Genomic DNA, 56900 nt, shown 5'->3' on the forward strand with positions numbered 1-56900 from the left:
TTTCCTGCCCCCCCTCTTGCGGCCGTTGGCGTTGATATCTCTGTACGACATCCATTAGTGCCCGATGGACTAGACGTTCCCAGCGATCTGCAGAGTAACCCTCCATCGTCGCAGCAAGATTAAGATGTTCTGGCTGATCGCCGGTATCAATATAATTCTCGGCAATCGCGCCTACTAGTACTGGATATTTTTCTGTGCCAGTGACTAGAATCTCACTTAACCGGTCTTCACCTGGAGTGATTTCGACAGTACCATCCTCTTGGCTCTTAATGAGTTCCTTTAATTCTTCAAAGGCCTCAGCAATGTAGTCTTCACGACTCATCGAGATAATCACCATTCTTGAAGGCGGATTGAACGAGCTCGAAGTACTCTGAATCCATCACTCGTGGATTACGAACAAATCCGAAATCGTTCAAAACGTGATCTACGATTTCGGGATCCTTGAACCCATAAAGATCGAAAGCAGCTGCGTCAACTTCTGCGCGAACTTCTCTCCTTAGTACTTCTGACTCTAGTCCCTGTATATCTAACCTCCGCCTTTCTTTTTCAAATTGCCCTCCTACCAGATTCAATTTCCCTACTCGTCGTTTGATAGGGTCAAACAGGTCGTGGTCCTCCGAGACAAACGGGACACGAGTTTCAAATAGAATATAATTCGGGACAGATGTGGATATCTTTTGGCGTAACAAATAATCGTATGGGATACTATTCAACAAACCTAGGAGGACTAATCGACGTCCTAAGTCCCCCTGGTCGCCAAAGTATGGATCGAGACCACGGAGCGAGTTCACATGAAAATAGTCTGACGGGAGTAAACAAGCGATCATACTCCGCTCGTTAGTGTTCCTGGTGATTCGTCGGTAGACAATTCGTGGCGACTCTGCTTTCAACTTCCCAGAATTCCCTGTTCGCTTTTGCTCCCGTAAATATTCTCTAGTTGACAGTCCCAGATCGGTTGATTGGGGGATCGTCCAGAGGTCAGGCTCGTTAACTTCCGCCTCAGGCACATTCTTATAAGCATATTGATATATATATATTCTTACCCCGATAAATCGGATCACTTCCTTCGTACGGGGCTTCTGAGATGTACTCACTATCTGCTGTTTGATTGAATTCACCGGATGGTCGTATAGACCAACCTTCAGCGTTCTCATGATCTTGGAGGACTGGTGCCTCAAGCAACTGCTGTAAGGCCCTAAATTGAACATCGTTCTCCAAAAGGGGAAATGCTTGTGTGTTTGGGGAGAACCGATATACGAAATCAGGTTCCAACTCAAAATAATTTCCCTCATCCGTCAAATCCTCTGGACTCACGAAACCGGATCCCAATTTGAAAGTACTCGACTGTTCCGTTGTTTGAGCAATTACAACCGCATAACGGAACCTCCGATCAATCTGGTCAAAGGTATTCTGATTTCTAAAAGTAGCTACTCGTTCGATATCTGTCGTTTCTAGGTATCTACGACGTATATGGCTTGAGCCGGGAGCAGTCAGCACTGATGCATCAACTAACGAAGCGACAACCCCGCCTTGACGTACGACGTCATGGGCACGATGGAGGAAGAACGAATCTAGCACATCGTTTGTACGTCGCCAGCTACCGGAGTTGGGAAGATAATACTGCCACCCAGATTGTAAAAACTCCAATGTCGATGAGTTGACCGCATTGCGTAGCCCAGACTCAGACCATGGTCCATGGAACAAGACAACGTCGAAACCCCCACCTTCCATGACAAGAGGAAATTCAAGTGGCCAATGGAAGGAATCTACATCTCCGACACCTTCTTGATTACTATTGTCGGATAGTTTATACCCAAGCTGTTGGTCAATAGCCTCCGCCCTTTCACGTATTTGTTCTCTTATCGTGATTTGCGGATCCGAATCAGACTGAATACTACTTCGGTACTCTTCGAGATGCGTACGAACCTCATTGGCGGTCGATTGTGCCGACGCCGTTCCATGTGGATGTTCAGATGTCAGATCGTCATTTTGGAAGAATGCGGAGAGAGGCAACTGGTTGGACCAATGTGGTGGATTCGAACTAAATGGCTTGCCGACGATACTGTTCCCTTGCTTGAAGTTATGTTCGCTCCGAGGCGGAATCGGATCCTCACCCGAATTTAGGGTGCAGAGATACGCTAACTCCAAGCGGAAACGAGTCAGCGAGACGGCTTCGGGATCGATATCGACGCCGAATAAGTTCTGCGTGATAGTGGTCCATACACGGCGAGAATTCTCCCCATGACTATCTATATCCGAAGGGTACGAGTATGAATCGGTAGGAGCCGGGACATCTTCAACAGAGGCAATGTAACTCCGCAACCGAACGAGTGAATCTAATGCAGAATGAAGGAATACCCCACTACCCATGGCTAGATCAACAATGTGTAGATCTGGAATAATATCTGTAGCAACTACGCTGAGGAGCTCTCGGTTCAATTCGCTCCGATCTGTATCAGCAGGTTCAGCTTCAGACGTGAGGTCAGTGCCAATGACTTCGGAGAAATCTGTATAGGTCCCGGAGACAGTAGTGTTTATTCGTTCCAGTACGGCGGATTCAACCGCTTCATCTGTGATACTCGTCGTGAGTTCCGTAGGCGTTTGATAGGTTCCTCCCTGCTTGTTTGTCAAGTGGCGCTCAAGCGCCACGCCGATGGTCTGTGGGTAACTTCATCCAAACTACCCCATCCGCTGTCTGTCAATAACCAATCAAATCTATTAAACTCACTTTCGAATTGATCACAGAGCAACTGAACCGTCTCATCGGTCACAAATGACAAACCATTTTCTTGATTGGTTAAGGACTGCCGCAATGGTCTGATCGTCTCCGGAACCGAGGTGGGGCTGGGAAACGCGGTGTTTTGAAAATGTTCGACAAAACTGACACTAGAGTTACTAGATTTTTCTGAAATTACCTTCGCTCGCAGCGCAGAAAGAACCAGCCATCGTGCAACAGATTTAGAATGTCCTGCTGAATCAGGAATTTCATGATCTACTTTTTTCTCAACGTCCTTGATGAGGTTTGAGAACAAGTTCGAAAACCGGCTGTTCAATTCAGATTTTGCGAGCGCGTCAAATCTTGAGCGCGGTGATTCTGGATTCAGGGCGTTGAGCCTATCAAGCGTCTCTCGAAGTTCCGCCCGGTTATTTGAATCTACTCTTGGTTCGAACTGATGATACCTGATTGACGGTGTGCCAATTGGTTTCGGAATGTGTCCAACCAACCACGCGTCTTCAAGATCTTCTTGTAGGATTATCGCACAGGATAGATCCTGTTCAAATTCAAAACTGATCTCGGAAACATCGTCTGTAGTAGTACTCAAAACTCCAAACCAATCGATACGGTTTGGGTTGAACCCAAGCTCATTAAATGTTTGACGGACCGCCGAAACTGAGTCCCATGTTCGAATGTCTGCTGGTGTCAGCTCTTGGTTCACGTCGTTCCAGCTCCTTATCCCACAACTAATAGAGATGCATAAAGAAGTACCCCATCACAATCCGGGGATCAATCGGGGTCGCGTTCCCATCCAGACGGCCGCCTTCCTTCCGTAGGGCAGCGATTGAGCTACTCCACTGGACGGACTGTGTCGTCATCTCGACGGACCCGGTCGAACGTTGAGAGATACGCGAGCCGGTCCCGAACCTCCTCGACATCCAGCTCCAGTTTCGCGGCCAGTTCGTCGACGGTCATCGGATCGCCGAGTGCCTGGAGGACTTCGAGCCCCCGGTAATACCTATTCGTGAGCTCCTGGACGTGGGCCTCAATCGGTGTTGTCACCCGTACCGCTCCTCGAGTTCGACCAGAGCCTCGTTCGCGAAGGTTACGAACTGGTCGTCGCCGAGCCGATCGATCTGGGCTTCGAGTTCATCTCGGACGACGTCGTAATCGAGGCCGGCCTGCACGAGCATATTCATGTCCTCGATGTCGTCGTCGCGGCCTGCGATCAGTTTGAACAGGAAGATATCCTCGTTGCTGACCAGCCGGACCGTCAGTCGATCCGTGTCGAGGAAGGGATCGCTGCGCTCTTGCATGCCGTCGGTGAGCACGAGCTTGTTCGCGACCTGCTGGTTGAAGATGTCGAGGCGACATCCATCCTCGTTCTCGACGCAGCTCGTCGCCCCCAGCGCCCGGTAATCTGGATCCAGTGATTGTACTTCCGTATATCCGAGGTCCATCAGGACGGCCCACCGCTGACCGTACGCGTCGCCATCCGGGACGACCAGGTCAATGTCTTTCGTCGCCCCCTTGAGGTCGCGCAGCGACATCGCACCACCACCGATCAGGTATACCGTGAGCGGGGCTGAGAGGCCATCCGCGATTCGCTGGAATTCGTTCTCGATGTACTCACGTCCGAATGTTGGTCTCATTGTGGTAGTGGCACCTCGTAGTCAGCCGCCAGCTCCTGGAACTCGTCCCACTCCGGGAGCCGGTCATCGTCGACCTCGCCGTGCGTCTCGAGGTAGCGGAGCAAGGCGTCGATTTCGTCTTCAAGGTCATATACTTCACCGCCTGCTCTCGGAGATCCTCCTCGTCGATGTCGACGTGGCTGAGCAGGAGGAGACAGTACGAGCGATGGCGGCTTCCGTCGTCGATCAAGAGGGTGTGACAGCAGAGCTCCGCCGGCGAGACTGCGTCGAGTTCCTCGGAGTAGAAGTAGTATCGGTGGCCGGTGAGCAGGAACTGGAGGTTGAAGGCCGCGAACCGAGCGAGGCCGGTTTCGTGGAATTCCCCCGCGTTGATCTCCGCCTCGGCCTGGGCAAGGAATTCGTCGTAGTCCTCCCAGAGAATCGTGCCCTTCGGGGCGACGGCTTCGAGGCGTTGGCGATGCAGATGGTGTGCGAGTTCACGTGCGAACTCGTGGAGGCGGTCGAAGTCGGCGTTGAACTCGTAGTGGCCGTCGTCCGTCCCGACAAGACCACGGTCGCAAAACCGCTTGAGGACTCGGTTGACCGTGTTGCGGTAGTTGTCGCTCCGGTCGGCGATCTCGGAGACGGTTCGCGGCTGATCGAGGTAGTACAGCACCTCGAGTGCCTTCCCGGTCAGCAGCTCGGAGAAGTCGATGTGGGAGTGCTGGCGGACGAGATCTTGGTAGAGTTCGACGGCGCGAGCATCCGAGGGGACGACTCGTTTTCGGCGGCCGTCGCGTTCCGCGTAGACGAGGCCTTTCTCAACGAGGTCGGCGACGGCACGGGAGAGGTAGCTCTCGCTGTGGTCAAGCTTTGTCGCCAGCTCGGAAATCGTGTCGCCGCGGTTGACCGTGGCGAGGACCTCGAGTTCGATGCGCTGGAGCACAGTGTAACATAGCGGGAAACTGGTTTATAGTGAAGTTTCGAGTAGTGTTATAGTCAGCAGACACAAGAACCGCTCAAGTCGTCTTAACCAACAAAACTATGGATTAGCGGGTTGTGTTGGTTAACACGAGAGTAGCCGATGTCCTACGAACCCCCGACCCCACCGGTGAACCTCCCGACGGAGATCGTTAACACGCTTAACGAGTCGGACCCGGAACGGCTCCGAGACGTTGCTACGTACGCCGAAGCGCTAGCCGAGCACAAGGAACGTGAGGCCCGTCTCGAGGAGTCGGCAGATCAAGAAGAGGGCAAAGAGCGACCAAACGATCTCCCGGACAATGTTCCCTCAAAAGCGACTATCACGATCAAGGAAATCAACAACAATCGCTACTACTACTGGCAGTGGCGGGACGGGGACAAAGTCCGCTCCCAGTACAAAGGCCCGGTCAATTCGGACGAATAGAACTCGGGGAGAGACGACACCCACCCCACGTTTCCGTTGTAATTGGTTGGTGGGGTGATACTGAGATTACGGAGACCACACCTCCCGTGTTTCTGTCATTTCACTACAACATCCCATCATTGATGGCACTAACAACGATAAAATCGTAGGACATACCCCCCGTTTTCGAGCTGTAAATGGGAAAGGGCGAAAAGAAAGCACATCACATCCAATAACACGTCGAATTTCTTAGCTCCCACTCCCCGTTTTCGAGTAGTAACGAGAAACTCCGACGAATGATACCCCCCATTTTCGAGTTGTAACACATCTCCTATAGCCCAAACACCCCCCGTTTTCGAGTAGTAAGTATACGGAGCTGAGACTAGTCCTTGTTTCGGAACTGCTTCAGTCGTTCGCGTACAACCGCGCTGATAGTCGCATCTTCATGAGCTAGGTCTCCGAACCGTGAATCCTCACGAATCGTCTCCATGATCGTTTCCGGATCCTCAGAGAGGGAGAAATACATATGCACTCCTCTACCTCGACCCTTGCCTCGGCGCTCGAAGTCTAACACTCCGTACGTGCTCTGCTCAGTGACGTGGTTTACGAAAGTCTCGCGACTGTACTGATCCGTATCCATCGTATCAGCAATGAATTGGTACGTCTTGAACGCAGGTCCAGCTGGTATCCACTCAGGATATTCTCTTGCATAATGGGCAGTGGCCGACACAGCGTAGATCGAGAGTTTCTTTTGAGTCGAGATTCCGCTGATATGGCGGAGTTTGCGATTTTCAGTATATTTCTCCTGAGCCTCACGGACATCAGTCTCGGTGACCGTGTCAGCACCACGCCGTTCCGCTAATTCGCCAGCCCACCTGAGGAGATCAATCGCTTTCCGCGCGTCCCCGTGCGTTTGGGACCCGAACGCAGCAACAAGCGGAATGACATCATCCGCAAGTGATTCCGGTTTGAAAGCGTCCCGCCGGTTTTTGAGAATACTACGGAGTTGCGTCGCGTCGTAATCGTCGAAGAAGATATCGTCAGGATTGTAGGAACTCTGTGCGCGGCTGTTGAGATCCTTCATGAAATCGGCATAGTTCGTGATAGTCGTAAGTGAAATCGGACCATCAAAGTCAGCGAGTTTTCGAGCCCGAGAAAGCTGGTAGATGAGAGAATTGTATTCTGCCTCCTGGTACGGTCCCTCGAGCGTATCGATCTCATCGAGGATGAAGATGACACCGTCGTAATGCTCGCGCATTAGTTCGTACAGTCGCTCGAGCTTTTGATCCGTTGAGACACCGGTTTGGGGAACACCAGGATCAACACCGAGGTCGTCGGCAGCAGCTTTAACTAACCGATAGACAGCACGGTCTGCTGTCTTCGGCCCCTCGCAGTTGATAGAGAGGACTCCGAAGGTCTTACCTTGTGACTCACACAGTTCGACGATCTGTTTACAGACTGCATGAATGATGAGCGACTTCCCAGTTCCAGAGGGCCCACTCAAGAGCATATCAGGGATACCTTGATTCTGGAGCACCGGTTTGAGATTATCGACGACACGACCCAGTTGGTCATCACGACCGACAATACGATCCTCGTCAATGATAGTATCTGATCGAACGAGATCTTTGCTCGCGAAGACTCCGCCGGACGACTCAGTTTGTAGCCGATCGCGGATTGAGATGCCACCACCGTCGTTGTTTGTTGCCTCTTGAGATGAATCAGTAGAATCCGATTCATTCTCGAACGTCGTTTGTGACGTATCGGGAGACTCTACATCCATCGACTCGGGATTTTCAGGATCAGCAGAGGAGGACTCATGTTCCTCTTCACCTGCTGGATGATCCGATCCTGTTCTACGTCCCTCTCGTCCCATTATGAACCTCCTCGAACTCTGGGTATAAAAATATGGACCCTTGTGGAGTTGTAACCGGACGAAAACAGGCTATTTAACAACTAGATCTGTCCATTCTCGGAATGAGGCTGATACCGTTTTCGGAATCTATCACCCACCATTATCGAGTTGTAACGCATCCTCGAGGATCTTCATCATCGAAATCCTTGCGTGACCCAGACCCCCCCGTTTTCGAGTTGTAAGAGGTTGGGGGTGGCATATCTGTCACGGTTCCCCCACCACCCCATTTTCGAGTTGTAAGTACAAGTGAGTCGAATTGAGCACAGAAGTAAAATCCAAACTATTGGATTTTGTGAATGAGGTCCTATGTGAGACGGCCCGTTCCACACACCCCGTTTTCGAGTAGTAAGTGCCAGAATCGTCGCAAAAGGACGACGCTTGCAGGTTCAGTTCACGAATGCCAATAATATCAGCCTCCATATACCAGGACTACTGGATCCGATTTGGGAATCTTGAACACACTACCCCCTCCCCCCTTTTTCGAGTTGTAAGTCGTTGAGTACAGATCACTCAAAACGCCGAGTCGGGAGAGGTTAGGTTATTAGAGTGGATAGAGAGGTCCTGAAATGCCATTATTTACGGAAAAGATCGTGCGCTCTTTGAAATTCTAATCATCTAGCTAAGCTAGATAATTTGTTCTCTCGTCCTCTAGTGCGGTTATGGTTAACAAGATTATGGGATAAACTTTCGCATCTCTAGTTGCAATCTGTAGAATCACCTTTTCAAGCTTCCTATTGCGTGTATTCGCTATAATCGACTGTTTTACTGTCCCTTTTACTTCTCACCCCACCCCTTCGTCACGAGTTTACAACTCGAAAAAGGGGGGAGGGGGTTCGCCAGAACTAGTCTGTTATAACGACCACACGTGTATCATCAAGTTTGCGTCGAATGAGGTTCCGATCCCAACCCAATCCCATTGAGTAGCTTGAGACACGATTCTGCTCGACAAGCCGCTCCACAGCAACGTCACCAGCATGGAGCGCTTCGATCGCTCTCTCGAGGTGACCGAACACCGCTTCTGGAGACTGCGTTGCATCAAGACGCTCGAGATAGTCTCGTTGGATATCCTCGATGAACGGCGGGGTCGAGCGCTGCCGGGCTTTGACGTCTCTGATCTTGAATTCGTCTTCGCCGGCGACCTTCCCAAAATACTTCGTCAGCGCGCCGGCGTCACTCTCTCTCGTTGCGGCACGAACGCCATCCAGTCGGATGGATTGACCCGTACAAGACGAGCCAGCGATGCCCGATGTGTGGGCACGCCAAGCGAGCGAACCGCAACAAGAAGCGGTTCAAGTGCCGATCGTGTTCTCATCAAACCATGCGGATCGTGGTGCAAGCGTCAACATCGCCGTGAAGGGTATCAAGAAGTATCAAGGCTGGAATGTGCTGCTCTCAACAGCCTTCAGCAGGTACGGAAGGTGCGACGGCAGGCATCGGGGGCCGTCGACGCCCCGGCCGTGACCTACGACACTGTTCGAGGATATCAGACCGATGGTGTCGTAGGAGTGTCTGACTAATCCACGGAAAGCCTCAGGGCTCGCACCCGAGGCAGTTCACGAGTGGAAATTATAGAGAGGACGACTCCGGCAAGACGATCCCAGGTCATCGAGCCGCGGGACCACGAGCAATCGGGCCTTGGCGAGTTCAGTTCATAATAGGTGACGGTGGTCACTGCATCGGCGACGCAGCTGCCGAATCGACGAGAGAGTACTCTCGATCCTGGGTGGTCCCTTCTGCCTTGAGGAGGTCTTCGAGATTCTCACGCTTGGTCTTGTCCAATTGTGCCTTCCGCTGAGAGAGAATTACAGAGTTTCGAGGCGAAAGCCCACGGCTTTAGCCGTGGGATGAAGCCGACACGATGGGAGATAGACCACTATTGGGTGGCCGGGCGGGAGTTGTGTTCCAAATTATTAACTCCGACCCTCCCGTATTGTGTTGTGACGGCGTTCCCCGGTTGTGGCACGGGGTCTTCGACCCCTACGGGGCGCTTCGCGTCCACAGCCCGCCGGGGAAGAAAGCCGGAGAACCAGTCCACCACGTCCCGACCAACTGGTCGGACGCGAATGGTGGTACCCAGTCGACTGAATACCCGACCGTGGAGGGGCGGACAGTATTCTGTCCCGGTGAAGCGCCCGGCGCGTCCGGGTGGGAAGGCCTGTTTGACCGGGCTGTACGCGCTGGAAAGCACGCCCTCGGTAATAATTGGGCGGCGACCGCTGAACGCCCCACGCGAAAGCGTACTTGAAGGCCGAGGAAACGCGCAACCTTAAACTCCCCATCGGGGAATCCCACCCCTGAAGGGGTGGGAGGAGGTCAATTACTATGCGACGATGACCCGTCTGTTATCAGGCTAGCAACCATCCTGATCATCTGATCCCGTTTCAGATGGCCATGTTGGGCCCTCTGGGTGAGGTATCTCCTCTACCAAACCCTTCTCGAACTTCGAAGCTCTCCAGGCTATCACGTTCTCCTTCCGCTGGACGTACTTTTCGTCGGTATCCAGCCAGCGGGCAATATCCTCGTAACTGTGACCAGCACAGAGCAGCACCATCACTGCGAAATCGAAACGATCGAGATTGCTCTCGTTTGCATCGGCATCAATACGGTCGAGGAACGCCTTTGAGGCATCACCGACGAACTCCATCAGTAGCTCATACAGATCCTCGTCATCAAATCCAGCAAACGTGAATCCCTCCGTGATGTTGTTCCCGGGGTCACTCTCTTCGGTATCCCAGCGAATCTCTTCGAGGGTCGCTCTTTCACAGTCGTGAAGTCTCGACAGGCGCTCTGGATACTCCTGTTCCCAGGTCGTAATTGTGTCGGCCACAGCCTCAGACTGAGCGTGTTCGATATAGGGATCACACCCTCGCTTAGCGATGACTGACTCGATTTTCTTTCCCGAGATCGTCAGTAGCACGGACGCACATTGATCAGTCTTCTCGAGGATCTGTGCGACTTCACGACGCGATTCGAGTTCGTCAAGGCCTGCACGTTTCTGCGCATCGTGGACGAGGTTGTTTCTGCGTTCTTTGACCTCGACAAGCGATCCGTGGTCACCCCCGGTCAGTATTTGGATATCACAGAGTTTCTCTAATCGCTTAGCGTGCCCCATACTCCGAACGTGCTCTGTGATGCTGTCGAGACGAGCTTCCTCGCGAAAGAGTTCGTTGAGGACAGTTTCCGTCGTCAACTCTTCGATGAGTGCCGAGGCAAGGAGTAAATACGAAAAGAATGACCGTTCAACTTCGCTGCCGATCTCGTTGGCGGAACGGAGTTTTTCAGCAATTTCAGCACGCTGTTCGAGATAATACTCGAGGACGTTGTCTGCGTGCCCGACTAGAGAGTTTTGGCGTTCTACGTATGCAACTTGGAGCAGTAATTCCTTATCGAAAGGGGAGCTTTCACTCAGCTCCTGGCACTTCTGGAGCGTATTTGTGGGAAGATGGCGTGTTAAATAATCAATGTCGTCATAGACAAGCGGTGTATTCGTCGGGCAATTGTCTACGATTGATTGAAAGTCGTCGTTGTCAGAGAGTTCGTTGAGTGCAGCACGTATCTCGTCGACGCTAAGTTCCCGGACATCTTCTGACAGGTCTGATTTTTCATCGACCGGAACAACGCGGTAAGACGCATCTCCAACGATAACTACCGGACCTTCCAAATCGAGAACCTGGTATTCTCCGATAGGGCTCAGAGAGACTGTCTCTGAGTCTATCGCGAACGTTAAGTCGAGATCAGTATCGTCGTCCACGCGTCAAAAACTGCAAAGGGCTCTATTCGACCTGGGCTTCGTACTCGTCCCAAAGCGTGTCGATGTCCGTGCCGGTCTCCTCAGAGATATGGCGCAGCAACTGTGCCCTGTTTTCGAACCGACGGAGCTGGCCCTTTGCGCTCATAGTAGGACATAATCGCTCCTGCAGTAATAAATCACGGGGGTACATTTTTCACAATTCGTGGCCAACCCTATGTCTTCGCGTAGCTAGTTGTACGATGCATCTTCGGCCGTGTCAGGCATGGTAATGGCGGTACGTCGGTACCCTATGCTGTTACACAAAATTGGTTGTAGTCAATTAATGGGTGGGAGTTAGAAGGCAAGAATCTGGCGGCTGGTCAGTCTCGACAACGCCGACGTCGAGGAGCGACCCAATGACCGTTCGGACGACGTCCTGACAAAGGTCACGATCAAAGGGATCAACGATAATCGCTACTACTACTGGCAGTGGAGAGAAGAGGACAAGGTGACCTCGAAGTACAAGGGCCCAGTCAACCCAGACGAATGAGTTCGACTGAGAAGACACTCCACGCTACGTTTCCGTCGTGACTGAGGATGAGTGCTAGGGAAGAAAACGAGCAACCAGAACCGACTCATCGAGGATCCTTGAATCGTCCACTGAACGATCGCTCGAAGACTACTACAAGACGGAGAGTCACTACGGCCTGCCTGGATCTCGTCACACTGGTCGACAAGGATCTCGTCGAGAAGGGGCAGGCCGATCGTCGCACAAGCGTCTGGTCAACTGTCCGAGTACTCTTCTGGATTCGAGGAAACTATCTCCACCAGCGGTTTCGGAGAGATGTAGCACCCATGACTTACCTGTGTGGCGGCATGCGGATACACAATGGCAGCACCAGATGTCGAGCAGCCGCTGTCGACGATTGGATGTGATGCGTGCCAGTCTGTCGTCCAGTCTGACGGGCAGCAAGACGTAGCATTTCTCCTCTTGGATCAGTTGACAATCCCACTCCTCAGTTGTGACGAACACCTCGAGCAGTTCTCGTCAATCTGTGGATTAACGACTGAGGACACAGCTGATCTCCTGCATCATCGACCAGCCGGTGGAGTATCGTGTCCCGGTTGCCGTCTCGCGCCGTACAATTCGTCGCATCCCATGATCCAAGTCCAAGATGGAGCTCTCATCCCGATGGCGTGTCCAGAGCATCAGTCAAAGATCGTTCAGCGATTCCACACAGGGATTCAGACGCAACAGCAGTTGACAGCTGGTCTCGATACTCACACGTCCCGGTAGCGTCCGAGGTTTCGTCGAACTCTGCGGTATAGTGGTGCAGTAGTGGTATTGCCCAGACCATCTTTTACTGTGAGCGTGTCGTCATTGGACGCATGGTGAGGGATACTGGGACAGAGCGGAAGCAGGCACCCATCTATCGGGAGACAATCAATCGGTTCTGGGTGTTTCGGCTCGTAATCGAAGTATACCAGGATGGTGTTGCTGTGCGGCTTGGCCCGCTTCAACGGTCATTCCGCCAGATTTCGTTCCGTGAGATCGATGACATCCGGGTGACGACCTACTCAGCCTCGACCTACGATGGATGGCACTGGGGGCTGCGCCGGTCTTCCAGTGGCGATACGGTGTATCGGCTCCGTGGCAACCGCGGCGTCGAACTCGTATTATCCGACGGGACTCGGACATTCCTCGGAACAGTGGGCAGTGGGTACGCCGCAGAGAGCGGAGTTCGGCGACCGTGAGAGTCCGGAGAATCTGTTTGAGTGAGCCCCCTCGAGGCATCTTGGGTGTGGTTGGAAAAAGTAGGTGTCGGAATGAGTGAGCGGGATAAGGCAGAGATGTGGCTAAGGCTAGGGTCACAAACTAACCGCTCCGCTTCCGCACAGTTCTGTAGGATACGCACGAAAATACCCATCCGTGACTCTTTAGAGACCTCTGATTCATCGACTGACAATACAACTTCAAATTGAGATTATCGAAGCGTTCTGGCCGAGGCTAACTCACTGATCGAAAGATGCTGTCTAGACGTCGCAATAGTTTTTGGGATGTATTCTGGGGATAATACTATGGGTAGGTTGAACCGCCGAAACCACGATCCCGATGACTTGGTGGATGAGTTGACAGATGTTGGAATATTATCCAAACACCAATCGCAGGCCGTTGTCTATTTCGAGATTAAAGATGATCCTGAGAAGGATGCTCGGTCACTCTTCGATATCTCAGAGAAGGAACTGGAGGATGAGAGAGAGCGTGCGAACGATATGATAGAAGCTGCAGAAACAACGATCAACGTATCAAAATCCGATATGGGTATCGAGGAGAGGATAGAGAAGTTACACGAGGATGGCGTGTTGCTCGAAACCGAAGCGAAGGCATACGTTCACTCTGAGCGTGCCGACGAATCGACGCTTGTCGATATGGTGAAGAGGCCACCATCCGATATAAAGAGCGATAAGGAGACAGCGAAAGAACGGATCAAACAATGCTATGATCTGGCGTATTTCTTGGACGAACACGCCGGCATAGAGATCTATTAATCCGTTCACGCGGTGAGGTACATGAGATGGCCATCGTCGATCGAGCAGTTTAGTGAGTTGCGAAGGCGGTTTTGTTGCCGTTGTATTCGGTGACTTGTGGGGAGTGAGTACACCGTTAGCAGAGTTCGGCTACCCTGGGACCGCGTAGGAGTTGTTTGAACGGGCCGGCTCGAGACATCTGCCTGCAGGTGGTTGTGGTTGAAAAAAGTAGGTGTCGGAATGGATGAATGGGATGGGACAGTGGGTGTCCCCAAGGGGGACAGCGCCAAAAAATCCCAGCGCCCACCCCCGCCTCCGCTGAGTTCCAGTTAATCCAAACGAAACGGGGGTTAGACAGCGACCTGTTATTGAGAGAAACGTCGGCCTAGGGCCAGCATTCGAACCCCTGATCCTCAACTGAGGGGTGGTGTGCCAATTTCGGGGTGCCTGAGATCAAGCGTCACTGGCTATCGACAACGAAACGGTCTCAGCTATGGCGAGGAACCGGATGTCTCGGATGATCGGATTCGGTTAGTAACGCAGATTCTCTCCCTCGCCACTCGAGTCTTTGAATTTGGGATGAAAAATACTGTCGGCTAGAATATAACATTTGATATTAGTTACCCAATCTCTTTGTAAGATTGGCAATGTGTACTATTATATTTCTTGAGCTAGCGGCTTACGAACAGTTTTGAGGCGCGAAGGCAAACAGACGGTAAAATGGACGAGTTGGAGTTCGCCTTGGAGAATATCAATGGGCATGCTTTCGAGGACTTTGCTATGGCATTTCTACGAGAGAACGGTTACGACGATGTCCATGAGAGCGGTGGATCTGGGCCTGATGGAGGATGGGATGCACAGATCGAACTCGGTGGGAGAACCGGTATCGCCCACGCCAGTGTACAGAAAAGATGGAAACGAAAGCTCCGAAGTGACGCAGAGAAAGTAGCGGATCTCGAGGAGGGCCGGGGTGAAGACTACGACCTGCTGGTCTTTGTTACGAACCAGGATGTCAGTGGTAGCCAGGAACTGGATATGGAGGACGAAATCAGAGACGAGTACGGATGGGCCCTGAACATCCATCACCGGAAGGAGATACTGGGAGAGGTCAGGCAGAACACTCGGGGATTGGCCGAGGACTTCTTCGACATCGACCTGCAGAAAGATAGGGATCACGTCGAGGAGATCGAAGAACTGCTTGAGAACCAGCTTGACGACATCCAGGCCCGGAAAGGCTACGCCGGCGATCTCGTAGAAGGCCCTGCAGTCGTCCTCCACATCATCCCCAACGGCGTACTCTCGAAAAGCAAGGCCAGTCCCGGAAGCATCCCGGAACCATCTGTCCTGTTCGAGCAGCTTACAGTACACGGGGAGACCAAGGGCAAATACACCATTTCCTACGGGAGGGACGGTACAGCCGACGAACCGTATTCCTATGCTGTACTAAGGAATGACGGCCTCTACGAGTCTGCTTCTGCCTCCGCTTTTGTACAGAGACCTGAGGAAACGTGGATACAGGGCTATATCCAGTCATCTGTTGGTATAGGTCTTGATGCTTCGGTGGTGTTGACGGCGCGGAGTGTGATGGAGGACTTGTCGGAAACGGGTTTCTCCGGTACGGCCTTTGCATGGCTTTCCTTCCTTGATGCTGACGGCGTTCAGCTTAACGTGCCGAATAGCCGTCAACGGGCAATCGGATATACTCCGGCGACACTTGAGACAGATCGGTATACAACGGAGTACGCTACACTGCAGATAGGAAGCGAGGAGGTCATAGCAGATCTTGAGCCAATACTAGATGAAGTGTGGCGAGAGTTCGGTGAAGACGGTACACCGAATATCGAGGATGGTGAGTGGGCGCTTGGCACATACTCCATGAATCGTGAGACCGTCTTAGAAGAAGGAGACCGGTAGAGTCCTCTGTTCTGACTCAGTGTATAACTTTGAACTCAGATATCTTAACCAACAAAATTATGGGTGGCGTTCCATGTTGGTTAATACGAGACGCTCTTATGTAGAACTGCGGAAAGCCCCGATAACGAGACAATCAATGGTTGAATCGACGGATTCGCCAGCCAGAGTGAGTGACCGAACGATGCCGAAAGTGTGAGCGGCCTGTTCCAAGCCCTGCTTGGACAGGCCGCGAAACTTCCGCAGCCACGGCTGGACGAGCGAAAACAGGCACTCTGCTTGGTTAATATGGACGCCGTCAGGCGATACGTATCTCTCTTTGTGGACGACTGTCCGGTGGTCACGCTTCATTTCTCGATACGCCTGGAGTCCGTCGGTCCAGACCTCTCCCAACGGCTGGGAGAGGTCTTCAGTCTCCTGAATTACTGGTTCCAGATCGCCTTCATAGTTGATGCCCAGCTGGCCGCGAATCACCCGAAGCGAGTCGCGGCACGCCGCGACGAGCGTCAGTTGATCACCATGCCGTCCTCGCCAGCGTGAGCGCCCTCTCTGAGACGAGCCGCCGCGAGAACGGCTGTTCCGCGGCGGCTCTTGGCCTTTGTAGCCCGAACAGACTCTACCAGACTCGTCGACTTGCGTCGGGCCATCGATGGTCTGGTCAAGCAGCTTCCAGACAACGGGGAAGCCGCGATGGATCGCGGCTTCCACCTCCCGAATCGCCGTGTGAACGGTTTTGTAGGCTCGACCGAGCAACGGCGCGATCTGGTTGATACTGAGCAACGTATCGACGTAGAGCGTGAACGCGAGAAGTACCTCGCCGCAGGTGAGGTGCTTCTCGTGGAACGGCGTTCCGTAGGTGTATACCGGCTTAAAGTTGCAGCCTCGGCACCACACGCGGTCGAGATGCGGCCACGTTTGAATGGCGGTGTGCCCGCACCGTGGACAAGATGTGTTCTCCCAGAAGTCCTTGAGTCGCCGCTCGATGCCCGCATCGAGCGGCTCCGTGTTGATCTCGACGACGCCCAACTCGATCAGCTCTCGAAACATCGCGCCGAACGCCGGCTGAGCAGAAGACATACTCCTAGATTATGCCTGGGCACAGTGTAACTACAGGGTCTTTCCGTAGCTCTACACAAGAGCGATGCTGAGTGGAGACACGGAACGGACCTGGAGAGAATACTTCGCCCACACACCCCTCGTCCAGAGTGAAAACCAATCAAGAGAGTGGGGTGAGGTCCACGGGAAACGGGGGTTCTCGTGGGAGAAGCTCAACAAGAATCACGGTAAGACTGCCTGAGACGAGAGAACACGGAAGAAATGGAACAGCAAACACGAGTAGCGGTTCGAAACCATCCGGACGAATGCCGCCTTCGTCCTCTTCCCTGTGCTGAATGCACTTGGAGAGTGGTAGGAGGTAGGTAGTAATAAAACTTCTAGGTAATACTATGCAAGTTGGTATGTTTGGAGGGTCTTCGACTGTGTGACGACTGCTGTTCGAGGGATACTCGTCTCACGTCTTGTGATTTCGGCACTTCCCAGCCAACTCGTCGTGTGGTTTCCGCCGGGTCAACCGAGGTACTCTCGTAGCGTTTCACTCTGGACGAGGGGTGTGGGGGTTCGATTCCATCGTCCGCGTATTATGAGACGTTGAAGGAACAATCGTCATTCTGACTATTCGCCAACCAGCGAACCGGCATCAAAGCCGAAATCGGGATTGGTATCTCCCGATCTCCCTCATCAATCGGAATCAAGATACTCAATCCCGACAGTTCCGATTGTACCCTGCTTTGCTTCGGCTGGAGATCTGACCTGCGTCTTCACTCTTGACAGGGGGTGCCGATGAACGCTCGTCACCCTCACTCGAGGTTCACACTCCACTCCAGCTCGTCACACCGGCGCTTTCACTCTGGACGAGGGGTGTCTGCCGTGCGTCAGACGCCCAGTGCCGATGTATCCTCTCATAGAAATGATTGATTACACGGTCCGGGAGATACACTCTGGACGGGGGGTGTCGTCTCAACCAAGTACTTTGCTCACCGGGTGGAGGGCTATTCACTCTTGACCGGGGGTGTGTCAAACCCGCTCCAGTCTGGCGTTTTCACTCTGGATTGGGGGTGCCGGTCTGCGTCGGTAACTCTCGCTCCGAATCCGATTTCACTCGGGACCGACTCGACTCTTTGTGAGGATGATACGCCAGCGACAAAACATCAGAAGACGACCATAGCCCGATTTACACTCTGGTCGAGGTAGCCAAATCATTAAGTAGGTCCCATCCGCGATGTCTGATATTGATGGCTGAGGAACCGTCCCAACTCTCTGACTTCGACGGCCGCTACGAGGATCCCGCTGACGATCCTCTCTTTGACTTTGATGAAGACGATCCCGACCGAGCCAATATTTTCGCTCGAAAGGAACTGCTGAAGGTTGGCCACGTCCCTGAAAGCGGCCGTATCGTCGGCCGGGATGGCGAGATCAAGGCCGTTGCTGCTGAACTCAGGCCGATCGTTCGTGGTGATCCACCCAACAACGTGATTATTTACGGCAAAACGGGAACCGGGAAGTCGCTCGTTGCCCGTCACGTCACCGAGCGAGCACGGCGAGCCGCGGAGTCGAACGGTGTGTCCGTCGGCACGGTCTACGTCGACTGTGCGCAGCACAACACACAGACACGCGTCGCGAGGACGGTAACTCGTTCACTCAACGAGACGGACGAGACTGACTTCGATATTCCACGCGCAGGGATTGGCAGCGGTGAATACTACGACTATCTCTGGGAGATTCTGGATACTGCCTACGAGTCAGTCATCATCATTCTCGACGAGGTGGACCGACTCGATGACGATGATATTCTTATGCAGCTCTCGCGGGCTCGCGAATCGGGGAAAGCGGATTGCCACCTGGGCGTCATCGCCGTCAGCAACAAGATCGAGTATCGCGACCAGCTGAACGAACGCGTCAAGTCGAGTCTTCGCGAGGAGGAGTTCGTCTTCCAGCCCTACGATGCGAATCAACTGCGCGAGATTATGAAGCACCGACGGGACGCGTTCCACGATGGCGTTCTCTCGGATGATGTGATCCCGCTGACGGCGGCACTAGCCGCTCAAGAACACGGTGACGCCAGAAAGGCCATCGAAATTCTTCGTCACGCCGGCGAACTAGCCGAACGAGAAAACGTCGACACAGTCGTTGAGGAACACGTTCGTGATGCTCAGGAGTGGGCTGAAATCGATCGGTTCGAGGAGCTTCTCCGTGGATCGACGACCCAGGTCAAATTCATCCTCTATTCGCTCGCGCTGCTCACCGAAGAGAATCCGAACGAGGATGGATTCTCTACCAACCGGATTTACGAACGGTATCAAGCGACGACAGAGAAGGCCGATGCGAAGACTCTCAGCGAGCACCGCGTCTATGAGCTGTTGAAAGAGCAGGCGTTCCTCGGTGTCGTTGAATCAACTCGGACCGGTGGTGGCCGGGGTGAAGGCAGTTATCTCGAACATCGGTTGGTTCAGGACACGGGTATCGTGTTGAAATCTGTCCTTCGGGACAGCCGGTTGGAGGACTTGGCCTAGCTCCCGTTTCGGTCGCTGACCACACCCCTGGTCACGAGTGTATCTCTCGACACGTCGGGCACGTGGGGTGGGTGATCCGAGGTCGTCTTCTACTTCCACTAATCGACTTTGGCCGGGTGAGGAAACGACGGAAACGTGGGGGGTGTGATCCCCTCAACTGTGGCCGCATTCCTTCTATGGACCTCCAGTTACGACGGAAACGTGGGGTGGGTATCTTCTCTTCGCGTTTTACCTGTCTGGGCTGACCGGACCCATTCACACTGAGGGGTGTGGGGTGGGTTGAACCCATTCACATTCTGGGGGGTGTCCTCTGCTACGCTACTAATTTCGCTCGACACACCCCGGCCCCAGTTCACTACCGTCTATTCGTCGGGACTGACGGGGCCTTTATACTGGGAACGAACTTTTTCGCCTTCTCGCCACTGCCAGTAGTAGTAGCGGTTGTCGTTAATCTCCTTGATCGTGATCGTGGCCTTCGCCGGGACGTCGTCCGGAAGATCGTCAGGGCGTTCTTCAATCTCGTTTTCATCTGAGTCATCTTCGAGACGTGCCTCGCGAGCTTTGTGCTCAGCTAGCTCTTCAGCGTAGCGGGCAACGTGCTGGAGCTGCTCAGAAGAGGACTCGTTGAGCGTATTGACGAGGTCTGTCGGGAGTTCCGCCGGCGGCGTCGGTGGCTCGTAGGACATCAGCGGTCGCCTCGTGTTAACCAACAAAGCGCGTATCGGCATAGATTTGTTGGTTAATCAGGTATCGGCTCGTCGCGGGCTGAAGAGTATGAATAGCAAACTATTCACAAATAGCAACCGGGGGCGCTGTCGATGTCAAACCAACGGCAATCAATTAAACCTCACCGTAGCGGAGGTCGAGAACGCAATTGGTGCTGTGAAACTCACGACCATTCTCTTTCTGACTCACGGTAGGAAACGTCGAGATCGAGATCGTCGTACATGCGATCGAGCATAGCGAGTGCTGACTGAAACGTCGCATAATGCTCCTGCATGAACGCTATCGTCTCGAGCCGAGAGATGACTGGATATCCTTCGACGTGGTCGGGGTTGAGCACGGAACGCTCGTCGAGGACGATTTGGAGAGGGCCTTCAAACGAGTCCTCCGGTCGACGCTCAAATCCTGTTGGGATTCCAAATTGTTCGAAAAAACGCTGCCAGGCGTCGACGTCCTTCTCACGGACAGCAAGAAAGAGCGGGTAGTCGTCGGGCTCGCGACCGACTTGGTAGCCGCCCTGAGTCCACACGTAGACGGCGTCGATCCGCGTGAACGCGAACGGCCAGTCACCGAACTGTGGGAGTACGTACGCCTCTTCGATGGACGGTGGGTTCACGCCGCCACTCGTGGCCAGCAGGTCTTGTGCCGCATTACGGACGCGATCGTCGGTCACGAACAGTCCGTCATCATATCGAAGATACCCTGCATCCTCTAGTTGATTGACTGCTTGTCGAACCGTTTCGTAGGGGATGTGGAGATGTTGGGCTACCGTTCGGATCGAATCCCCAGGATTGACTGCGAGCAACACTCTAGCAGCAGTCTCATCAAACGGTTCGTACATCTAATAATTACCAATATTATGGTAACAGTCAAATAGATTACTACACTTTCGGCTATGCCGTTCTGAACGGCCTATGCAATCCGTCTGACTGACTCAAGTCCCGAGACACCAGCCAGTCTGTCTCTAATCTCCTCCTCGCCAATCGCCGTAGTCCACCGGACCGTAATTTCGACGGTAATGAGTGTTGCCGACAGCTGTGGCTCGATACTATCCAATTCGTCAATCGTGACGTCATCGATAGTTTCGGGCCGCGAGAGACGCTTCTCAGCGTCAGTGACGAGGTCCCTATCTGCGCCGCAGGGGATTCGAATCGTCACGACGGCAATTGTCGTCGATTCTGGGTCGGTGGTATTGGATACTGCCATATTTTCATCTCCGTTGAGGGGCGTCTCACGGGCCAGATGTTCGACAGCTGTACTCCGAGTGCGCGAGGGACGATTCGAACGTCCGTCTCGGTCGTGGCACGACCGTGTGTTTCCGAACTCCACCACTCGCGCATCCTCAAAACAAAAAATACGGACAGGGTTAGGTCGGCTCGAACGCCTCGATCTCATCGATGATCTGCTTCGGCTTCTCGGCGTGTTCGATGAACGAGAGGACGTTCTCCGACCATCCCGAGATGTTGTAGACGTTCTCGTAGCCTTCTGGCGTCACCAGGTCGCCGTAGGCCGCGAGATCGACGAGATACAGCGCGGTGTCCGTAGACACCTCGTCCCGATACGCATCGAACGCGTCCTTGACCGTCTGGGAATCGCGGGCCGTGAACGGCGTGTTGTCCCAGATCTGCATATCGGTGAAGACGACGATGCGTTCGACGGGCTCACCTCGCTCGCGGAGGTAATCGATTGTCTTCCAGCCGTTCGTCGAGTTCCCGACGTCCTCGTCGATCGCCAACACCGCCGCTTGGCGCTGCAGGACTGGCGTGTCGACGTGCATCGGAACGGTCTGGAAGTCGTCGCCGAACCCGCCGACGTCAGCACCCTGGTCGGCCAGGATCGCACCGAACAACGCACCGATCTCCTTCAGTCGGAGCGTGCTGTTCGCGGACAGCCGCTGATCCATCGATCCCGACAGGTCGACCGCGACAAAGGTATCGCCGAATCCGCCAGGTACCGTCTCGATCGCGACATCAATTGCGTCTTCGAGCCACTGCTCGACCGTCGGTGCCTGGACATCCGCGTCTTGCAGCGCGGTGTAGGCCTGGTAGTACCGGAACGGGTACAGCGGCGCGTGTCGGACGGCCTCTAGGTCGAGGTGATCCACGACGGTGTCCTCCGGAACGCCGGCTTCGAGCATATTCCGGAGGTTCCGGATCGACGCGAAGATGGGCAGCGTGTACTCGTCGTCCTCGATGAGCAGTTCCCAAGCGGCTTGGGTGTTGCCGCGCTCGGAAATGACCGTCTCCCAGGTGTTGGGCGACGGCAACGGGTCGACGTCGGGATAGTCGTCGAGGCCGCCACGCATGAACCGCTCGAAGAGCGCTTCCTGCTCGGCGTCGACGGGCGTGGGGTGGACGCGGTTGAAGACGTCGTGCAGCGTCACCTCGCGCCGCGACAGGTCGTACTTGCCCAGCGTGTAGGCGTCGGCCATCTCCACCAGCGCGTCTTCGATCCCGCGTCGAAGCGGCCACGGCGCAGTCCCGCCGAACAGCTGATCGTGGACCGCGAGCGCGGTGGCCGTCTCGTCCATCCGCTGGATGATCGCCGGGGCCCATTCGCGGATGAGCGACTCGGGAGAGTCGTCCTTGAATCGGTCGTCGTTGGCTGCCAGCACGAGTAGTACTTGTGGGATGTCCCGCAAGTAGAGCTCCTGGCGCGCATAGGCCGCGAGCTTCAGGACGAACTCCGGGTCCTCGTTTGCGGCGGCATCGAACTGGCGAACGACAGCAGCGAGCTGTTCGTCATCGGTCTCGTAGAACGAGCCCTCCAGCAGTTGGTTGATCGTGCGCTTGTACAGTGCGAGTCGGGGGTCGGCAGGCTCGAACGCTTCCCCACCTTCGTAGTTGGTGGTCCGCGTTGCCTCCGCGACCGTTTGCTTTGGCGTGTTGAATTCCATCCTATCACCCGGAGCCGCAACAGGCGACTCCGATCGCAACTGCCCACTCGCTCTGTGAGCAGCGAGTCTTGGGAGAGAAACTCCCCGAACCAGCCTCGCATCGCTCGGCTGGACGTTCCCGGCACGATTCGAACGTGCGACACCCGGCTTCGAAGGCCGGTGCTCTGTCCTGACTGAGCTACGGGAACACGAGTGGCCGGACAATTCCTGGAGCGAACGACGGGATTCGAACCCGTAGAGTGCCATCGACGTAGCGCTCCAGATCGACGGCCACTGGCGACACGGCGACCGGAAAACTGTCGGAGCGGAACCGGTGTCGAGCGTCCTCTCGTACGCTCTTTGTCCGGGATGTTCTCGATGGACTGCGCCACCGACAGGATTTGAACCTGCGAGTTCCTGGCGAAGCAACGCTCCGACTCGACGGTCGCCACGTGCGGTCGGGGAATCGGTGGTGCGACGGGCTATGACTCCCGTTGGTGTGCTTTGCGGGCGAAGAAACGCACCACCTCGACGACCACACGCTTGGGGAAAGCCGACCGTGACAGCGTCACGGATCCGTGGCTGCCCGCTATGTCAGACACGGAAAAACGCTGTCAGAGCCAGCCCCCCGAGTACTCCCGAGGGGAATCGAACCCCTGGCCTCCAGTTTGAAAAACTGGCGTCTCTCGCCAACGGAGACTCCGGGAGCGCTGGAGAGTAAATCAAGCACCGAGGTGTGGGCACGCACGGGTCACTGCAGCCGTTCGAAGCCCTCGAGTTGGCCGTGCGTGAACGTTACTTGATACGTGACGAGTGTATCGAGACCCTCGAAGGAGTGTTTAAGCTTGAAGCGGCCGTGGTAGTCGTCTCGTTCGATCCAGCCGTCGTGGACTCGGTTCCGACAGCCGGCCATGTAGCGAAAATCGTCCTCGTCGACGTCGTCACGGCTCGCGTATGGCCGGTCTTCCGGCGGGACCGCTTCGGTGTGCCACTCCTCTTCGAGGAGCCGACCGTCCGCCGTAATCCGAAATGTGGTCATAGTCGGTCGATCGATGCCTTTCGTTTGCCAGTCGACGTCCTCGGCAGGAGTTATCCCTTCGGGGTACTCTGGCAGGTGGACGTCGTCGTAGAGTTCGACTGTATCGAATAGTCCCATTGTTGTCCTCCATTGCGGGACCAGGAGTCGAACCTGGACCTCGGGGATATGAGCCCCGTGGACTGCCATTATCCTATCCCGCAGCACACAATTCGGAACTCACTCATGGACATCTCTCAGTTCTCCACAGTTGTCCGTCCCTCAGTCCCGTGGGCTGGAAGTGAGAGGTCTCGGACTGTTGGAGAATGCTCCAGCCCGGATTCGAACCGGGTGCTCGGCCGTGAGAGGGCCGTGAGTTTGGCCGCTACTCCACTGGAGCGGGTTGGCCTCGTCTGGAACGGGTCGTCGGCCAGTGGGACGGGCAGGATTTGAACCTGCGTGTTCTCATTACAGGTGAGACGAAGGAACTCTCACCGTCGCACCGGGTCTCCGGTGAAAATTCGGCGAGAGTGTGTGAATGCCAGGCTCTTCCACCGTCCCGCAGTCTCCCCGGCACGACTCGAACGTGCGTCTCCTCCTCTACAGGGAGGCATCGTAGCCGTTAGACCACAGGGAGAAAATGTCGCCGCGAGGATTCGAACCTCGGAAGGACCTACGCCAGCGAGTCTGAACCGCTTCTCGTCGACCACTTGAGTACGGCGACGGAACGGTGAAGCGAGAATTGTCTCCCGGCACGATGGCCGGATGCCGCCACCAGGATTCGAACCTGGGAAGGACTAACCACACGGGTCTCGACCGTGTCCGTTCGACCACTCTGGCATGGCGGCGCAATTCGAGAATCGCCAGCGACTCTGCGAATCACTTCGGTACGCAGCGGCGGGAGAGCGATTTGAACACTCGTGTCCTTGCGGACGCTACGGTTCCAACGCAGTCCCTTGACCAACCTAGGGAAACCCCGCCAACGGTGAGACGGAGAGTCGAACTCCGAAGCCTCGCGGCTCTCGGTTTCACACCGAGCGCGGTCGCCTATCCGCATGTCTCACCATCTCCGTCGGAACTTGCTTCGACAAGCCCGCCTCGCGTTTCTCACCGGGACACCGGAAAACGCGCATTACTCAGCTTCTGACCCTCACTACCGAGGCGAATGTGCTCATCAGCATCCAGTCACAGCAGGGATGGTGTCACCTCGTTCCGTGGAAGTATGCGCCGCCCTCGGTGACGCAGATTTCCACGCTTCCAATCGTGTCGATAGACGTTGTTTCACCGATCGGGACGTGACGGAACGCTTCCTCCTCGCAGGTAGGGCAGACATTCGTTGTCATGACGCCGCGACCCGGATTCGAACCGGGAGACCGATAGCAGACGGCCACGGCATAGCAGGCCGCTGGGTTCCCCAATACCCAGTCGCGGCACAGTGAGCCGACGCGGATTCGAACCTCGGTCCTGTGCGCCCAAGGCACAGATCGTCGTCCGCTGGACCATCGGCTCACTGGACTGCCGAGCGTTCGGCAGCTGATTATCTATCTGTACGACTTTCCAACTGCGCAACCGCGACCGAGTAGTCGTGGTTGCGCGTCTCATCGCGGGGGCGTACTTCGGGTGTTCCCGGGAATACCACACCGGCTCATGTAGGTTGCAGACCCTGCTGGGCCCAGCATCGTCGGAACGATCCAGCTGATCGCACCAACGGGCTGCCTACCTCGATGGGTATCCCCACGTGGCCACGCCACGCATCCACGCCGACGCCGGGATTTGAACCCGGATCACGGCCGTGACAGGGCCGTATGCTCGCCGGATTACACCACGTCGGCATGTCGCCCCGGCCGGAATCGAACCGGCGACCTCCGGATTCAAAGTCCGGCGTCCCTCGCCAGCGGAGACTCCGGGGCTCGACGTAGCCGCAGCTCTCGCTGCGGGGCTGTTGGCTAACGACTTCCGTACGCTCAGCGCGGACGAAGTCCGCTCGCTCCTGTATCGAACGAACGGAAACCAATCAGCCGCGAGCCTGGCACCCCGCACTCACATCAGGCTGTGTCCTGAGCGAGTACTGGGCACAGGCAGGCGGCAATCCCGTGTTCCCCGACCCGTGACGGGTAGTCCGTATAGGGGCCGAGTTATGCGGGTGGGAGTGTCCGGACGTCGCCGGATTGCGTCGAACTCTCGTATTCGAAGTCGACGTGGATCCGGCGGTTTGCGCCCGGGCTCTTCGCACGCTGATCTTGTAGGCACTCGCCGAACACGGGGCCCGCGGCTAAGTGAGAACGAGCACGCCGCGGGGTGAGGCGAGTGATGATCATCGTGTTGAACTCTCTCGGTTTGAGGGGTGTATCGGACGTCAACCTGGAATATCGTGGCAATTGTATTAAAATTAGTTAGGGTGTGTTACCCACAGGCACGGCAGTCTCACTCCAAGATGCTGTTGCACACGACGTTTAATGGCCTAGCATCGGCTGGCGTCGATAGCTGGACGCTGGCCGGTGTTCTCGGTTGGACCCACAGAAACTATTTACACCAACCTGCTCTCTGTGGCGATAGATGAGTGGCCGATCGCCGGTCCGGTGCTAGCCGGGAGCCCAGTCACACGGCGTGACTGACGGTTCTCGGTTAGATACCAATGACCGAGAATACCGACTCAAACGAATCTCAGAAGCCAGGGAGTGCAAACAGCGGGTGTTCCAACCACACCGAACAGCGATCATCCACTGGATGCCAGGGTAGTGGTGCTTCCCCGCCGTGCGATGCGTGTGATACCACCCAGTCCGACAAACTCCACGAAGTCTCTCTTGGTGAGCGGGCGTATGATGTGTGTGGAGATTGCCTCCAGCTCCTCGTTGACGACGTCGAGGAGTACCACTGGTGGGACCGCCTGACTGAAGCGCACTACAATCGCGCTGCCGAGTTTCTCCGCTCCCTTGGTGCAGTCTGGTGTGTCAAAGATCAGGCCTACGCTGGCGGGGAACTGTGGGTCCACACGCCCTATTGTGACGCTGCCGTCGTCAGAGATGTGTGTGACCACTTTGGGTTCCAGATTCGCTGGTTTAGCGTTGTATGCCCCGTTGACGATGGCTTCGAGTGCGTCTCCGAGCACGGGCCCTGTATCGAGATCAACCTCACGTTTACAGCCCACCGTTCGGATCCACTCCCGCTTGAATACGACATTCAGAACGACGTGGCATACCACGAGATCGAGTGGCTTGACGAGTATCGGCGCCTGTTCACGTCGCCTCCCGAGTAGTTCGGACTCGCAGATCGAATTGCCTCTCCAAAATACGGTTGCACAACTGTCTCACTATTTGACGACTCGATCTGTGCGCCAAGAGTCTGTATTCCACTCTACCCGATATGGTTATGAATACATCAGAGAGATTGGAATTTGTGAGAGGGGACGGAGCTACGGGTTATCGACTGTTTGCGGGATCGGTCCTGCACGGTTGGCGAGTTGGCCGATGCAATGATAAACACAAATCGTGCGAGACTTTATCCGTCGGCAGAGCCAAGATTTGCCTGACCAATGAGTCTGGACGACGCGGTTGAGGAGGCTCTCGCAACATACGGGATGTCGCGGAGCGAAGAGGCCGAAGAAACCGGCCGAACAGTCGCGACGCTCCAGGACTAACGTACGCCGCTTACTCGAGAGTCCGAATTTTCTCTGCGAACTCCGCCTTAGATAGTCCAGGGATTTCCATCAGCTCGGGGTTGTCGGTGCGCTCAACCGCCTCTTCGACGAATTCGATCCAGAGCTCCTCGTGCGCTGTTGCGTAGACTGTTTTCGCTTCTGCAGGATACATATCCAGCTCGTATGCCGTCAGGTCGATCTGGACCTCGTGTTTCCGCTCAAGCGTTGTCGCTCCGAAGTCAGAGAGATGTTTGAGGAGCACATTCTTCCGACGAACCGTCAAGAGACGCTTTGACTCGTTAATATATTCGTTTACCCACTCCCGCCAGTCGTATGTCTCTGAGTCGATTTCCACGGAGGTCTCTGGCATCGAGAAATCGGGAGCAATACGACGGAGGTAGAACTGAACCAGGGCAACAGCAGTCCGATGGTTCGCATTCGGAAGCACGTGTTTGAGAATGAGATTTGAGGCGAGACGGCCTGCAACATCAGTCGCGTTGCCCTCCCACGACACCCGGTTGAGCGCGTCTGGGAGTGCATCGATGTCGATGTTCTTGTACGCTTCAACAGGAACTCCTTCTTCCTCCTCGTTCTGGGCTATGAGCGCTTGATAGATCTCGAGGAGCCGGGCAACGATGGTACCGTTATCAGCACCCATCTCAGAGAGTGCTTCGCCAAGATCGAATTCGAGGTCGCCGACGTCCCCACCACCGACGCGGGAGGTATAGATACCGAAGAACTCGCTGTCAAGATCGTACTTGCGAACCTTCACCGCCACGTCATCGTCGTACTCGACAATCCTGGCAACGATCTCTGATGGAGCCTCGTGGACAAAATCAAGAGAGAACTGATTGTCGCCCGGATGGTGATAATAGACGTGACCCATCTCCCTGATTCGCTGTACTTGGAGGAGCATCTTAATTCACGCTACCTTTCGGACCGACCTGGCATCAGGATTCCATCGAATCGAGTCTCTCCCAGTCGACGTTGATTCGGAGATGATACTCACTGTCGTAGCTTCCCTGTTCGGATCGCATTGGGTTGAGGAGCGGACACCCGCTCGTGAATGACTTGAGGAGCGTCTCACGCGCCGGGAGGTCAATGCCGAGCTGGTCGGCGAGGTAGACGATCGGTTTGGTCGCAGCGCCGTTGTCGGGCCGCTGGAGGCACTCAACGACCGTCGCCCACGAATAGTCTCGATCCTCCGCGACGACTATCGCCTGTACGAGTTCTCGGATGCCGCCACAGAGTTCGAGATGGTCGGTACAGTCAACGGTCGTCTTTTCCACATCTGCGACGTTCACCGCGGTGTCCTCGATGAGCCTCGACTCCTAGCCGCAGAATTTGATCTTGAGCGGAGCGGCTACGTCCGTGAAGTCGGTCAGTCAGGCTAACCTCCGGGACTAACGGCAGACTATCGCTCCCTATTCTCTGACAACCACTCCTAATCTGGACGGGGCGCGTTCTCGTACTTGACCATCTTCTCGGGCTTATCGGCGATGGTGTCGTAGATCTGCTGAAGTGTCTCCTCCGCGGCGAGCAGATTGTGCGTCTCCAAGAACTCGCGACCGTCTTCGGTGAGGCCGTAGAACTTCCAGGGATACCCCTGCCGGCGCTGGTTGTCGTCCAAAGCAACCTCCGTGACGATGCCGGCGTCGATCAGCTTCTGGATGTGCTTGTAGACGGTCGCATCGCTCACACTGGGATTGAGCTCCTCGAGTTCGTATATCGATGGGAGCTGTTGGGGGTGAGCGAGAATATCGCTGATAAGCGAAAACCGTGTCTGCTGTGTAATGAAGTGGATGACTTCCCGTGGTGTCGTGTCGTCACCGACACCCGAACCAGCCTCCATACCGATGTATTCGACCGGGCGTAGTAAAGTAGTTTACCCGAGAGTAAACTACCGGGCCGACTCACGATGATGAGTGTACCGCCAAGCGGGTAGGACAGGATAATTCACTGGTCTTCACGCTCTTCCCACCCCGGACGTGGTGTCGGGGACGGGAGTTCGTCAATCTCAGTTCGAAGTTCGTCCTCTGTCGTCCACGGGAAGCACCGTTCGTGGAGTTCGAATTTACGGAATTTGTTGAGATGGACCCAACTGTACGTTGCCGGCTCTTCGTCCTCATCTGCCCGGTCGTCGATCACATCCCACACCTCCTGTTCGTCGATGTCGAGACCGCTCTCTTGGGCGCGATCAACGAGCGACTCGACGTTTGCTTGGACTTCATCCGCCGAAAAATCGTCTGTGAACGCTATCTCAAGGGCGGCCTGAATGACGTGCTGTGGCGAGTCAAGGTTCTCGTCAGTCACCCACGCGTAATCACGTGGGAACACGTACGACTTGTCGAAATACGGCGGGTCATCGATCTCGCCCAATTCAGGCGCCTCCCCACCACTCTCCTTCTCGAAGACACCGACGATGTAGTCGCTGTACGTCGCGAGCAACGAAAACATGATATCGAACGTATTGAGGCGGTCAGTCGGAAGTTCGAGGAGATCACCCATGATGAACGGATAGGCACCGAGCTGCTTCGTGAGTTCGTTCTGAACGGCGCGAAGCCGGCGGATATAGGGGTCGCGATAGCTCCCCAAGATGAAATACGATGTCCGCTGGCTCCAGAGATACGGCAATTCACGCTGGGTGAACCGCCAAATTTCCCGTTTCTCTGCAGGCTCAAGTTCGATGCCCCCGACGGCCTCGTGAACAACGGTCATAATCTCCCCAGGGTCCGGCGGCGGGCTTGGGTCGGTCATTAGCTGCCGATTCAAACCACACCACCTTATCCCTTCTGAATCACTTTGGTTTTTTCTGGATTAACCAACTTGGATGACCCTAACTGTTATAGCGCCCTACCTCGTACCAGCACGTATGAGCGAAACCGACACTGGCGCGGCCGATGCAGGGCCGTTCGCGGAACAGCAGCGGCTGTTCAAGCTGCTGTCCCAGGATACGCGCCACCTCATCATCCAGGAGCTGCTGGGCCACCCCACCCATCTGATGTCGCTCGCCGAACTCGAGTACATGACCGGGAAGAGCCAGGCAGCCATCAAAGACCAGCTGGAGACGCTGATCGACGCCGGACTCCTCGCACACTACACGTACGAACCAAGTGAGGGAAAACGTGATCTCCCGGCACAGTTCTACGGGTTCACCGAGCGAGGCGTCGAGATCCTCCACGACTACAAGTATCTCCGTGGGCTTCCGGTCGCACGCGCTCTCTACGAAAACACGCGCAAGACCGAGAAAATCGAGCGGCACGAATCGGCCCCTCGCCCGGAGCTTCCGGATGCCGTCGCGGAAGCCCTCGAGTTCGACGAGCCCGATCTCGACGCCGTCGATGGTGGCACAAACCCATAGTTCGTCGTTGAACAGCACCGTTCTCGACGCTGCAGAGAAGGTACGCCGACTTCGTACCTTGATCAGGACTCCGTCGGCTCCAGCGTGGCTGGCTCGACGTTGATCCGGAGGCGATACGTGCTGTCGGTCGATCCGGTGTCGGGCCGCGTCGGGTCCAGCAACGAGTACCCACTCGTGAACGACGCGATGAGTTCCTTGCGGGCGGGGTGGTCGATGCCGAGCTGGTCGGCGAGGTAGACGATCCGCTTGGTCGCAGCGCCGTTGTCGAGGCGCTCGAGGTACTCGCCGACAGTGTCCCACTCGCACCCCCGGTTGTCGGCAGTACGTATCGCGGTCGCGAGCTCCCGAAGGCCACCACAGAACTCGGGGTGGTCCGCACAGTCGACCAGCGTCTTTTCTAGGTCGCTGACCTGCACGGTCGTACCCTCGATCGAGGTCGGCTCACAGCCGAAGAATTTCCGCTCGGTGACTGTCGTGACGCGGTACGGGACGCCGTGGATCTCCCGGCTTTGCGCCCGGGTCGGCGTGACGACGTACACCGTCCGGGGGACCTGTTCGGTCAGTCCGTGGTGGCTGAGGGCGCTGTAGTAGCCGATGTACATCGGCTCGGCGACGTGGGCGGCGATGAGGTACTCGTGCGTCGTATACAGGCCCTCTTCACCGGCTGCGAGTGGGATGATGAGAAATCGGCCGGGAAACAGTCGGTCGAGCCAGCCCTTCTCGGTGAGCCGGGAGGCGATCTCGCGGGCGGTGTTTGGGGGGACCCCCAGCGTCGTCTCGATGTCGTCGACGGAGATGATCTGGTGACCCGCGCCAGCGAGCTGTGCAAGGAGTCGACTTTCTCGAGTCGAGAGACCCTGGCGTATATTTTGCGATTGTTCTATGATACTCATACCTGCGTTTATTACATAGAATATGGTCTCAGGCCTGCTTTAGCCTTGCCCCCATCCTTCTTAGCTTCCTTAACCAACACCAAATCATCTAATAGATATGTGTTGGTTAAGAGCCGTGGAGACTGTGGATGAACAAATCGGATGTGACAGATTCTGTCGGCAGTATCTTCCAACCCCGTCTTCTGGCTGGTCCAACTATTGATGGGACATTGGATCGAGTTCGAATTAGTCATTCGATACAAAATCCCGATCGTGATCAAAAACAAGGTGGAGGGGCTTGTTGACGTGCCCACAGCGTTGACTTGCCGGCACTACGAGACACAGGTATGAATCCACGCGATATCATCCGTCGAGACTATGATTCACGCGACGGTGAGGACCCGCTGCGCGTACTGGTGGATACCGCGTCACTGAACGAGCAGCTCGCCGATGGCAACGATGCCGCCCAGCGGGTACTCGACTATGCAGCGAACCGCGAGTTCGAATTCATTCGGTCGCCCGACACGCCACGGCATGAGGAGCTTGAGTGTATCCCACCGTATACAATTGAGACGGCAGAGAACGGGGCTCGAGTTGTCCGGAGCGATGATGATGGGCAGCAAACGACCACGTCATTCTCGTATCTGTTCGGATATCAGGAACGGGCGATTCGGCGGACTACAGCACGAGTCTTCTCCGATGACGTCAACGCGTATGCGACCGAAGTAGAGGACGTCACCGATCGAGAGCTGGCGACAGTCCGGCAGGTGTTCGTCCACGCCGCGCTCAACCATCGTGATGAGGGACACCTGTTCATCACGAACCGAGCGGTCCTCCTCACCAACCGACGGTGGTTCGAAGCGCACTTCCCCGGTGGGCAGTTGAACATCATGAGCCTCAGCGAGGCAGTCGAATATCTCGGGCTCTACCTCCGGTACCGGGAGCAGTTCTGCGCTAGTCCGAACCTCACCGTCGGAATGTTCGGCTGGTACTGGCATCTCTTCCGGTCGTTGGTTCCGCGGTATCACGTGGAGGCCGACGTGGATGACGACTATCTACGAGGATTTAGCACACGATTTCAGAACTTGCTTATCGCCGTCGATGAGATCGGCTATCAGTATTTCCAGGAACCAGATAACCGGACGCAGCTCAACGTCCAGTACCATTTCGACAATGCGATCTCCCTGATCACCGGCGTTTTCGATACACTAGCCCTCAAGACCGTGGAGAAGTATGCTATCGACGACATTCGCAAAGAGTTCATCTCGCTCTCGAACAACCGGGGACGGGATTTTCTGAATGAAGTACGGGAGGCAAACACCGATCTTCGTGATCACATCGCGGACCACATGGCGTACATCAATCTGATCTATGTTCTCCGACCGCTTGTAGTCCATCGCGGAGGATATCAGGACAGTCTCCTCGAGGATGCTGATCAGGGTTGGACAGCGGGAGTCATCCCGCTTGACCGGTTCAACGAGGCAGATCGAGATGCCTTCGAGCGGTATTACCGCGAGATAGATGACGATCCCTTACCCTATGATCCGCTCACTGAGTGGGGGTTGTATCAGGCAGACTGGGCTGATGCGGGCTACATCGAACCATACCACTTCATGAAGGCCGCAGTGAAGACGCTCATCCAGTTTGCTAATGCGTACCTCCAGTTGCTCGGCTATCCGGATTTCATCGAGCAACGCAGAGAGGACGATGAGGGAGCGACGTTCATCGATACCTGTGATCGAATCCGTCAAACCGGCTTGACTGGCTTCTATCAGGTGTTCCCGTAGCTATCTCCGACAGTCAAGGGAACTGGCTGAAAGAGACTGTAATAGGCGTCTTCAGCTCTTCCTGAACGGTGTGGGAATCCCGCCCGCAGTAAAGCGAGCGACTGCTCCGCAGCTGGGACACTCATCGACGAACGCACAGACTCGAAGCGAGGTTTCTAACTCACGAACGCTCCCGCACACGGAACACTCGTACGCGGTGCGATACCGGACTGATGGACGGTGCTGTTGCCGTCGTGTGCGGGAGGTCGCTGTCGGTGTCGCCCTGCCGTGAGACGCTGCTGTCGGGGATCGTTCCTGGTTCGTCATGGACTGCTCGTGATCGAGCTGCCAGGCCGAATCGGGAAGCGTGTCGTAGATGCGATCTGGCTTGCTGATGCCCACATCGAGAGCAGCAGGCTCGGCTGGGTCGCGTGCGTCATCTGATCGGGGCTTATCGACTGAGCTCCCGTCGACGTGTGATGTGTCTCGGTGACCCAGAGGATCCGTCTGTGCCCATACACCGAGTTCGACGGCCTCTGCCTGCTCGTAGAGCACGCCATCGATGGCGGCCGCCAGTTCAGCAAGTGGCTCGAAGATCTCGGACTCCCCGTGTTTCTCGACAGCGTTCTCGAACAACCATTCTCGGAGCGTCGCTGCGGTCTCTCTATCGACGGTGTACGATGGAACAGCGTTCATTAGTCTCTCACTCCGCCCCTCTTGGATGCGACAAACCACACACCGTCCCTATCCCCGTTGATGAGACTCCATCCAGGTGTTAGCGAGGTTGTGGCTGCGCGCGCAGCGACCGCAGGGAGCGAGCACGGAGCGGTGGGTGGGGCGGAGGGGCGTCCACGGGCGGTGGTCGCCACTAAAAGAACGAGGGAGCGCCCCGCTCAGCGCAGGGTGTCCCGTTCCTCTTCGAGGCCGACACCCGGGTCGTCGGTGCCGTGTTCGGCCTCGTATGCGTCAACGAGCTCCCGACTGTACCGCGCGATCCGGTTTCGGGACGTCGGCACGATCGTGCTCGCCGCCACGGCGACCTGCTCCTGGGTGAGGTGCTTGCGCGACAGCAGCCGATCCGCCGCGTACAGCGCCGACGCCGCGACGGTGCACCGTGGCGTTCCCGGCCCGACCGGCACCTGATCGCCGAGTTTCATCAGGTGTTGGGCCAGTCGCCACGTCCGCACGGCTCGCGCCCCGGGGATGGCGTCGTCATCGAGCGCGTCGACGACCGCCATCACGGCGTTGGGCCTGATGAGCGGCGCGTCGAACCCGCATTCACACCGGATCTTCCGCGCCGCAGCGCACACCCGCTCGTGGGGCGCTTTGGTGTGGGTCGCGACCGCGACGTCGATCTCGTCCCGGTTGACCGATGAGGCTCGCGCGGCCAGGAGGACGGCGCCGCCGGCGAGTGCCTCCCAGGCCATCCGCCCGCCCGGCAACCGCGCTTCCGAGGCGCTTCGGAGGAACTGTGCCGCCATCTTGACGACGTGGTCCGGCAAGCTCAGGTTGCCACCGATCATCTCGACGTCCCGCAGCCCCTCGTTGAGCCGCTTCGTCCGCTTGCGCTTCTCGCCGAACTGCATCCGCTTGTGCCACTTCCGGAGGCGCTGGACCTTCTCCCACTGCTCGTTGCTCAAGGGATTACCCCGACCGTCGGTGTTCCTCCCGATCTTCGTGTGCAGGCCCTTGTCCGTCCGCAGCGGGTCCACTGTCTCGATGCTCTGGTCGGCGTCTCCGACCAGGCCCAGGTCGTTCAGCGTCGGGCTCAGGTCCACCCACTCGTCGGCAACGATCAGCCCACAGTCCGTGCAGAACGACTGCTCGTCTTCGGTGATCACCTGGCCCTCACACTCCGGACAGGCGGACCGCCCCGACGGTTCGTGTTCGACCGTCGGCTCGTGACCGCGCTCTTCGGTGGTCGTACTCTGTACGTCCGAAACCGTCTTTTCGCTCGCGTTGTTACTCAACATTGTAGTCCTCTGAAGGCGCTCACCACAGCGCCCGACACCGCGGCCCCAAACCGCGGTTTCCTCGACGTCACGACCGACAGAACCGTCTGCGCGCTCTCGCTCGCGCCTTCGCGAGCGCCCTCCTGGGCGCGAGCGAGAGCGCGCCCGCACGAAGGGACACAACCAGCGCCGCGCGCCGACCCGCCCGGAGCGAGCGACCAGCGGAGAAAGCGTGGGGGGTGAGCAGCCACGCCGCGCAACCCCTCGCGCTTTCCCGCTGGCGTCGAGGGCACATCCATTTTAGCCCGGAACGGGCGCGGGCGGTGCGGAGAGCGCCCGCACGCCCGGAATGGTCGGTCGCGAGCGACGTGGAGGGCGGCAGCGGCGAGCGGCGCGGGCCGTTGAAGACACACCGGATAGCCGATGTCGTCGTTCGCTATCCCGAGCGCCAGCCTGGCGGACTCAGAAAGGGCGAGGCCGTCTCGACCGTTCCCCGATCCCGCAAGCACCGAGTCCAACGAGACGCGCAGCGTGGGTCGCGGGGCGTCGAGCGGTCGAGGGCTTTCTTTGCTGTCTCCGATGCCACGCGAGCAGGGAGCAGTATCTCACGAGCAAACTCGACGGACGTGACCCTGATGGCTAAGGGAGTTAGCTGTCGAGATCCCGCTAGTGCCGGTGAGCCGGCCAGTTACAGATGTCTCCGTCGCTGATGTGGCAGAAACCCATTACTCGTTCTGGAGTGCGGCGTAGATATCCGCATGCCGCCGGCCGTCGAGGGCCCCCATCTCGAGGGCAATCTTTCGACGTTCGGCGTCGCTCTCGGCCGCCTGATACCGCTCGTACAGCTGGCGGACCTCGGCATCAACCGCTGTCGGGTCGCCATCGTAGACGTCGACGTCGTCGGGGGCAGCGAGATCGAGTGGCTCGTCTTCGAGGTCCACTTTGAGGAGGCGGAACCGCTGAGCGGTCTCGGGGCCGACCAGCTGCGTGACCGTCTCGAAGTCGAGTTGGTCGTCGTAGTACTTCGTCGCGACGAGCTCCTGGAACGGCTCACTGTCCGTGGTCTTGTCGAGATACTTGCGGAGGGCCTCGATGAGCAGGGCAGATCGGTTCGTGTCGTAGACCTCCGCAATAGCGTCGAGGCGCTCGACGAGCGACGCCGGCGAGTGAAAATGAACTCGCTGCAACTCGTCGCTTGGGTCCATACGATGCGTACGTTTCGGACAGACGCTGGTAACGGTTTCGGGGCTGTACAGTACACGCTCTGAGCGTCAGGAATCGGGTATGTCGAACTCAATCGTCACTCTGTGCGGGCAGCTCTGCCAGGAACCGGGTGGCTGCTGTCCCGATTCGGACGCCGTCGACGTTGTCGACGTCGAGGTCCGCCGTAGCAGTTCGAAACGGATACTCCTCAACGAGAACCCGATAGATAACGGTCCGAATAGTCTCCGAGCCATATCTGTCGACGACAGTCGCCGTCGCTTCGTCTAGGTGGGCGTTTTGGTGGTCCACACGTGGGTTCTCTGCTCGCTCGAGAACAAGGTCGACGACGTCATCAATCGGTGGATGCTCGGGGTTCCCGGTGCGCTCACGAACGTCATAGAGTGGCTCAGAGCCAGTCATCATACTTACTCCGTCACGTCCTCGTTCGTGTCTTCCGCCACTGGCTCCAGCCGTCGCTGTCGACGAACCTCCGCGAGCGTGTCCTCGAGCGTCCTGAGATCCTCGATAGCTGCGAGCTCATCGGTGATCTCCTTGAGAAGGGCGGCCCGTTCGATCACGGCGTCATCACCGGCGGTCGTATCGATTGCTTCGACACGGAGTCGGCGCTCCTCTTGCCACCCACAAGCCCAGCACGTCCGGACGACATCGACACGCTCGTCTTCAGCAGCATCGAGCACTGCGTTGGTTAGTGACGTCGACGGCGGTTTGTCCGGTCCGACCTCGAGCGTGACCGGGCCACCGCACGCAGGACAGTCCATATCCGACAGGATGCGCGCCGCGGTCATCAACATCAGGGACCCGTGAGACGGACTCACAGACAGGGCTTTCGAGGAAGCAAACCGGATACCTCAGGCTGGTCGTTGGGACGACAATCGCCCCGGTGACCCAGTAGACGATACGGTTCGTTTAAACTGATACATTTCGGAAGCTGGGACTCCAGAGATGGCCCCTCGGCCGGAGAGAGCCGGCGGCCTTCGCACACTGCATATCGCCTCTTTCTTTGGACGAAAACCGCGATATGCAAGGCGAAATAACGCGCTCAAATCGCAGAATAACCTCGTCGGGCCGATTTGAGACAGTAGAAAATACCTCGACGAGCTCCCGGCTCACTACTATTTCGCTAAAATTGCTCGACCACGGGGTAAGCGGGGTAAATTCGGGAGGTACTGATGAGAGATACGAATAGCCCTGTGTCAAGAACGCCTTGCTGGATGGCCGCGCTCTCCCGGGAGATGCCGAAAGATATCCCTATTCCCGCGAATTTGGGATGCTGAATCCACTCAAAATTGCCCGACGGGAGTTTCAGTACAAACTTGACAGTGGATAAGTACGGGCCGTTAACCAACAATCCGAATCAGGAACAGAGTCTGTTGGTTAACAGTCTTCACCCTCCACTGTTTCCGGAGCTTTTGCTGTCTTCGTCCGTCCGACACAAGGCTTTTCGAGCGCCTCCGTGGAATCACGATTATGCGCCGCCGTGCCCTCCTTGCGACCGCCGCCACGTCCCTCCCCGCAGTAATCGCTGGCTGCACCAGTCCCGGTGGATTGGGTGGAAGCAACGCCGCTGCAGAAGCCCCTACAGCACGCCTCGAACTGACGACGATTGCCGACGCGAAACTCCCGACGAAGGTCCTCTATACAGTCCGCCCTGCTGAAGGGAACGACGAAACGGCACAACTGTTCGATCGGATTCTCGACGGTGGCACGACAACGAAGGCGACACGGCCGCCACTGCCCGAGCAACAACATATCGCCTACCAAGACGGCGTCTACGAGCTGGCGTACGAGGTGATCGAAGAAACGCCGGCCACCAGGTACTCCGTGAAGGTGGATATCGTCACCGGCTCTGTGACCGAGGCCGAAGCTATCCAGTTCGCTGACCTCCCCGAAGTTGATCAAGAGGAATTTGCCGCCCACGGACTCGCTGATGGTGACCCGGTCGGAATCGGGACGACGTTCCTCTATACGGATGCCGAACGCGAGCAATCCGTCCTCGTCCCCGAGTCGGAGTACTCGTATATCATCTGGGACGATGGGACTGAAGCCGAATGGGTCGTCGACGACGCCTACGACACGACGCTGAACACCTATCGCTACACGGCTGACCAAGTGGCACCGGCCGCCGAGTACGGCCAACAGATGCGCGAGCGGTTTACGTTCGAACTTGCGGACCTTCCAGACGCCCAGCGAGAGATCGTCGAGACGGCGATCACGGACGGACCGTACGTTGTCGGGCCCGATGAGACGCCGTCTGATGCGCTTGTGGCGCTCGCAGACCGGTTTCGCGGACACGAACAGGCCCACGGGCTCGACGAGGAGGGTGAAGGTGACCTGAGCGGCACGTATCTGGTTCGGTACCAAGGGGACGTGTATTGGACAACGTTCGTCGTCCAGCATAATGCGTTCCAGACGACATCAGCAAGCTGATTCGGACTATTCTACTGGCATCTTCATTTGACAGATGAGTTGATAGACACGATTTCATGGTAGTCCGATATGTACGGGGAACTCGGTCGGAGCACTGAAGTGGATCCTCGTCGCCTGCTTCGGGCATCAAGGGCTTAGCGACGCGATGCTTGGCGAATCGAATGCCAAGAGGAAATCGAGTCGTACTACGAGTCGCAGTTGGTCCGAGCCGTCGAGAGCATACGGACACCTATTGACTGGGATCGGAACGACATCCGACGAGAACTCAACGGAACACATATAGTCGGTATCACGGACTGGACCTGACGACCCCCTCCCCCCTTTTTCGAGTTGTAAACTCGTGACGGCGGGGAGGGGGTGAACAGCAAGAGGGACTACAAAACAGCCGATTGTGGCGGATATATGCGATAGAGAGGCTGAGTATTTCATTTTCTAACTTGTAGATAGAAATGCGAAATTTTATGTTGCACGTTACCTTACCACAACTGCACTAGAGACAAAGAAAACAAATTGTCTAGCTCCAGATAGACAATTGACATCTCTGGAGTAGATAACCTCTTTATCTCGTCCGTGGTTCTGATCCCGCGTACTATCACGTCTCATTGCCTCTACGCCAACTTCTGTTAACTCAACGCTCGTCAGATAGCGTTTGGTGTGGCCTGTTCCCATCGACTTACAACTCGAAAAAGGGGGGAGAGGGTGCAACATTCGAGATCACCAAATCAGCTTCACCAGCTACCATGTCTGAAACCCGGTATTACTCTCATTCGTGAACAGGTCCTACGAGCGTCGTTCTTTCGCTACTATTCTGGTGCTTACTACTCGAAAATGGGGGGTCTGGGTCATCGAAGAGATTCGACGATAGCGACCTTCGTCGAACCGTTACAACTCGACAACGGAGGGTGATAGATTCCGAAAACGGTATCTGGCTCATACAGAGGATACGGGGCTGTAGTCGTTAGATAGCTTGTTTTCGCCCGGTTACAACTCCACAAGGGTCCATATTTTTATACCCAGGGCTCAAGGGGGTTCATAATGGGACGAGAGGGACGTAGAGCAGGATCGAATAATTCGGAAGGAGAGGGGGATCGTGAATCTTCTGCTGCTGATCCTGAAACTCCTGAGTCGACGGATGAGGAGGTGGCGTCTCCTGGCACGTCACAAATGACCTTCGAAAACGGATCAGATCCCGCCGATTCGCCTCAAGAAGCAACTAACGGCGACGGTGGCGGCATCTCAATTCGTGATCGGCTCCAAACCGAGTCGTCCGGTGGCGTTTTCGCGAACAAAGACCTCGTCCGGTCAGATACCATCATCGACGAGGACCGTATCGTCGGTCGCGACGACCAGCTAGGCCGTGTCGTCGACAATCTAAAACCGGTTCTCCAGAATGAGGGGATCCCCGATATGCTCCTGAGCGGGCCATCTGGAACGGGAAAATCGCTCATCATTCATGCAGTGTGCAAACAGATCGTCGAACTATGTGAATCTCAAGACAAGACCTTCGGGGTCCTCTCTATCAACTGCGAGGGGCCGAAGACTGCAGATCGGGCTGTCTATCGGTTAGTCAAAGCTGCTGCCGACGACCTCGGTGTTGATCCTGGTGTTCCCCAAACCGGCGTCTCAACGGATCAGAAGCTCGAGCGACTGTATGAACTCATGCGAGAGTATTACGACGGTGTCATTTTTATCCTCGATGAGATCGATATGCTCGAGGGGCCGTATCAGGAAGCAGAGTACAATTCTCTCATCTACCAGCTTTCACGGGCTCGCAAACTCGCCGACTTTGATGGTCCCATCTCGCTCACGACGATCACGAACTACGCCGACTTTATGAAGGACCTCAATAGCCGCGCACAGAGTTCTTACAACCCTGACGACATCTTCTTCGACGATTACGATGCGAACCAACTCCGTAGTATTCTCCGCAACCGGCGGGACGCCTTCAAGCCAGACTCACTTGCAGATGACGTTGTTCCGCTTGTTGCTGCGTTCGGCTCCCAAACGCACGGGGATGCGCGGAAAGCGATTGACCTCCTCAGATGGGCTGGCGAATTAGCCGAGCGGCGTGGGGCTGACACGGTTATCGAGACTGATGTCCGTGATGCTCAGGAAAAATACACCGAAAACCGCAAGCTCCGCCATATCAGCGGCATTTCGACTCAAAAGAAACTCTCCATCTACGCTGTGGCGGCCACTGCCCACTACGCAAGAGAACATCCTGAGTGGATCCCTGCTGGACCTGCGTTCAAGACGTACCAATTCATTGCCGATACGATGGATGCGGACCAGTACAGCCGTGAGACGTTCGTAAATCACGTTACAGAGCAGAGTACGTACGGTGTACTGGACTTCGAGCGTCGAGGCAAGGGGCGAGGCAGAGGAGTGCATATGTATTTCTCCCTCTCCGAGGATCCGGAAACGATCATGGAGACGATCCGTGAGGATTCCCGGTTCGAAGATCTAGCTCACGAAGAGGCGACTATCAGAGCTGTTGTCCGCGAACGGCTGAAGCAGTTCCGGAGTAAAAACTAATCTCGCCCGTATTCTCCTCACACTTACTTCTCGAAAACGGGGGGTGTTCGTATCCCGCGCGGTGCGTTACAACTCGAAAATGGGGGGTGTCATTCGTCGGGATGTCTCGTTACTACTCGAAAACGGGGGTGGGTGAGCCAAGAGATTTGACGTGCCGGTCGATGTACTGTACTTTCCCCTTTCCCTCTCCCATTTACAACTCGAAAACGGGGGGTGTGTCCTACGATTTCTTTGTCGTCGGTACCATCGATGATGCGGAGACGGTGGAGAAACGACGGAAATACGCGGTTGTGGTCCCTTCAAAATCAGCGTCACCCCCTCCACACACATCCTGTTACGACGGAAACGTGGGGTGGGTGTCCTCCCTCATCGAGTTTCACTCGTCCGGGTTGACCGGACCCATTCACACTCTGGGGGGTGTCATCTGCTACGCTACGAATCACGTTGAAAAGAACATCAGGCTACAGTTCAATCTCGTCTACTCGTCGGGATTCACTGGCCCTTTGTACTTTGACGTCACCGAATCTCCTTCCCGCCACTGCCAGTAGTAGTAGCGGTTGTCGTTGATCTCCTTGATCGTGATCGTCGCCTTCGCTGGCACGTCGTCCGGGAGGTCATCGGGGCGCTCCTCGATGTCGGCGTCGTCCGCCTCTTCCTCCTCGAGACGAGCTTCACGCTCCTTGTATTCGGCCAACGCCTCGGCGTAGCTGGCAACGTCCCGAAGATGCTCCGATGAGGCTTCGTTGAGCGTGTTGACGATCTCCGTTGGGAGGTTCGCCGGTGGGGTCGGGGGTTCGTAGGACATCGGCTGCTCTCGTGTTAACCAACACTACCCGCGACTCCATAGTTTGTTGGTTAAGACGATGGAGACGGTTCTCACGATGGCCGTCTGTAACACTACTCGAATCTTCTTTATATGCAAGTTTCGTACTATGTTACACCGTGCTCCGGCGCATCGAACTCGAGGTCCTTGCCACGGTCAACCGCGGCGACACGATCTCCGAACTCGCGACGAAGCTCGACCACAGCGAGAGCTATCTCTCTCGTGCCGTCGGGGACCTCGTCGAAAAGGGACTCGTCTACACGGAACGAGATGGCCGGCGAAAACGAGTCGTCCCGTCGGATGCTCGTGCCGTTGAACGATACCAGGACCTCGTCCGCCAGCACTCCCACATCGACTTCCCCGAGCTACTGACCGGCAAAGCACTCGAGGTACTGTACTACCTCGACCAGCCGCGAACTGTCTCCGAGATCGCCGACCGGAGCGATAACTACCGCAACACGGTCAACCGCGTCCTCAAGCGGTTTCGTGACCGTGGGCTCGTCGGGACGGCCGACGGCCGCTATGACTTCAACGCCGACTTCGACCGCCTCCACGAGTTTGCCCGTGAACTCGCACACCATCTGCATCGTCAACGCCTCGAAGCCGTTGCCCCGAAGGGCACGATTCTCTGGGAGGACTACGACGAATTCCTCGCCCAGGCCGAGACGGAAATCGACGCGGAGGCGTTCCACGAAACCGGCCTCGCTCGATTCGCGGCCTTCGACCTCCAGTTCCTGCTCACCGGCCACCGCTACTACGTCTACTCCGAAGACCTCGACGCAGTCTCGCCGGCGGAGCTCTGCTGTCACACGCTGTTAATCGACGATGGCAGCCGCCACCGCTCGTACTGCCTCCTCCTGCTCAGCCACGTCGACGTCGACGAGGAGAATCTCCGAGAGCAGGCAGCGAAATACGACCTTGAAAACGAAATCGACGCCTTGCTCCGCTACCTTGAGACGCACGGTGAGGTCGCAGATGACCGGCTCCCGGCGTGGGACGAGTTCCAGGAGCTGGCGGCTGACTACGAGGTACGACTATCCTGAGACCGAGCATCGTCAGCAGCAGTGCCGTCTGCCAGCGTCAGTTCGGATCGTAGGGATTCGTTGCTGTATCGAGTCGATAGACGTCCTCGACAGCGTCAAAATCGTCGTCAAACGCATACAGGTAGCCAAGCCCCTCGGTTTGCATATACGCCACAATGCAGGCATCGACGAAGGAGAGGGGTTCGTGTTGACGAAAGAGTGCCTTCCCGGTCGCGAGGGCATCGGTGGTGAGGGAGTCGATGTGGAAGCGGGCGTTTTCTTCGATGCGATCGAGGAGATCGACGGCTGCGTCGTGGCCGGCGTGGGTCGTGAGGCCGTTGAGCGTTTCCGCGAGCACGTAGTCGAGGACGACTGCTTCCGGGAGCGTTCCGTCGTCGATGCCGTGGAGCACCGGGAGCGCGGCATCGTGGGATCCATCTCGCCGGTATGCGGCGGCAAAGAGGACTGTCGTATCGATGAGTGCCCGCGGCATTTACTCGACGTCGACGCCCCAGGCGTCGTGCTCGCTCGTGACATCGGTCGGCTCCTCACCAGCGTAGCCGTCGAAGTCGGCGAACGTGCCCGTTTGCTGTTGGATCACGTGGACTCGGATGCTCCCGTCATCCTCGAGCTGCCAGCGGAGCTGATCGCCATCATCGATATTGAGTTCACGCCGAATCCGGGCGGGGATGTTTGCCTGGTTTCCAGACACCTTGCTTTCGGCGTCGATTCTGTCGCTGCTCATACCTCACGGTAGGTGACCGGCCGTGAAAAGTCTAGTGTGCCGCCACACTACCACGCGCTCCAGAAGATATCGTTCTAGTTCGAGGGTGCTGGAAGGCGCCCATCCGGACGTGGAACACGACCCTGTTTTATCTCGTGATCGACGCGACGCAGATGCTTACAGCCGCCTTCGGGTGAGCGCTGCTGCCAGTCAGGGCAGGTACACGACTTGTCGATGACGTCGACTTCGTACCGGTTTCCGGACGCGGACTGAACTTCGTAGCGGCCACCTTTCGAGAGGAGCGAAACGTCCATCGCTTCGGCGACAGCACGCTTCGTTCGGGGCTCGAGATCGTCCTGCGACTGTGTGTTCTCGTCGACGACCAGTCGGTCGCGAACGTCGCCCGTTCGGCCACCGTCGGGAGCGACGGCTTCCGCAGGGCCACTAAGCCGCTCGTGGAGTACTTCCTCCACCAGATGGCCTTCCGGCCACAGGTAGTGGACTTCCCGCCGCTCACGATGATCGTAGGAGCCACAGGCGGCAGCGCTCCCAGTCCAGACACGCCACGCCCCGAGTGCTGCCATCACGTCGACGATGACTCGCGGAACAGCCTCGTGCTTGTCGGGGTAGAACATCCGAAAGCGAGTGCATTCCGCCTGCGGCGGAACCGTCTCCCACCACTCGACGTCGTCGTCCCAGCTCTCGTACATCGCCTTATCCTCCCCGTATCCGACGGTCAGGCCGTCGATCTGCGGTATCTCCACCGATGTCTCGTCAGCCTCGTCTTCGAGCAGCCGAAGGACGGCGTACCGGAGATACTCGTGATTCGGATTGTCTGAAGATTGGGCGACCTGCTCGTGGTGCTCTGCGACTCGCTCTGCCTCGTCGAGAACGGTCGTTAGATATTGGTCGGTCATGGGTCGGTGGAGACGGAAGTGCGCCTCCGCCCCTCGGCGGGCGCTGAAAAACTTAACCAACAAATACCGATCAATCGTATCCTCTGTTGGTTAACCCCTCTCTGCTCGAATGCTGAGCCGGATCGGATTACCGGAGCTAAGAATAGTATATCTGTATAGCGATAACGTCATAGGGAATACGGGGGATAAGACTAATACCGTTAGATGCGATACCGATAACTAACGATGATGGAGTACGTCGACGAGACCGCGGCGAAGATCATGGTCGCGGCCCGGCCGGGTGACTCGATCCGGCGAATCGCCCAGAAGATCGACGGCTCCTACTCGTGGGTCTACGACTGGATCGAGCGGTTGGAGGACGCAGGCTTCATCCGGCGTGAGGACGGCATCTACATCGAGAATTACGCTGTCAGGGATCGCTACTACGACCTCGTCGCGGCCATCTCTCGCGCTGTTCCCCCTTCGATCGACGACGGCTACGTCATTCCACACTTCGCCGGGATGCCCTTTGCGTACACGAAAATCGACGGCGTCTACGTCTGGACCCACGGCGGCTATCAGATCGCTCGCGGCCACGACGATTATCCGATCTTTATCCAGGTCGCTGACCAGGACGTCGAACGGTGGACAGCGTTCTTTGATGAGTTCGGGATTCCGAGCCGGATCGAAGAGCGGCCGGACGCGACCGACTCCGACGCGGCCGTCTCGTACGTGTTGTTCCCGACGAGTGGGGAGATCACTCGCGAGTGGGTTGACGGCAATCCGGTTATTCCGTTGGATGAGGCAATCGAGCACATGTTGGAGTACCGGGTGAACTACGAGCCGGCGTTGGAGATGATCGCCGACGAGTACGACCGCGATATCGACGCGTCCCACGAGGATCCGCGTCTCAATGCATGAGCCTCGGTGAACGCGAAGACGAACTACTGGATACGCTGGAGGCAGTCATCGACGCTGACCTGCCGTACGTGCTCGTCGGTGGGTGGGCGATCGCGGCGTTCAATCAACGCTTCACCACGGACGTCGACGTCGTCATTCCGGCCCAAGCGGTCGACGACTACACGGACCTTCTCACCGACCGCGGCTACGAGAAAACGGCCGAAGTCGAGCGAAACGAACTCTACGAGGGCCGGACTATCCGGTTTACCAAAGATATCGGGAATCCGGTTCGGTTCGACGCGATGGTGGACGCGCTGGGCTGTCGCCAGACGGAAGCTGAGTGGTCGTATCGCTATCTGGCCCAGCACTCTGTCACCGAGGAACTGCGAACCGGTCGCCCGGTAACAGCCAGGATTCCGGAACGGGAGTTGCTGTTCGCGGTGAAACTCCACAGTGGCCGCAAGGCAGACTCTCGGGATCTAGTGGTGCTGGCTGCTGGCGCGGATTTCGACCGGATCGCGACTCATCTGCATCGCGGGGAGTCCGAGAAGCTCGCTGGTCGCATCGAGACTGTCCTCAACCGCCTCACGTCGGAGGATTTCGCAGATGCATTCAAAGGAGTCTTCGAACAGCAAACGGTTCCCGAACAGGATATCGATGCCGTCGTTGAGTTCCTTCGTGACCAGCAGCGCCGAATCGATTCTGAACGATAACATCGACTGTCGATGGGTATGTCTCGGGACCGATCGAAACACACGGGGTCGGGATGCCGAACGAATTAACCAACAATGTCGACAGAGTACCCTCCGGCGTTGGTTAACAGCCGGGAAGGGGGTGTTCAGCCCTCTACAACTGTGTCGATGATTTCCTGAGCGGTCGAACTGATCCGGCCGAGACGCTCCTGAATACTCTCCGCATCGTCGTCCTGCCACGCGGCAAGATAGAACGCTGACCCGCTCGTATCCAGGTTGAAATACCGCCCGACGATGTACGCAACGGCTTCGGCTTCGACCTCGCGTTTTGCACGCTCGGGTTCGTCGTCGACATCGAAATGGAGCAGTGCGTGGGCGTACTCGTGAATCAACGTCACGGCGAGATCGGCCTGATTTGAGCGGGCTTTCGCTTCGACGACGGGCTGGCCTCCGTGGAGAGTCCGGTGTTTGCAGACGCCTTTCGCGTCGCCATGCTCCCACTCGGCAGCGTCGACGACACGGACGTCGATATCGAGCGTAGCTGCTGCATCAAGGAGCGCTGGCACCAGGTCGTCGGCGTCACCAGCTGCCTCGGTTTCCAGCTCGGGGAGCGGTTCGCCCTCGGTTTGAGACACATCGAAGACTGCCGTTGGTTTGAATCCAACCAGTCCTTTCGACCACTCCTCGGGCGGCGTCTCGTCGTACTCACAGTCACTGTCCTCGTGGTAGCTCGGCGAGTTCTCGCATTCCGGGCACTGCTTGGTGATGATCGGCGCCCAGATCCAGATGGCCGACTCACCCTCCTTGACGTGGCGGTCGAACTCCTCCTGCCACGTCCGGTAGCCAGCCACCCGGCTCGCCTCGGGACACTGTCGCTTGATGAGGAGCGTGTTCCGGTAGGAGTAGTCGTGGAAACGACTCTGGACATCGAGCCACTCTTGGAACTCTTCGCTGGCCTGCGCGTCGTCGACGCCGGCGACAAGGTCGTCGATCCACTGTTCGATGGTACTGTTCATCTCGTCTGATCGCGTGTCGGTCTGGTCGAAGGAGACCGACGAGTCTCTGGTCGTGGACATCATGATCACCGAATCGAGTTCACGGCGACTGCGTCTGTTCAGACCGCGCCGCACCCCTCAGGGGCGTTTAAAAAACCGCTCTGTCGGTCAGCGGAGCTCGTGGCGTTCGTCTGCAAAGCCGACCGTGACGAGGTACTCGAGGAACTCGTCGAACCGCTCGACGTCACTGGGCGTGTCGGTCGCAAGATGACGCGCCCACTCGATGGCCCACTGGAAGGCGGGATCCGTGCCGCCCTTGCCGTGAATGTACCACCACCGGGCCGCCTTGAGAACCACTATGGGATTCGTCGGCGGCTGCTCACCGGCGAGCCCACGGGTGATGGATTCGATTTCGCCGGGGACGTCGGCGGAATCGACCTCTGCTGATTGCGTGTTTGCGATATCGACCGGGATCTCATCGATTGAGACGTTGTCGGGACTCTGTTGTTGACTCACTGGAAGTCACCTCTGAGGACTCTTGATGGAGCCCCCGCCCTCTTTGGGGGCACGAAAAACAGGTCGCGAAGTCACGCCGGCGGGAGGTAGACGCTCTGATCGCCGGCGATTTCCTCTAGATTGTTCCGATGACGGTGGCTGAAGTAGCACTCGTAGCTGCAGTATCCACAGATTGCGCCGGTATCGTACTCGGCGACGTACGGGCCGCGGCGGGTTCGCCAGACGTTCGTCCCGCACTCGGTACAGGCGGCGTCCTCGAGATCGGCAGGGCTCGGTCCCTCGTACTCGACGTTGAGCCCCTCGTCTTGCGGTGTCGTTTCGGGCCAGATTCCGTGCGCCCTCCAGAACTCACGGACCCGAGCGAGGCTGTGGCGCACCGTCTTTCGGACGGTGACGTGGTCGGCGTCGCGACCGCTGTCGTCCCAGCCGTCGGCCGTCCAGAACTCACCGAACTGTGCGCCGCGATGCAGCCCGTTCCAGTCGACGCCGACGATATCGGCCGGTGGCTCGTCAGTGAGTGTCGGTCGGGTCAACTGTCGAATAGCGTCGAGCTGCTTGGGCGGACTCCCGCCGAGAATGTGGACGCGCCGCCCTCTCCAATCGGCTGGATCGGAGAAATCGTGGGCCAGGCGGTCGGCGTATCCCCGTGAATACCCGAGGACGAGGTTCTCAGGTATCGCGTCGATCACCGCCCGCGACTTCGGAACGACGATGAGCTCAGCTTCGGGGTAGCTCGCTTGGATTTCACGAGCAGCAGCGACGTGGGCGTCGACGTCGTCGATTTCGTCGACGTCCCCGATGACCCCGACACGTGGTTCGTACTCGAAAAAGCGGTCGACGAACCGCTCCAGATCGGGATCCCGAAAATCGTTGTCGAGCATCCCGACAGGAATCTCGAGGTTCAGGTACTGGTCCGTCTGGTACCCACAGTCTTCCCGAAACCCGGGGAGAAATCCGAGGGCGAGAGAATCGGCGACGAATGGGGCTCGATGGAGGAACGCCACATGGTCCGCTTGTCTGGCGACAGCGATGTCGCTAGCCGTGCTGGAGTCTGGACTCAAACCGAGGGACATAACGGAACTCGCGAGGCGGCTGTTGGTCGCCCCGCGCCCATTCAGGGGCCCGAAAAACCGCGGCACAGCATATTAACCAACAATAGGGAAACTCACGCGGAGTGTGTTGGTTAAGGACAGCGCTTACCCTTCGTCCTCACGCAACTCTTCAGCTTTCCACTTGAGCCGGCGCAGAATCTGCGTTCGATTTTGGTGGGCGTTCTCGTAGGCTACACACTCTTGCAAGGTTTCCATATCGGGAATCGTCGCGATCCCTGCCTTGATCAGGCCCGTGTTCGGTGCTTCCAGACGCTTCTCTGGAGGGAATTCGTCGCTCTCTTCGTCGTCAGTGGTTCCCATCTCAAAGAGCCTCCACCCCTTTGGGGCCGACACAAACAACTCTCCGGACGATAATGTCCACCTCTAATAGAGATGAAACCGATACAACGGTTACCGTAATGGTCATTCCCCGCGAGTGTTTACAGGCCCGCATGGAGCGAAAGACGATCTCAGTCACCGGGATGTCCTGCAACGGGTGCGAACAGAACGTGGAGACCGCCCTGCGAAACCTCGATGATGTGAATCGGATCGAGGCCGACCACGAAGCTGACACGGTCGACGTGGTCCTCGAGGATGGAGTCTCAGACGACGACGTGAACGCGGCAATCGAACAAGCTGGCTACGACGTAGTGGCTTAATCGGCTGTCACTCGGCCGTCTCCACGCTCGCCGTCGGTGCGGTCGTCGAGGGCGAACTCGGTGTTGACACCCTCGCCGGAGAGGAGCTGACCAGCGAAGCTGTTGGCGAGGACGGCCGAGACGGACAGCACCATCGCGAGCATCGCGAACACCGGGTGAACGAGCCCCGTGGTCGCGGCGGCGACACCGACCCCGTTGAACGCGAAGGCCGTCGCGAGGTTCTGACGGGTCTTCCGGTAGCTCTCGTTCCCGATCTCGTATGCGTCCATCACGCCGCCGAGCCGGTCACCCATCAGGACGATGTCCGCCGATTCGATGGCGATGTCGGTCCCGGCGCCGATGGCGATGCCGATGTCCGCCTGTGTGAGTGCAGGAGCGTCGTTGATGCCGTCGCCGACCATCGCCACGCGGTGGCCGGCTTTCTGCAGGCGACCGATCTCCTCGCGTTTCTCGTCGGGCAGCACGTCGGCCATGACGCGGTCGATACTGACCTCCTCGGCGACCGCGTTCGCGGTGCGCTCGTTGTCGCCAGTGATCATCACGGGCGTGATGCCGGCGTCGCGAATCCGCCGGATGGTCTCGGCGGCGTCTGCTTTGATTTCGTCGCCGATGCCGATCAGGCCGATTAGGTCACCGCCACGGACGACCCCAGAGACGGTGAGGCCGCGGCCCTGAAGTCGCTCAATGTCGTCGCCCCCCTTCGACAGGTCGATCCCCTCGTCGCTGAGCCATCCCGGTTTCCCGACCAGCACATCGTCGCTGGCCACGGTCGCTCGGACGCCCTTGCCGGTCACCGAGTCAAAGGCGTCAGGATCCGCGTACTCGCCGCCCTGCTCGTCGGCGGCCTCGAGGATCGCATCAGCGAGCGGGTGTTCGGAGAAGGCCTCCGCACTGGCCGCAGTTGTGAGTACATCCACCTCGTCGGCACCGAACGCGACGACCTCACTGACGGCGGGTTCGCCGACGGTGATGGTGCCGGTCTTGTCCAACACGATGTGGTCGACGTCGGGGAAGATCTGGAAGGCGTCGCCGGAGCGCATCAGGATGCCGCGGTTCGCCGCCTTCCCGCCACCCCGAATTAGGGCGAGCGGTGTCGCCATCCCGAGCGCACACGGATAGCCGAGCACGAGGACCGCCAGCGCTGCGAACGCCCCGCGCTGGACGTTGGGGTCTGCTCCCCATGCGAGCGGTGCGACCACCCAGAAGAGGAACGAGAGCGCGGCAATCGTCAAGACGCCTGGGACGAAGTACTTGAGGATGCGGTCGGCGAGCTGGATGATGCCGGGCTTCATCGCCCGTGCTTCCTCGATCTCGCGGGCCACCTGGTTCAGGAACGCGTCCTCGCCGGTTGCAGTTACCTCGATGAGCAGCGTCCCGGTCTCGTTGACGCTGCCACCGATCACCGTGTCGTCGGCGACCTTCTCCTCGGGAATGGACTCGCCGGTGGCGACCGATTCGTCGACTGTAGACTCACCCTCGACAACTTCGCCGTCGACGGGGATGTTCTCGCCGGGTTTGACCCGGACGCGATCACCGATGTCGAGGTCGTCGACAGGGACCTCCTCGACATCACCGTCATCACTGACGCGGCGTGCCGTGTCGGGCTGGAGGTCGAGAAGACCTTGGACGGCTTGGGAAGCTCGCGTGCGGACGATGAGGCTGGTGTACTCCGAAAGGATGTGATAGGTGGTGATGAACACGGAAACGGCGAAGAAGTGGACGGTCGGGAAGCCAGGGAACACGAACAGGCCGAGCAGCCCACCAAGTAACCCTGCGAATGCCCCTGCTTCCAAGAGAACGTGCTGATTGAAGATCCCCCGGCGCAGGCTCTGGTAGGCTTTCTCTTTGATGTATCGTCCAGGACCGAACATCGTCCCGAGCGCCAGCCCCAGTGTAACCAGATCCATCACAAGAGATGATGACTCGAAGCGTCCCATCACGAGAATCATCCACCCCATCAGGGCAGCGACCACGATAGATGCGCCACCTGCGAGGAGGAGGCGGCGCTTGCCGTCGGCGAGTTCGGCCTGCTGTTGCTCATACCGCTTCGCTTTGTCCGGGTCGCGGATGGTGTACCCGAGGTCCCGGAGCGTGTCCTTCACCTCGACCTCACTCAGCAGGTCGTTGTCGTATTCGACGAGAACTTCCTCGTGGGCGAGACTCACGTCGACGTCCTCGACACCATCGGTTCGGCTGTAGGCCTTCTTGATGCTCTCGGCACAGAACGAGCAGGACATTCCCCCGACGTTGAATTGTTCGTGTGTCGTTCCCATCGTGGATGGTGGTTACCATGCGACGCGGATAACCATTACGACGATAGTTATAGCGGTCTCGAGGTCCTAATACCGCTGTCGGAAGCGTGGCGTTACTCTTACTGTCGTCGTCCGTTTACGTATCTACAAGAATGGCACTCCTCGAATCCGACGTGCCGATCCGCGAAGTCGTGACGACGGACCCGGAGAAAGCGAAGGCGCTGGAGAACGACGTCCGGGCGAAGATCCTCGACATGCTCGCGACCGAGGAGATGACCATCGAGGGGATTCACGACGAACTGCATCGTCGCGGCGAGGAGAAGGCGGAGACGACGGTGCGCCATCACGTGAACGTTCTGAAGGACGCGGGGATGGTCGAGATCGCACGTCTCGAGGAAGCTGGTGGGGGGACGCGGAAGTACTACAAATCGAACACACGGGTCTTCTCGTACGACCTTCCAGAAAGTAGTGGAGAGCAACTTGCTTCGGCACAGGACACGACTCGTGAAGAGCTAGCTGCGCTGATCGAGACCCTCGCCGAGCAACACGGCGACGAGATCGAGGTTGTAGCTAGGGAGATGAAGCCGTGTGAATACTGCCAAACCCAGCACTACGAGGAGTTTGTCGTTCGGGAACTGCTCAATCGCGCGCTCATCGACCTCGGCGAAACCGGGGAGCTCGACGATCTCCTATCGACAGCTGAGTAAGCGATTTAGCGGTGAAATATCGCCTGCTCTATGACGTGATGACCCTCTTTGAGACGCGTTACGATGGCTTATGAACACCACCAGCGGCGGAGTTGATGCTCTCGGGGAGCGTGGGGTGGATGTGCATCGTGTCGGCGACCTGGTCGGCGGTCGCGCCGAGTTCGATGGCGAGGACGAGTTCGTGGACAATCTCAGCTCCTTGTTCGCCGACGACGTGCGCGCCGAGGAGTTCGTCGGTGTCGGCGTCGGTGACGAGTTTGACGAACCCCTCAATCTCGCCGAGCGCCTTCGGCTTGCCCTGGTCAGCGAAGTCCTGGCGGCCGATGCCCACCTCGTACCCTTCGTCCCGAGCTTCTTGTTCGGTTAGTCCGACGTGGCCGACCTGCGGGTCGGTGAACACCGCCCACGGGACGGTTCGGCCCTCAATGCTGATCTCCTCGTCTTTCGCGAGGTGCCGATACAGGAGGTCTGCGTCGTCGCGAGCGGAGTGGGTGAACATCGGCGGCCCACTTCACGTCGCCGATGGCGTAGACGCCGTCAGCAGTCGCTCTGAAGCTGTCGTCGGTCTCGACGAATCCCCGATCGTCGAGCGACACGCCGATATCTTCAAGCCGGAGACCGTCCGTATTCGGTGTTCGGCCCGCGGCGAGGGCGACGTCCGAGACGGTGATGGAAACGTCGTCGTCAGCATCGGCGTCGACACGAATACCGTCGTCGGCCTCCGCAAGTGCCGTCACGGGCGCACCGGTCTGAACGGTGATTCCCTCGTTTTCGAAGGCGCTCTCAATGACCCCGCTCACCTCTGGTTCTTCTTGTGGAAGGAGGCGCTCACTTCGCTGGAAGACGGTGACGTCAGCGCCGAACCGGCTGTACATCTGGGCGTACTCGCAACCGACGTAGCCACCGCCGATGACGGCCAGCGAGTCGGGGACTGAGTCGAGGGTGAGCAGGTCGGTGCTGTCGTGGACATCCACATCCTCAAGGCCGTCAATCGGTGGCTTCGCTGGGCGAGCACCCGTATTGATGACGACCCGTTCGGCTGATAGCGTGCGGTCGTCGACGCAGACCTTGTGTGGAGATTCGAAGACGCCATGGCCCTCGACGAAGTTGATGTTCTCGTTGCCCTCGACGTTCTCATAGGCCCCCTCGCGGATGGTCTCGACGACGTCGTCCTTGCGGTCGACGATTACGTCCATGTCGGCCTCGATGGCGCCGTCGATGTCGATACCGAACTCTTCGCTCCGGCGAGCGAGGTTTGCGACCTCTGCGCTCCGGAGCATCGTCTTCGTCGGGATACATCCACGATTGAGACAGGTGCCGCCGAGGAGGTCTTCCTCGATGAGCGCCGTCTCCATCCCGGAATACGCACACTTCATCGCGACCGGGAGGCCAGCCATCCCGCCGCCGAGGACAAGCAGGTCGTAGTCGTATCCGTTACTCATCGGTCTGCCCTCCACAGATGGTGTCGTCGCTAGCCGTTGCTTCTCGGTCTATACACAATGCGGACGTCACTGTATTCTTGGCCTCGGTCATAATTTGGATAATGCTGGTGGGGGGTTACTCGATACAGCAGCTCATCGTAGCCGTGTCCCGGCGGAACGCCTGACAGGCGTGTTTGAACGCCTCGGAGAACGTCGGGAACGGGTGGACGGTGTCGATGATGTCGTCGATGGTGAGGCCGAACCTCACAGCCAGTGTGGCTTCCATAATCATGTCAGCGGCACGGGGCCCGACCATGTGGACGCCGACGATTTCGTCGGTCTCGTGGTGCTTGACGACCTGGACGAGGCCATCCGTGTTTTTGACAGCTTTCGCTCGCGGTACGTCCTCCATCTGAACGGTCCGACAGGAACAGGTGCCGTGTTCGTCCATGTACTCGAATTCGGTCGTCCCGACGGCTGCGACCTCGGGACTTGTGAAGACGACTGCGGGGACCGCATCGTAGTCGATGCTGACGCCTTCATCGCCGAAGGCGTTCTTGACGGCGTGATTGCCTTCCTTGGCGGCGACTGTCTCCAGTTCGGGCTCGCCGATTACGTCGCCACCGGCGTACACGTCGGGATTCGTGGTCTGGAAGTGCTCGTCGACGTGGATCGTCCCGTTGTCGTTCGTTTCGACTCCTACTGATTCGAGGCCGATACCCTCGCTGTTGGGCTGAACACCGGTCGCGACGAATAATGCGTCCCCGGTCACCGTCTGCTCGGTGCCCTCGACGACTGTCTCGACAATGACGCCCGATTGGATTGCTTCGACCCCGCCGTCAGTTGCTGATGTGCGCACGCGCTGGAAGTCGTTGCCGGTGACCACATCGATCCCTTCGTCTTCGAATGCGCGCTGCATCTCTCGCCCGAGCTGGCCTTCCATTCCCGAGAGGACACGCTCGGAGCGCTGGAGGATGGTCACGTCGACGCCGACGCGGTGGAGAATCTGCCCCCACTCGAGGGCGATATAGCCGCCTCCGATGATGACGATGCGCTCCGGGAGGTCCCGCTCTTCGAGGATGGTTTCGCTCGTGTAGTAGTCGATGTCGTCGAGGCCGTCGATGGGTGGCGCCCATGGTGAACTTCCGGTCGCGATCAGGGCTTTCTCCCCGGTGATACGCGTACCTTCGTCGGTTCCTTCAACGACCTCGATGGTTGTGTCGTCGACCAGCTGGCCGTACCCCTCGTAGATGTCAGTCTCGAAGTGCTCAGCGACGTCGACGTAGTTCTCCTGGCGGAACCGTTCGACGAGTTCGTCGGTTCCGTCGAGTGCGTCGGCCCAGTCAACGGTCGGCTCCTCGGGGTATCGAACGGCGTCGAAGGGGTTCTCCGACGCTGCAGCGCAGCTCTCGGTGACGGCAAGCAGATGCTTACTCGGAACACAGCCGACATTCACGCAGGTCCCACCGATCGGCAGGCCGGTGTTCACCATCGCCGTCGAGAGATTTCGGCGGCTTGCTTCGGTAATCGCGGCGAAGGCTGCGGCACCGCCGCCGAGAATCACGAGATCGTATTGAGAGTCGCTCGTCACGCGTACTATTACTTTACGACGGGAAGGGCTTATACTTCGGAGTCCAAAGCTATGGAGTAAGTTGGAGGCCGCAAAGCTATGGCAGATACCACCTCATCAGCACCCGTCTGTGACGTCGACGGCACGTGCTATTGTCCACTCACGGGTGTCATCGACACGTTGAGCCGGAAATACGCGATGCAACTCGTCAGCATTATCGGCGCACACGATTCACTGCGGTTCGCGGAGATCGAGGACCACCTCCCGACGGCAAGCACGTCCACGATCTCGAAACGCCTCGACGAGTTCGAGGAGGCAGGGCTCGTCTCACGGACGCAGTACAACGAAATTCCGCCGCGTGTCGAATACGCGTTGACTGACGACGGCGACGAGGTTCGAATACGACTGGAACCGTTACTCGAGTGGACAACAGAAAACAACTGAGAGACGGAAGTTCGAGTATCAACTCATCGCATCCTGGAACCGGTCACGCAGCGCATCCTCGCGTTCTTCGAACTGCTCGACTTTCTCCTGCAGGTCGTCGCTGACGCGTTCGATGCTCGCCAGCGCTCGTTCACCCTCCAGCGAGGCTTGCGACCCGTCGTCGCCGTCCGCCTCTAGCTGCTGTTCGTACGCCTGCTCGACGCGCTCGATGGTGCCCTCTGGATTGAACAGGGTGTCATTGGCGATGCGGACGTACTGATCGAGGGAGGCCCCCTCTTTCCCCTGGAAGAAGTGGGTGAGAGCGTACGTCGCGCCGGAATGCAGCGTCCACATATCGATCTCGAAGGGCGACGCCGCATTGGCTTCTGCATCGCCGGCGGCACGCTCGGCTAGGTAGTCTGGGAACCCCAACA

General features: G+C 57.4%; 50 protein-coding genes, 12 tRNA genes and 5 pseudogenes (1 of these 67 running past the window's edge). 17 read left to right on the forward strand and 50 right to left on the reverse strand.

What is annotated here, in order from left to right:
- The 5 genes and pseudogenes from FEJ81_RS18555 to FEJ81_RS18575 form a co-directional block, all read right to left on the reverse strand.
- Positions 1-322 (reverse strand): hypothetical protein (locus tag FEJ81_RS18555; protein ID WP_138246829.1); only part of this gene is annotated, 322 nt, incomplete at its 3' end.
- Between the two features lie 689 nt (positions 323-1011).
- Positions 1012-2631, reverse strand: a complete 1620-nt coding sequence (locus FEJ81_RS18560; protein WP_138246830.1) for an Eco57I restriction-modification methylase domain-containing protein — start codon at positions 2629-2631, stop codon at positions 1012-1014.
- A complete protein-coding gene (locus FEJ81_RS18565; RefSeq protein ID WP_138246831.1) occupies positions 2628-3437 on the reverse strand; it encodes a hypothetical protein in 810 nt (269 codons plus the stop codon). The genes FEJ81_RS18560 and FEJ81_RS18565 overlap by 4 nt, the downstream gene beginning before the upstream one ends.
- 128 nt (positions 3438-3565) lie before the next feature.
- Positions 3566-4368: pseudogene (locus tag FEJ81_RS18570) on the reverse strand (DUF6036 family nucleotidyltransferase).
- Positions 4365-5293: pseudogene (locus FEJ81_RS18575) on the reverse strand (MarR family transcriptional regulator). Before FEJ81_RS18575 ends, FEJ81_RS18570 begins: the two co-directional pseudogenes overlap by 4 nt.
- A 138-nt stretch (positions 5294-5431) precedes the next feature.
- Between FEJ81_RS18575 and FEJ81_RS18580 the strand changes: the two are divergent.
- On the forward strand, positions 5432-5755 hold the full coding sequence (locus tag FEJ81_RS18580; RefSeq protein ID WP_138246832.1) for a hypothetical protein: 324 nt from the start codon (positions 5432-5434) through the stop codon (positions 5753-5755).
- 361 nt (positions 5756-6116) lie between these two features.
- Here the strand turns inward: FEJ81_RS18580 and FEJ81_RS18585 are convergent, their stop codons facing one another.
- Both FEJ81_RS18585 and FEJ81_RS23835 read right to left on the reverse strand, forming a co-directional pair.
- A complete protein-coding gene (locus FEJ81_RS18585; protein ID WP_138247153.1) occupies positions 6117-7517 on the reverse strand; it encodes a Cdc6/Cdc18 family protein in 1401 nt (466 codons plus the stop codon).
- Between the two features lie 1058 nt (positions 7518-8575).
- Positions 8576-8856, reverse strand: a pseudogene (locus FEJ81_RS23835) (type B DNA-directed DNA polymerase); the annotation flags it as partial.
- Between FEJ81_RS23835 and FEJ81_RS24545 the strand changes: the two are divergent.
- Positions 8851-9166 (forward strand): annotated as a pseudogene (locus FEJ81_RS24545) (zinc ribbon domain-containing protein); the annotation flags it as partial. The pseudogenes FEJ81_RS23835 and FEJ81_RS24545 overlap by 6 nt on opposite strands.
- 833 nt (positions 9167-9999) lie before the next feature.
- Here FEJ81_RS24545 and FEJ81_RS18600 read toward each other — a convergent pair.
- Positions 10000-11400, reverse strand: a complete 1401-nt coding sequence (locus tag FEJ81_RS18600) for a hypothetical protein (protein ID WP_138246833.1) — start codon at positions 11398-11400, stop codon at positions 10000-10002.
- A 22-nt stretch (positions 11401-11422) separates the two neighbouring features.
- Positions 11423-11545, reverse strand: a complete 123-nt coding sequence (locus FEJ81_RS24250) for a hypothetical protein (protein WP_008528531.1) — start codon at positions 11543-11545, stop codon at positions 11423-11425.
- 1223 nt (positions 11546-12768) lie between these two features.
- Between FEJ81_RS24250 and FEJ81_RS23430 the strand changes: the two genes are divergently transcribed.
- The 3 genes from FEJ81_RS23430 (at position 12769) to FEJ81_RS18625 (ending at position 15822) form a co-directional block, all read left to right on the forward strand.
- On the forward strand, positions 12769-13134 hold the full coding sequence (locus FEJ81_RS23430; RefSeq protein ID WP_175416487.1) for a hypothetical protein: 366 nt from the start codon (positions 12769-12771) through the stop codon (positions 13132-13134).
- Between the two features lie 324 nt (positions 13135-13458).
- Positions 13459-13929 (forward strand): hypothetical protein, encoded by a 471-nt coding sequence (locus FEJ81_RS18620; protein WP_138246835.1) that lies wholly within the window; start codon positions 13459-13461, stop codon positions 13927-13929.
- Positions 13930-14628: 699 nt separating this feature from the next.
- Entirely contained in the window at positions 14629-15822 is a 1194-nt protein-coding gene (locus FEJ81_RS18625) for a restriction endonuclease (RefSeq protein WP_138246836.1), read from the forward strand.
- Positions 15823-15918: 96 nt separating this feature from the next.
- Here the strand turns inward: FEJ81_RS18625 and FEJ81_RS18630 are convergent, their stop codons facing one another.
- On the reverse strand, positions 15919-16896 hold the full coding sequence (locus tag FEJ81_RS18630) for an IS1595 family transposase (protein WP_138246837.1): 978 nt from the start codon (positions 16894-16896) through the stop codon (positions 15919-15921).
- Between the two features lie 1214 nt (positions 16897-18110).
- On the opposite strand from FEJ81_RS18630, the gene FEJ81_RS18635 reads away from it, so the two are divergent.
- Entirely contained in the window at positions 18111-19388 is a 1278-nt protein-coding gene (locus tag FEJ81_RS18635; RefSeq protein WP_121571058.1) for a Cdc6/Cdc18 family protein, read from the forward strand.
- 362 nt (positions 19389-19750) lie between these two features.
- On the opposite strand, the gene FEJ81_RS18640 is transcribed toward FEJ81_RS18635, so the two are convergent.
- The 17 genes from FEJ81_RS18640 to FEJ81_RS18720 all read right to left on the reverse strand — a co-directional run bounded on the left by FEJ81_RS18640 (position 19751) and on the right by FEJ81_RS18720 (position 25912).
- Positions 19751-20074, reverse strand: a complete 324-nt coding sequence (locus tag FEJ81_RS18640; protein WP_138246838.1) for a hypothetical protein — start codon at positions 20072-20074, stop codon at positions 19751-19753.
- A 203-nt stretch (positions 20075-20277) separates the two neighbouring features.
- Positions 20278-20952, reverse strand: a complete 675-nt coding sequence (locus tag FEJ81_RS18645; protein ID WP_138246839.1) for a MarR family transcriptional regulator — start codon at positions 20950-20952, stop codon at positions 20278-20280.
- A 71-nt stretch (positions 20953-21023) separates the two neighbouring features.
- Positions 21024-21317, reverse strand: a complete 294-nt coding sequence (locus FEJ81_RS18650) for a hypothetical protein (RefSeq protein WP_138246840.1) — start codon at positions 21315-21317, stop codon at positions 21024-21026.
- Positions 21318-21477: 160 nt separating this feature from the next.
- On the reverse strand, positions 21478-23007 hold the full coding sequence (locus FEJ81_RS18660; RefSeq protein ID WP_138246841.1) for a TROVE domain-containing protein: 1530 nt from the start codon (positions 23005-23007) through the stop codon (positions 21478-21480).
- A 113-nt stretch (positions 23008-23120) separates the two neighbouring features.
- Positions 23121-23195: transfer RNA gene (locus FEJ81_RS18665), tRNA-Arg, on the reverse strand.
- A gap of 424 nt (positions 23196-23619) precedes the next feature.
- A tRNA-Glu gene (locus tag FEJ81_RS18670) sits at positions 23620-23695 on the reverse strand.
- A gap of 42 nt (positions 23696-23737) precedes the next feature.
- Positions 23738-24142, reverse strand: a complete 405-nt coding sequence (locus FEJ81_RS18675) for a hypothetical protein (protein WP_138246842.1) — start codon at positions 24140-24142, stop codon at positions 23738-23740.
- A 12-nt stretch (positions 24143-24154) separates the two neighbouring features.
- A tRNA-Met gene (locus FEJ81_RS18680) sits at positions 24155-24225 on the reverse strand.
- Between the two features lie 103 nt (positions 24226-24328).
- Positions 24329-24401, reverse strand: a tRNA-Glu gene (locus FEJ81_RS18685).
- A 34-nt stretch (positions 24402-24435) separates the two neighbouring features.
- Positions 24436-24562, reverse strand: a tRNA-Thr gene (locus FEJ81_RS23435).
- 80 nt (positions 24563-24642) lie between these two features.
- Positions 24643-24725 (reverse strand) — tRNA-Leu (locus FEJ81_RS18700).
- Between the two features lie 42 nt (positions 24726-24767).
- Positions 24768-24849, reverse strand: a tRNA-Leu gene (locus FEJ81_RS18705).
- Between the two features lie 47 nt (positions 24850-24896).
- A tRNA-Ser gene (locus FEJ81_RS23440) sits at positions 24897-24982 on the reverse strand.
- 364 nt (positions 24983-25346) lie between these two features.
- Positions 25347-25433: transfer RNA gene (locus tag FEJ81_RS23445), tRNA-Ser, on the reverse strand.
- Positions 25434-25437: 4 nt separating this feature from the next.
- Positions 25438-25510, reverse strand: a tRNA-Pro gene (locus FEJ81_RS18710).
- A 249-nt stretch (positions 25511-25759) separates the two neighbouring features.
- Positions 25760-25833 (reverse strand) — tRNA-Asp (locus FEJ81_RS18715).
- A 3-nt stretch (positions 25834-25836) separates the two neighbouring features.
- Positions 25837-25912: transfer RNA gene (locus FEJ81_RS18720), tRNA-Gln, on the reverse strand.
- A 724-nt stretch (positions 25913-26636) separates the two neighbouring features.
- Here FEJ81_RS18720 and FEJ81_RS18725 point away from each other — a divergent pair.
- A complete protein-coding gene (locus FEJ81_RS18725; RefSeq protein WP_138246843.1) occupies positions 26637-27257 on the forward strand; it encodes a hypothetical protein in 621 nt (206 codons plus the stop codon).
- Between the two features lie 391 nt (positions 27258-27648).
- Here FEJ81_RS18725 and FEJ81_RS18730 read toward each other — a convergent pair whose 3' ends face one another.
- From FEJ81_RS18730 to FEJ81_RS18745, 4 genes are all read right to left on the reverse strand, one after another.
- Positions 27649-28554, reverse strand: coding sequence for a hypothetical protein (locus tag FEJ81_RS18730; protein ID WP_229504789.1), 906 nt, complete (start codon positions 28552-28554; stop codon positions 27649-27651).
- A gap of 34 nt (positions 28555-28588) precedes the next feature.
- Positions 28589-28942 (reverse strand): hypothetical protein, encoded by a 354-nt coding sequence (locus FEJ81_RS18735; RefSeq protein ID WP_310898252.1) that lies wholly within the window; start codon positions 28940-28942, stop codon positions 28589-28591.
- Positions 28943-29082: 140 nt separating this feature from the next.
- On the reverse strand, positions 29083-29490 hold the full coding sequence (locus tag FEJ81_RS18740; protein WP_114587408.1) for a helix-turn-helix domain-containing protein: 408 nt from the start codon (positions 29488-29490) through the stop codon (positions 29083-29085).
- A gap of 104 nt (positions 29491-29594) precedes the next feature.
- Positions 29595-30395, reverse strand: coding sequence for a hypothetical protein (locus FEJ81_RS18745; protein WP_138246844.1), 801 nt, complete (start codon positions 30393-30395; stop codon positions 29595-29597).
- 115 nt (positions 30396-30510) lie between these two features.
- Between FEJ81_RS18745 and FEJ81_RS18750 the strand changes: the two genes are divergently transcribed.
- Positions 30511-30999 (forward strand): helix-turn-helix domain-containing protein, encoded by a 489-nt coding sequence (locus tag FEJ81_RS18750; protein WP_138246845.1) that lies wholly within the window; start codon positions 30511-30513, stop codon positions 30997-30999.
- A gap of 62 nt (positions 31000-31061) precedes the next feature.
- On the opposite strand, the gene FEJ81_RS18755 is transcribed toward FEJ81_RS18750, so the two are convergent.
- Complete coding sequence (locus tag FEJ81_RS18755; protein WP_138246846.1) at positions 31062-31892, reverse strand: type IV toxin-antitoxin system AbiEi family antitoxin domain-containing protein; 831 nt, start codon at positions 31890-31892, stop codon at positions 31062-31064.
- 326 nt (positions 31893-32218) lie between these two features.
- Here FEJ81_RS18755 and FEJ81_RS18760 point away from each other — a divergent pair, with 326 nt between their 5' ends.
- Positions 32219-33658 carry a hypothetical protein gene (locus tag FEJ81_RS18760; RefSeq protein WP_138246847.1) on the forward strand — a complete coding sequence of 480 codons (1440 nt, stop codon included), beginning with the start codon at positions 32219-32221 and terminating at the stop codon, positions 33656-33658.
- Positions 33659-33709: 51 nt separating this feature from the next.
- Here the strand turns inward: FEJ81_RS18760 and FEJ81_RS18765 are convergent, their stop codons facing one another.
- The 5 genes and pseudogenes from FEJ81_RS18765 to FEJ81_RS18790 form a co-directional block, all read right to left on the reverse strand.
- Positions 33710-34333: a hypothetical protein gene (locus tag FEJ81_RS18765; RefSeq protein ID WP_138246848.1), complete on the reverse strand. Its 624-nt coding sequence runs from the start codon at positions 34331-34333 to the stop codon at positions 33710-33712.
- Between the two features lie 197 nt (positions 34334-34530).
- On the reverse strand, positions 34531-35610 hold the full coding sequence (locus tag FEJ81_RS18770; RefSeq protein WP_175416488.1) for a transcription initiation factor IIB: 1080 nt from the start codon (positions 35608-35610) through the stop codon (positions 34531-34533).
- An 839-nt stretch (positions 35611-36449) separates the two neighbouring features.
- A pseudogene (locus tag FEJ81_RS18780) lies at positions 36450-36794 on the reverse strand (ribbon-helix-helix protein, CopG family); the annotation flags it as partial.
- An 88-nt stretch (positions 36795-36882) separates the two neighbouring features.
- Positions 36883-37212: a hypothetical protein gene (locus FEJ81_RS18785; RefSeq protein WP_138246849.1), complete on the reverse strand. Its 330-nt coding sequence runs from the start codon at positions 37210-37212 to the stop codon at positions 36883-36885.
- Between the two features lie 5 nt (positions 37213-37217).
- The gene (locus FEJ81_RS18790) at positions 37218-37604 is read right to left on the reverse strand and encodes a hypothetical protein (protein WP_138246850.1); all 387 of its coding nucleotides are present in this window, start codon (positions 37602-37604) and stop codon (positions 37218-37220) included.
- A 676-nt stretch (positions 37605-38280) separates the two neighbouring features.
- Here FEJ81_RS18790 and FEJ81_RS18795 point away from each other — a divergent pair.
- Positions 38281-39240 carry a hypothetical protein gene (locus tag FEJ81_RS18795; protein ID WP_138246851.1) on the forward strand — a complete coding sequence of 320 codons (960 nt, stop codon included), beginning with the start codon at positions 38281-38283 and terminating at the stop codon, positions 39238-39240.
- A gap of 1035 nt (positions 39241-40275) precedes the next feature.
- Complete coding sequence (locus FEJ81_RS18800; RefSeq protein WP_229504790.1) at positions 40276-41775, forward strand: Cdc6/Cdc18 family protein; 1500 nt, start codon at positions 40276-40278, stop codon at positions 41773-41775.
- Between the two features lie 478 nt (positions 41776-42253).
- Here FEJ81_RS18800 and FEJ81_RS18805 read toward each other — a convergent pair whose 3' ends face one another.
- Entirely contained in the window at positions 42254-42580 is a 327-nt protein-coding gene (locus tag FEJ81_RS18805; protein WP_138246852.1) for a hypothetical protein, read from the reverse strand.
- A gap of 137 nt (positions 42581-42717) precedes the next feature.
- On the opposite strand from FEJ81_RS18805, the gene FEJ81_RS18810 reads away from it, so the two are divergent.
- Positions 42718-43641 carry a helix-turn-helix transcriptional regulator gene (locus FEJ81_RS18810; RefSeq protein WP_138246853.1) on the forward strand — a complete coding sequence of 308 codons (924 nt, stop codon included), beginning with the start codon at positions 42718-42720 and terminating at the stop codon, positions 43639-43641.
- Positions 43642-43678: 37 nt separating this feature from the next.
- On the opposite strand, the gene FEJ81_RS18815 is transcribed toward FEJ81_RS18810, so the two are convergent.
- The 3 genes from FEJ81_RS18815 to FEJ81_RS18825 all read right to left on the reverse strand — a co-directional run bounded on the left by FEJ81_RS18815 (position 43679) and on the right by FEJ81_RS18825 (position 45261).
- Positions 43679-44113 (reverse strand): PIN domain-containing protein, encoded by a 435-nt coding sequence (locus FEJ81_RS18815; protein ID WP_092635736.1) that lies wholly within the window; start codon positions 44111-44113, stop codon positions 43679-43681.
- Positions 44114-44365, reverse strand: coding sequence for an AbrB/MazE/SpoVT family DNA-binding domain-containing protein (locus FEJ81_RS18820; RefSeq protein WP_092893732.1), 252 nt, complete (start codon positions 44363-44365; stop codon positions 44114-44116).
- Positions 44366-44439: 74 nt separating this feature from the next.
- Positions 44440-45261, reverse strand: a complete 822-nt coding sequence (locus tag FEJ81_RS18825; RefSeq protein WP_138246854.1) for a hypothetical protein — start codon at positions 45259-45261, stop codon at positions 44440-44442.
- 228 nt (positions 45262-45489) lie between these two features.
- On the opposite strand from FEJ81_RS18825, the gene FEJ81_RS18830 reads away from it, so the two are divergent.
- Together FEJ81_RS18830 and FEJ81_RS18835 are read left to right on the forward strand one after the other, a co-directional pair.
- Complete coding sequence (locus FEJ81_RS18830) at positions 45490-46161, forward strand: helix-turn-helix domain-containing protein (RefSeq protein ID WP_138246855.1); 672 nt, start codon at positions 45490-45492, stop codon at positions 46159-46161.
- Positions 46158-46853, forward strand: a complete 696-nt coding sequence (locus tag FEJ81_RS18835) for a nucleotidyltransferase domain-containing protein (protein ID WP_008524579.1) — start codon at positions 46158-46160, stop codon at positions 46851-46853. Before FEJ81_RS18830 ends, FEJ81_RS18835 begins: the two co-directional genes overlap by 4 nt.
- A gap of 125 nt (positions 46854-46978) precedes the next feature.
- Here FEJ81_RS18835 and FEJ81_RS18840 read toward each other — a convergent pair whose 3' ends face one another.
- From FEJ81_RS18840 to FEJ81_RS18855, 4 genes are all read right to left on the reverse strand, one after another.
- On the reverse strand, positions 46979-47908 hold the full coding sequence (locus FEJ81_RS18840; protein WP_138247158.1) for an ArdC-like ssDNA-binding domain-containing protein: 930 nt from the start codon (positions 47906-47908) through the stop codon (positions 46979-46981).
- Between the two features lie 87 nt (positions 47909-47995).
- On the reverse strand, positions 47996-48343 hold the full coding sequence (locus FEJ81_RS18845) for a hypothetical protein (RefSeq protein ID WP_138246856.1): 348 nt from the start codon (positions 48341-48343) through the stop codon (positions 47996-47998).
- Between the two features lie 71 nt (positions 48344-48414).
- A complete protein-coding gene (locus FEJ81_RS18850) occupies positions 48415-49416 on the reverse strand; it encodes a DUF6610 family protein (protein WP_011222476.1) in 1002 nt (333 codons plus the stop codon).
- A 123-nt stretch (positions 49417-49539) separates the two neighbouring features.
- Complete coding sequence (locus FEJ81_RS18855) at positions 49540-49755, reverse strand: hypothetical protein (RefSeq protein ID WP_089649990.1); 216 nt, start codon at positions 49753-49755, stop codon at positions 49540-49542.
- Positions 49756-49886: 131 nt separating this feature from the next.
- Here FEJ81_RS18855 and FEJ81_RS18860 point away from each other — a divergent pair, with 131 nt between their 5' ends.
- Positions 49887-50093, forward strand: coding sequence for a heavy-metal-associated domain-containing protein (locus FEJ81_RS18860; RefSeq protein ID WP_049938502.1), 207 nt, complete (start codon positions 49887-49889; stop codon positions 50091-50093).
- Here FEJ81_RS18860 and FEJ81_RS18865 read toward each other — a convergent pair.
- Positions 50090-52366 carry a heavy metal translocating P-type ATPase gene (locus FEJ81_RS18865; protein WP_138246857.1) on the reverse strand — a complete coding sequence of 759 codons (2277 nt, stop codon included), beginning with the start codon at positions 52364-52366 and terminating at the stop codon, positions 50090-50092. The genes FEJ81_RS18860 and FEJ81_RS18865 overlap by 4 nt on opposite strands.
- A gap of 131 nt (positions 52367-52497) precedes the next feature.
- On the opposite strand from FEJ81_RS18865, the gene FEJ81_RS18870 reads away from it, so the two are divergent.
- Positions 52498-53052 (forward strand): ArsR/SmtB family transcription factor, encoded by a 555-nt coding sequence (locus FEJ81_RS18870; RefSeq protein WP_138246858.1) that lies wholly within the window; start codon positions 52498-52500, stop codon positions 53050-53052.
- Positions 53053-53110: 58 nt separating this feature from the next.
- Here the strand turns inward: FEJ81_RS18870 and FEJ81_RS23845 are convergent, their stop codons facing one another.
- The 3 genes from FEJ81_RS23845 to merA form a co-directional block, all read right to left on the reverse strand.
- Positions 53111-53551, reverse strand: coding sequence for a hypothetical protein (locus FEJ81_RS23845; protein ID WP_229504791.1), 441 nt, complete (start codon positions 53549-53551; stop codon positions 53111-53113).
- On the reverse strand, positions 53475-54494 hold the full coding sequence (locus FEJ81_RS18875; protein ID WP_229504792.1) for a dihydrolipoyl dehydrogenase family protein: 1020 nt from the start codon (positions 54492-54494) through the stop codon (positions 53475-53477). Before FEJ81_RS18875 ends, FEJ81_RS23845 begins: the two co-directional genes overlap by 77 nt.
- A gap of 115 nt (positions 54495-54609) precedes the next feature.
- Positions 54610-56064, reverse strand: coding sequence for a mercury(II) reductase (merA, locus tag FEJ81_RS18880; protein WP_138246859.1), 1455 nt, complete (start codon positions 56062-56064; stop codon positions 54610-54612).
- Positions 56065-56142: 78 nt separating this feature from the next.
- On the opposite strand from merA, the gene FEJ81_RS18885 reads away from it, so the two are divergent.
- Entirely contained in the window at positions 56143-56487 is a 345-nt protein-coding gene (locus FEJ81_RS18885) for a winged helix-turn-helix transcriptional regulator (RefSeq protein ID WP_138246860.1), read from the forward strand.
- A gap of 18 nt (positions 56488-56505) precedes the next feature.
- On the opposite strand, the gene FEJ81_RS18890 is transcribed toward FEJ81_RS18885, so the two are convergent.
- Positions 56506-56900: the 3' portion of a hypothetical protein gene (locus FEJ81_RS18890; protein WP_138246861.1), read on the reverse strand. It continues 763 nt past the right edge of the window; only the last 395 of its 1158 coding nucleotides appear in the window; its start codon lies beyond the right edge, outside the window; its stop codon occupies positions 56506-56508.

Origin of the sequence: Natrinema versiforme, assembly GCF_005576615.1 — an archaeon.
In the GTDB taxonomy this organism is placed as follows: domain Archaea; phylum Halobacteriota; class Halobacteria; order Halobacteriales; family Natrialbaceae; genus Natrinema; species Natrinema versiforme_A.

What these genes read in the sequence shown, in the direction of transcription:
- FEJ81_RS18840 (WP_138247158.1), bottom strand. Translation starts at nt 47,908, where the DNA reads ATGTCCACGACCAGAGACTCGTCGGTCTCCTTCGACCAGACCGACACG.
- FEJ81_RS18785 (WP_138246849.1), bottom strand. Translation starts at nt 37,212, where the DNA reads ATGACTGGCTCTGAGCCACTCTATGACGTTCGTGAGCGCACCGGGAAC.
- FEJ81_RS18825 (WP_138246854.1), bottom strand. Translation starts at nt 45,261, where the DNA reads ATGACCGACCAATATCTAACGACCGTTCTCGACGAGGCAGAGCGAGTC.
- FEJ81_RS18640 (WP_138246838.1), bottom strand. Translation starts at nt 20,074, where the DNA reads ATGTCCTACGAGCCACCGACGCCGCCGGCGGAACTCCCGACAGACCTC.
- FEJ81_RS18625 (WP_138246836.1), top strand. Translation starts at nt 14,629, where the DNA reads ATGGACGAGTTGGAGTTCGCCTTGGAGAATATCAATGGGCATGCTTTC.
- FEJ81_RS18630 (WP_138246837.1), bottom strand. Translation starts at nt 16,896, where the DNA reads ATGTCTTCTGCTCAGCCGGCGTTCGGCGCGATGTTTCGAGAGCTGATC.
- FEJ81_RS18645 (WP_138246839.1), bottom strand. Translation starts at nt 20,952, where the DNA reads ATGTACGAACCGTTTGATGAGACTGCTGCTAGAGTGTTGCTCGCAGTC.
- FEJ81_RS18855 (WP_089649990.1), bottom strand. Translation starts at nt 49,755, where the DNA reads ATGGGAACCACTGACGACGAAGAGAGCGACGAATTCCCTCCAGAGAAG.
- FEJ81_RS18865 (WP_138246857.1), bottom strand. Translation starts at nt 52,366, where the DNA reads ATGGGAACGACACACGAACAATTCAACGTCGGGGGAATGTCCTGCTCG.
- FEJ81_RS23845 (WP_229504791.1), bottom strand. Translation starts at nt 53,551, where the DNA reads ATGTTCACCCACTCCGCTCGCGACGACGCAGACCTCCTGTATCGGCAC.
- FEJ81_RS18650 (WP_138246840.1), bottom strand. Translation starts at nt 21,317, where the DNA reads ATGGCAGTATCCAATACCACCGACCCAGAATCGACGACAATTGCCGTC.
- FEJ81_RS18795 (WP_138246851.1), top strand. Translation starts at nt 38,281, where the DNA reads ATGCGCCGCCGTGCCCTCCTTGCGACCGCCGCCACGTCCCTCCCCGCA.
- FEJ81_RS18875 (WP_229504792.1), bottom strand. Translation starts at nt 54,494, where the DNA reads ATGAGTAACGGATACGACTACGACCTGCTTGTCCTCGGCGGCGGGATG.
- FEJ81_RS18790 (WP_138246850.1), bottom strand. Translation starts at nt 37,604, where the DNA reads ATGTTGATGACCGCGGCGCGCATCCTGTCGGATATGGACTGTCCTGCG.
- FEJ81_RS18745 (WP_138246844.1), bottom strand. Translation starts at nt 30,395, where the DNA reads ATGACCGACCCAAGCCCGCCGCCGGACCCTGGGGAGATTATGACCGTT.
- FEJ81_RS18765 (WP_138246848.1), bottom strand. Translation starts at nt 34,333, where the DNA reads ATGAACGCTGTTCCATCGTACACCGTCGATAGAGAGACCGCAGCGACG.
- FEJ81_RS18805 (WP_138246852.1), bottom strand. Translation starts at nt 42,580, where the DNA reads ATGTCCTACGAACCCCCGACCCCACCGGCGAACCTCCCAACGGAGATC.
- FEJ81_RS18770 (WP_175416488.1), bottom strand. Translation starts at nt 35,610, where the DNA reads ATGTTGAGTAACAACGCGAGCGAAAAGACGGTTTCGGACGTACAGAGT.
- FEJ81_RS18580 (WP_138246832.1), top strand. Translation starts at nt 5,432, where the DNA reads ATGTCCTACGAACCCCCGACCCCACCGGTGAACCTCCCGACGGAGATC.
- FEJ81_RS18815 (WP_092635736.1), bottom strand. Translation starts at nt 44,113, where the DNA reads ATGCCGCGGGCACTCATCGATACGACAGTCCTCTTTGCCGCCGCATAC.
- FEJ81_RS18860 (WP_049938502.1), top strand. Translation starts at nt 49,887, where the DNA reads ATGGAGCGAAAGACGATCTCAGTCACCGGGATGTCCTGCAACGGGTGC.
- FEJ81_RS18635 (WP_121571058.1), top strand. Translation starts at nt 18,111, where the DNA reads ATGGCTGAGGAACCGTCCCAACTCTCTGACTTCGACGGCCGCTACGAG.
- FEJ81_RS18835 (WP_008524579.1), top strand. Translation starts at nt 46,158, where the DNA reads ATGAGCCTCGGTGAACGCGAAGACGAACTACTGGATACGCTGGAGGCA.
- FEJ81_RS18850 (WP_011222476.1), bottom strand. Translation starts at nt 49,416, where the DNA reads ATGTCCCTCGGTTTGAGTCCAGACTCCAGCACGGCTAGCGACATCGCT.
- FEJ81_RS18585 (WP_138247153.1), bottom strand. Translation starts at nt 7,517, where the DNA reads ATGGATGTAGAGTCTCCCGATACGTCACAAACGACGTTCGAGAATGAA.
- FEJ81_RS18620 (WP_138246835.1), top strand. Translation starts at nt 13,459, where the DNA reads ATGGGTAGGTTGAACCGCCGAAACCACGATCCCGATGACTTGGTGGAT.
- FEJ81_RS18885 (WP_138246860.1), top strand. Translation starts at nt 56,143, where the DNA reads ATGGCAGATACCACCTCATCAGCACCCGTCTGTGACGTCGACGGCACG.
- FEJ81_RS18830 (WP_138246855.1), top strand. Translation starts at nt 45,490, where the DNA reads ATGGAGTACGTCGACGAGACCGCGGCGAAGATCATGGTCGCGGCCCGG.
- FEJ81_RS18820 (WP_092893732.1), bottom strand. Translation starts at nt 44,365, where the DNA reads ATGAGCAGCGACAGAATCGACGCCGAAAGCAAGGTGTCTGGAAACCAG.
- FEJ81_RS18660 (WP_138246841.1), bottom strand. Translation starts at nt 23,007, where the DNA reads ATGGAATTCAACACGCCAAAGCAAACGGTCGCGGAGGCAACGCGGACC.
- FEJ81_RS18760 (WP_138246847.1), top strand. Translation starts at nt 32,219, where the DNA reads ATGAATCCACGCGATATCATCCGTCGAGACTATGATTCACGCGACGGT.
- FEJ81_RS18725 (WP_138246843.1), top strand. Translation starts at nt 26,637, where the DNA reads ATGACCGAGAATACCGACTCAAACGAATCTCAGAAGCCAGGGAGTGCA.
- FEJ81_RS24250 (WP_008528531.1), bottom strand. Translation starts at nt 11,545, where the DNA reads ATGAGCGCAAAGGGCCAGCTCCGTCGGTTCGAAAACAGGGCACAGTTG.
- FEJ81_RS18730 (WP_229504789.1), bottom strand. Translation starts at nt 28,554, where the DNA reads ATGCTCCTCCAAGTACAGCGAATCAGGGAGATGGGTCACGTCTATTAT.
- FEJ81_RS18755 (WP_138246846.1), bottom strand. Translation starts at nt 31,892, where the DNA reads ATGAGTATCATAGAACAATCGCAAAATATACGCCAGGGTCTCTCGACT.
- FEJ81_RS18740 (WP_114587408.1), bottom strand. Translation starts at nt 29,490, where the DNA reads ATGGAGGCTGGTTCGGGTGTCGGTGACGACACGACACCACGGGAAGTC.
- FEJ81_RS18800 (WP_229504790.1), top strand. Translation starts at nt 40,276, where the DNA reads ATGGGACGAGAGGGACGTAGAGCAGGATCGAATAATTCGGAAGGAGAG.
- FEJ81_RS18750 (WP_138246845.1), top strand. Translation starts at nt 30,511, where the DNA reads ATGAGCGAAACCGACACTGGCGCGGCCGATGCAGGGCCGTTCGCGGAA.
- FEJ81_RS23430 (WP_175416487.1), top strand. Translation starts at nt 12,769, where the DNA reads ATGGTGAGGGATACTGGGACAGAGCGGAAGCAGGCACCCATCTATCGG.
- FEJ81_RS18870 (WP_138246858.1), top strand. Translation starts at nt 52,498, where the DNA reads ATGGCACTCCTCGAATCCGACGTGCCGATCCGCGAAGTCGTGACGACG.
- FEJ81_RS18675 (WP_138246842.1), bottom strand. Translation starts at nt 24,142, where the DNA reads ATGGGACTATTCGATACAGTCGAACTCTACGACGACGTCCACCTGCCA.